The sequence below is a fragment of the Novosphingobium sp. NPDC080210 genome (genome assembly GCF_050281025.1).
Taxonomy (GTDB): Bacteria; Pseudomonadota; Alphaproteobacteria; order Sphingomonadales; family Sphingomonadaceae; genus Novosphingobium.
Window position 1 is genome coordinate 281,606 of sequence record NZ_JBNNWL010000004.1, and the last position, 51,715, is coordinate 333,320.

Below are 51,715 nucleotides of genomic sequence, written 5' to 3' on the forward strand. Positions count from 1 at the left end.
GACGACGTTCGCATCGACCAGACCTTTACGATGCTCGACACGACGCGCGGCATCATCCAGGGCGATTACACGCAAAAGCGGACAAGCTTCGGCGTCTTCGGGGATGGAACCTGGGCGTTCGACTCCGGATTCAAGATCGGCGGCGGCCTCCGCTACACGCATGACAAGGTCGACTTCAATGGCCTGACGCAGGGCCTCGATCCCTATGGCGTATCGCTTCTCCCGGCCATCTTCCCGCTTTTGCCCTATAAGTTCGATCGTAACATCCGAAAGTCCCAGGTGTCCGGCCGTATCTACGGCAGCAAGAATTTCGGCCCTTCCTCGTCGATCTATGCGTCCATCAGGCGCGGGTATAAGGGCGGTGGCTTCGATGCCACCACGCCCAGCAACGACCTCGAATCCGCGCCGTTCGGTGCCGAGACGGTCTGGTCCTATGAGCTGGGCTTCAAGATCCTTCCCCCCCGTGCCTTCCTTCAGCTTGAAGGTGCGATCTTCTTCAACGACTACAAGGATATTCAGACGACGGCGGTCACGCAGATCACCACTGCCGCGGGCGTCCTGTCCGGCGGCACGCGTGTCAATGCGGGCGACGCCCAGAGCTGGGGCGCGGAACTGTCCGCGACCATCAGGCCGACCGACGATCTGAAGCTGGAAATCTCCGGCGCCTATCTCGGCAATGAGATCAAGAAGGTCATCTCGACCAATCCCGTCGAACGCCTGCGTCGTGCGGATGCGCGGCTTCCGTTCACACCGGGCGTTAGCCTGAACGGTGCTTTCGAATATACCATCCATGCCTCGGATACGATGGATGTCATCCTCGCGTCCGACGGTCAGTATCTGTCCAAATATTATTTCGACATCGACAACTTCGCCGTGACCAAGTCGCGCTTCATAGGCAATGCGCGCGTAGAACTACGGTATCAGAACAATATCTCCGCCACGGCCTGGGTCCGCAACCTGACCGACACATACTATCCGCTCTCCCGATTCAACTCCGCCACGACCAGCACCGACCTCCCGGCGGCCCCGCGCACCTATGGCATCACGCTTGGATACAAGTTCTGAACCCAGCGCAATGTGGGTGCGGTGAATCTGATTTCACGACCGATATCAAAGCCCATTCATCAAACACCACCTTCATCAGGAGATCTTATGGTTAAGCATAGAAACTTCCGCGCAATGGTTTCCGCTCTCGCTATGCTCGCAGGGCTGTTCACCGCCGGAGAAGCTTCCGCCGAGTTCGTGACGCAATCCGATCAGCGGCCGCCGTCGCCCGCGCGTCTGATCTTCCCCGATACGAAGGACGGACATCATATTTTCGCCGGCGACCTGCACCTGCACACCGTATTCTCGGACGGCTCGGCCTGGCCGACGCTTCGCCTCGCAGAAGCGGCGCATGACGGGCTTAAGTTCGTGTCCTTCACGGAACATGACATCATCACGCCAAAGATCCGCGACACCGGCACCAACAAGAACCGCAGCTATGAAATCGGCCGCGCGTTCATCTCTTCGGGCATGCTTGGCCTCGGCGGCATGAAACTCTCGCTCGGGTCGGAGATCACGCGCGCGATCGGGCATTTCAATTGTCACTTCCTCAAGGATGCAAATGCGCTGAACCCGGGGAAAGTCCATTACAGCACCTTCAAGCAGACGGGCGGGCAGCTCCGGGTCGACTGGAACCGGACCAGCGCGGACGAGAAAGATCTGGAAGCACGGTTCCGCGAAGCGAAGCGGCAGGGCGCCATCTGCCAGTGGAATCATCCGACCATCCCCTCCTCCTCCCCTGGTGAGGCAGTGGTGACGCCGTTCCTCGAACGGATGTTTTCAGAGGGTCTGCTGTCGGGGATTGAGGTTGCGCAAAGCGATTTCATCCACCCCAGCGCGATGGACGTGGCCCTGAAATATAACCTCTATATCGCGGCGACTACGGACGCTCATCTCGGGACCGCGTTGGAGCAGGAGGCGGCGGGGATGGATCACCGCGTCGCCACCCTGTTCCTGACGCAGGGAGAGGATGAAGCGGCCTTCAAGGATGCGCTGGAAAAGCGTCGTACGGTCGGCCTCTTCCGCGACACTTTCTTCGGCACGCGCGAGAATGTTCAAACGGTGATGAACGCGGTCCTGAAGATGTCGTTCACCAAATATTCGCCGTCAGAGTTTCTGATCGGAAACTCAGGCGAGATGGAGATCGCGAATGCTGGCCCGATCGACGTCGAGCTTGAGATCGTTCAGCCGGACTTTCGCCTGCTGAACTATCCGCGCTTCGTGAAGATACCGCATGGATCGAAAGTCACGCTGAAGGCGCTGCGCATCGACGGCCCGAACTTCAAAGGCCTGAAAGTCCGCGTGATCAATTCGCTTGTGACATCGCGTGACCAGCTGGAATTTTTCCTGGAGGCGCAGCCGTTCGATCTGAACGCCATCACCGGCAAGGGTACGCTGAGCAACATCCCCGACGATCTCGACGGCTGGATGTAAGACGGCTGAATGTTCGGCGGCCATGGGTCTTCGGATCCATGGCCGTTTGCATGTCATGCAAGCTCGCGCACCGCTTGCTGCCTCTTCTCATGCCGCGCAAACTCGCCGAGGGCATCCGCAAGAGACGGCAGGTGCGCCCCGCGCCCCGTCGCGAGCGGTACGCGGGAGGGGCGTGGCGCCATTTGGTTCAGGCGGGCGCCCGGCACGGCGCGGATCAGATGCCGGGGCAGGTTCAGGCTGTCCGCGACGGCTTCCGCGAACTCTGCCCATGATAGCTCCGTCTCATTGGTGAGGTGCCAGAGGCCCTGCTCACCGTCGATCAGGAGGTCGAGCGCGACCCTGACGAGATGCGGCACATAGGTCGGCGTGATCCGCTGGTCCGCCGCGGCCTCGAACGGCTGCCCCGCCGTCAGGGCGCGAGCGACCGCGACGGCAAAGTTGAACTCGTCATGGGGAGAGAAGAAGGCTGCGGTGCGAACGATGAGATGCGTCCCCGCCAGGGCGAGAAGTCCCTCCTCCATGCGCGCCTTGCTCTCGCCATAGACGTTGCGCGGGTCGGGCGCGTCGGTTTCGACATAGGCCCCTTCCGCCTTGCCCCCGAAGACGAGGTCGCTTGAGACATTGAGGGTGGCAAGCCCCCGCTCCTCCGCCATCCGCGCAAGGCGGACCGGGCCGTCGCTGTTCGCCGCAAAACAACGGGCGGCATGGCTTTCCGCCTCGTCGACCCGTACCCAGCCGGCGGCGTTCACCACTGCCCAGGGATCGTGCCGGTCCAGCGCAGCCCCGATGCTGGCCTCGCTGGTGATGTCGAGCGCGTGCCGCGCCGTCAGCACATGCGGTATGTTGCGGAGCGTACAGGCCCGCGCGAACGCTTGCCCCAGGGTTCCTGTCGCGCCCATGATCAGGAGGGGCCGACCCATGGGCGCACGCTCCCTGCAACTGTCCGCCCGGTGCTGCACGGCCGGGGCAGGACGGCGGACGGCGGGATATTCAAGCCGGATCGGCCGACGCCACCAGCCCGGCTGCGCTGCAAGCGGATGCCGTGCAGCGCCAGTGGCCAGAGCCGTGCCGAGCGCTGCGAGAGCGGTCGCGCGCGGCGTTCCGCTACTGACGTCGAATATGCCCGGCTCATAGATGCCGGGGGCGGTCAGCAGCGTGTTCCATCCGCTACTGCCGAGCAGCGACCAGAGCGTGATCGCTCGCACGTCCACGCCCTCATTGCGCAGATCCTCGGCGCAATCCCACGCCTCCGCCAGCCAGCGCAGCTGCTCCTCGCGCGTGCAGCCATTATGGACTTCGGTGACCGCGATCGGGGTCGCATAGCGGTCCCACGCCTCCTCTATCACGCCCCTCAGACCGGGCGGGGGCGGCTCCAGCACCCGGATCGCCTCGACATCGGCATAGCGCTGCCCGTCATTGCCGCCATGCGCATGGGCGGGATAGCGCTGCATGCGATGGTCGAGGAACCGCTCGCTGGTCAGATAATGGTTGATGCCGATGATGTCTGGCGGACAGGGATCGGCCGCAATGGCCTCCAGCCTGTGCTCCAGCCCGTGCGCGGCCATGCGCCGCCACAGCGGATGACCGCGCCGTACGCGCCCGAACAGCAGGTCCCATGTCGCCCAGCGCCGGATATTCTCGAACGCAGCCTGCTCGCGCAACTCGGCAGTGGCGAAGGTGCGGCCGAGATCCTCCGTCTGAACGAGCCGCGCGGCGGGATTGACCCTGCGAATGGCCTGCATCGCGAGCCGGGTTCCGTCGATCTGGTTGAGGAGCGCGCGCCAGAACGCGCCCTCGTCGCGGACATGCGGATACCAATGGCCATAAAGCGCCGAAAAGCGCGCCGTGGTGAGCGGCTCATTGACCGGCGTCCACTGGTTGATCCAGGAATAGCGCTCCGCAACGCGGGCCGCGAAATCAGCGAGACCCCGCGCGAAACCGTCATCGTCGAGGAGATGCGTGTAGGAGGGACCGCTGCCGTGATGGACAAGCCCGGCAATGACGTCGATGCCATGTGCGCGCAGCCGGTCGATCCGCGCATCCACGCCCTGCCAGAGATGCTGTCCGGGCCGATCAGGCGCAATGCATTCCCATAATATAGGATAACGGATCGTCGTTATGCCGATGTCGGCAAATAGATTCAGATCGTCGATCCGATCATAGTGGCCGCATCGCTCGAACTGATCCTGATATGTATCCCGAACCCTGTTGATGGTGCACTCCGGCCCACCCCATAATTCCAGATGCCTCTTCATCGTACATATCTCCCAGACCTTCGCCAGAACGACTGACATGGATCAGGTTTCCGCTCTCGACTTGATATCTTGTGTTATCTCTTTGAACTTGGGCCGGTTTGTACAGGAACCGGAGCGATGAACGGCGTGTTGCCGATGTTCATCATTCAGCAAGGTTCCAGACATGAGCGGCATTCCAAGCGACGTCGACGCCATCAACCCCGACAGCCCGACGGAGGGCGGCGGCACGCTCATCTGCTTCAGTCACCTGCGCTGGAACTTCGTCTATCAGCGGCCGCAACATCTGATGAGCCGCTTCGCCCGGGACCGGAAGGTCATCGTTTGGGAAGAGCCGATCCACGATGCGCCAAGTGCGACGTTGGACACCCATGTCTGCGACTGTTCCGGCGTCACCATCCTCACCCCGCACCTCCCCGCCGGCCTCAGCCGGCATGAGGAGACGGAAACATTGCGCGCCCTGCTCGACGGCGCGATCACCCGCGATCCGGCGCGACCGCTCATCTGCTGGTACTATACGCCGATGATGCTGCCCTTCTCCGACCATCTGGCGGCGGACTGCATCGTCTATGACTGCATGGACGAGCTGGCGAACTTCAAGGGCGCGCCGTCAGAGCTTCTCCCGCTTGAGCAGCGGCTGCTCGACAGCTGCGACCTCGTCTTCACCGGCGGGCACAGTCTCTACGAGGCAAAGGCCGCGCGCCATCCTTCGGTCCATGCCTTTCCATCCAGCGTCGACGCCACCCACTTCTCGACCGCCCGCGCCGCTGGTCCGGAGCCGGAGGATCAGGCGGAGCTCCCCTCCCCGCGCCTCGGTTTTTATGGCGTCGTGGACGAACGGATGGACCTCGCGCTGCTGGAAGGTTTGGCGGACGCGCGGCCCGAATGGTCCATCGTCATCGTGGGGCCAGTGGTGAAGATCAGCGACGCCGACCTGCCCCGCCGCCCCAACCTCCATTATCTGGGCGGCAAGGGCTATGCCGAACTGCCCGACTATCTACGCGGCTGGGACGTCGCCCTGATGCCCTTCGCCATCAACGAGGCGACACGCTTCATCAGTCCCACGAAGACACCCGAATATCTCGCCGCGGGCTGCCCCGTCGTCTCTACCCCGGTGCGTGACGTCGTGCGCGGCTATGGCGATGTCGAGGCGGTGCGCATCGCGGACGGGCGGGACGCTTTCGTCGCCGCCTGCGACGCGGCGCTTACCCTCTCCCGCACAAACGGCTGGCTGGCCGCCGTCGACGCGCGGCTCGCAGGGGAGAGCTGGGATCTCACGCAATGCGCGATGAGCAACCTCATTGACGAAGCGGTGCAACGCAGCAGCCACGTCTATCCCGTGGTGTCGCCTATTGGCGCAGACGGAGACCGCCCGCAATCCTATGACGTCATGGTCGTCGGGGCAGGCTTTGCCGGCGCGATCATGGCGGAACGGCTCGCACGCGACGCGGGCAAGCGGGTGCTGGTCGTGGACAAGCGGCCGCACGTCGCCGGCAACGCCTATGACCGACTGGACGATGCCGGCATCCTCATCCACCAATATGGCCCCCATATCTTCCACACCAATTCGGCCGACATCTTCGAGTATCTCTCGCAGTTCACCGAATGGCGTGGCTATGAGCACCGCGTGCTCGCGGCTGTCGGCGACCGCCTGGTACCGATGCCAATCAACCGCACGACGGTGAACAGCCTCTACCATCTTGATCTGCGGACGGAGGAGGAGGCCGCCGCCTTCCTGGCCTCCCGCGCAGAGCCCGTGGATATCGTCCGCACGTCGGAGGATGTCGTCATCTCGGCGGTGGGACGCGAACTCTACGAGACTTTCTTCCAGGGTTACACCCGCAAGCAATGGGGAATGGACCCGTCGGAACTGGACAAGTCGGTGACCTCACGCGTGCCGACGCGAACCAACACCGACGACCGTTATTTCACCGACACCTACCAGGCCATGCCGAGAGACGGCTTCACCCATATGTTCGAACGGATGCTCGACCATCCGAACATCGACCTGCTGCTCGGCGTCGATTTTACCGAAGTGCGGCAGGCCTATCCGCATCAGCACCTCGTCTTCACGGGACCCATCGACGAATATTTCGGCTATTGCTACGGCAAGCTTCCCTACCGCTCCCTGCACTTCCGGCACGAAACGGTGGATCAGGAACAATTTCAGCCCGTGGCCGTGGTGAACTATCCGTCAGAGGACGTTCCGCACACCCGCATTACCGAATATAAGCATTTGACCGGCCAGACCGCGCCGCGCACCAGCATCACCTATGAATATCCGAGCGGTGAGGGCGATCCCTACTATCCCATTCCACGCGCCGAGAACCAGGCGCTGTTCAAGCGCTACGAAGCGCTGGCGCTCGCCCAGCCCGATGTGAGCTTTGTCGGCCGGCTGGCGACCTATCGCTATTATAACATGGATCAGGTGGCCGGTCAGGCGCTTGCTACCTATCGCCGCCTGAAGCAGCGCTGGGATGCCGACCGCCAGCCCGCAGCCACCGGCGCGCGCGCCGGAACGACCGTCGTTGCCGACGCATGATATTGATCCGGCTCCCTTTTCCGTCTCGCGCGTTGTGAGCCGGACCTTTCACGAGCCAGATGGACGTCACGCGTGCTGGAACCGCAGGATGAGGTGTCCGAACGGGAGGTACAGCAGGGCCTGAGGGCCTTGCTGGTCGACGCCTCCTTCGCCACCGCCATAGGCGCCCTTAACAGCGGCGTGGTGCTCCTTGCGCTCGCGCTGCATGTCGGCGTGAGTACGGTCCAGATCGGCATATTGGCCGCCATCCCCCTGTTCACCCAGATCTTGCAGGCACCCGCAGTTTCGCTGGTGGAGCGGTTGCGCACGCGCCGCCGCATCTCCGTCATCAGTGTTTTTCTCGCGCGGCTCGCCCTGCCCATCTACGCCGTCGTGCCGTTCATCCCCGACCGTAATGTCGCCGCCGCATCCCTGATGGCGGCGGCCCTGTTGCACTACGGCCTCAACGCGGTGGGTGCGTGTAGCTGGAACAGCTGGATGCGCGACCTCGTGCCGGAGGAGGAGCTTGGGCGTTTCTTTGCCCGGCGGACCCTGTTCGGCACGGCGGTTAGCGCGGTCGCTACTATTGTCGGAGCCTACGCGCTCCAGCAGGCTGGGACGGACCGGGCTTTCGGCAACAGCATCTTCTGCGGCCTCTACCTTTTCGGCTTCGCTTGCGGTCTCGTCAGCACGGTCGCGCTCGCCCGCGTGCCGGAGCCACGTATGCCCCCCGGCAGTGACGATGTGCCGATCCGGCGGTTGCTGACCGGGCCGCTGCGCGACAGGAACTTCCGGCAGATGCTGCGCTATCTTGCAAGCTGGCAATTCGCCGTGAACCTCGCAACGCCGTTCTTCACCGTCTATTTCGTGCGCGAACTCGGCTTCGGCATGGGGTTCGTGCTGATCTTCAGCTTCATCAGCCAGATCGCGAACCTCGCCGTCATCCGGGGATGGGGCCGCCTGAGCGATCATTTCTCCAACAAGTCGGTGCTGAGCGTGGCCACGCCACTGTTCATCTTCTCCATCGTCGCCATGGCCTTTGCCAGCGATGTGGACGGCATGACAGCCCGGTCCGCCTATCTCGTCATGCTGCACATCATCATGGGCGCGGCGGCGGCGGGCGTGGGGCTGGCTTCCGGCAATATCGTGCTGAAGCTCAGCCCCGGCGGCGCGGCGACCGGCTATCTCGCCTCCAACGCCATTATCGGCGCAATCGCCGCCGGCATGGCGCCCATCATCGGCGGCTGGGCCAGCGACTTCTTCGCCGCGCGCAAGCTCACCCTTGCCGTGCGATGGACCAGCCCTGAGGGCGCGGCCGAACTCGGCGTCATGTTCACGCACTGGGAATTCTTCTTCCTCGTATCGGCCGTGATTGGCCTCTATGCCCTCCATCGCCTGAGCCTCGTTCAGGAAAGCGGCTTCACCGGCCGCAGGGAGGTGGTGTCCCACATCGTCTACTCTGCCCGCCGCAACCTCGGCAACATCTCCTCAGTGACGGGACTTCGCGAAGCGATGAGCTTCCCCGCCGGTGAACTCATCAAGCTGCGCGAGCGCAAGATGGCGATCATCCAGGGCCTGCAGGAGCGGCTGCGGAGCAGCCTCAGCCTCAGCACCAGGCGGCAAGTCACGGGATGGGTGCTGGAGGCGGGCTATGCGGTGCCCCCGCCTGATCCTTCGCTGGACGATCTGCTCGACAGGATTGCATGACGGAGGGAAGCTGCCCGCCGGCGCGACGTGGCCGAACCCGCATGGCACGGAGGATCGCAGCATGACCGTCACTGACATCGCGACACGCACCTACAACCATAATTTCCGGCTCGACCCTATCGTCCGCAGCCTGCTCGACACGGATTTCTACAAGCTCCTCATGCTCCAGATGATCCGGCACATTCATCCGGATGTGGAGGCGACATTCTCCGTCATCAACCGCACCCGCTCGGTCCGTCTCGCCGACATCATCGACGAGGAGGAGCTGCGCGCCCAGCTCGACCATGCGCGGGAGGTCCGCTTCGCCAAAAAGGAGCTGATATGGCTGACCGGCAACAGCTTCTATGGGCGGCAGCAGATGTTCAGCCCGGAATTCATTGCCTGGCTCGCCGATTTCCGCCTGCCCGACTATCGGCTGCGCAAGGTGGACGGTCAGTATGAACTCTGCTTCGAGGGTCCATGGACGCACACGACCATGTGGGAGATTCCCGCGCTCGCCATCCTCAACGAACTGAAATCGCGCGCGGCCATGCGCAACAAGGGCAGGTTCGCGCTCGACATCCTCTATGCGCGCGCCAAGACCAGGCTGTGGGAGAAGGTGGAGCGGCTGAAGCTGCTGCCCGATCTCGTCCTCTCGGACTTCGGCACCCGGCGGCGGCACGGCTTCCTGTGGCAGCGCTGGTGTGTCGAGGCGCTGAAGGAAGGGTTGAGCGACCGCTTCATCGGCACGTCTAACGTCCTCCTTGCCATGGACAGCGATCTGGAGGCCATCGGCACCAACGCGCATGAATTGCCCATGGTCGCCGCCGCGCTGGCCGGGGACGATGCATCGCTCGCCCGCGCGCCCTATCAGGTGCTGGAGGCGTGGCGACGGCATTATAACGGCAATCTGCTTATAGCCCTGCCCGACGCCTTCGGCACCACCGCCTTTCTGCGCGATGCGCCCGGCTGGCTTGCGGACTGGACCGGCTTCCGCCCCGACAGCGCCCCGCCCATCGAAGGCGGCGAGCAGATCATCCGCTGGTGGCAGGATCAGGGCGTCGATCCGCGCACCAGGCTGCTGATCTTCTCCGACGGCATGGATGTCGATACGATCGAGGCGACATACAGGCACTTCAACGGGCGTGTGCGGACAAGCTTCGGCTGGGGCACCAACCTCACCAATGATTTTCGCGGCTGCGATCCCGACGGTGACGAAGGGCTGGAGCCGATTTCCCTCGTCTGCAAGGTCACAAGCGCGAACGGACGTCCGGCGGTGAAGCTGTCCGACAATCCCGCCAAGGCGACCGGCGATCCCGCCGAGATCGAGCGCTATCTGCGGGTCTTCGGATCCGCTGGCCATGCCCCCTCGCCGGTCGTGGTTTAGCGGCGGATTTCCGTTCGCTGTCTGCGACCGGACGTGGCGCCATCAGGAATGAGGGAGGGCAGCCCCCTCCTTCCTTTTACCCGACGCTTTTCCGTCGGTACCGGAAGTACCAGACCTCAGAGCGAGAACCGGTATATCGACTTGAATTATAATAGGAAAATATGGAATTTTTCCCTTCAGTTTCGGGCATGGTAATCACCGGGCAATCACCATTCACATCGCGCTCGCGCACCATAGTGCGCGGTAGGATCGACTCTGCGCATAAGCTATCGGAAAATGCATCTACACGCGCATGGCGCGACCTCCAAAATCAGAGCGACCATGCCGTCTCCTACGATCGATTTTCGCACCATCCGACCACATCACGGAAGCCAGCATAGCGGTTTTGAGGAGGCGATTTGTCAACTCGCCGCGTTAGAAACCGCTCCTGACGCGCCATTCCACCGTAAGGGCGCTGGGGCTGACGCTGGCCTCGAATGCTACCGCGTCGAGGCAGATGGATCGGAGACTGGCTGGCAGGCGAAGTATTTCTTCGAGTTCGGCAGCAGCGAAGCGTCGCAGCTCACCGAATCGCTAAGCCAAGCGATCGCACGCCACCCCCAGCTTGGGCGCTTCATTGTCGGCTTACCCTTCAACCTATCGGACGGGCGAGTGGGCAATCGGATTTCCGAAAGGGATCGCTGGAACCGCTGGGTGCAAGCTCGCGCCGACGCAATCCTTCCGCGTGTCGTTACGATTGAGCTTTGGGATGAGACCCAGCTCATCGAGCGCTTCTCTCGAAATGAGCCGCAGTACGCGGGTCGACGGCACTATTGGTTCGATCTGCTGCATTTCACGCCCGACTGGTTTCAAACGCGCTTCGCGATCACTCGCAAGGCGCTGGGTACGCGCTACACACCCGAACTCAACATTGAACTCCCGATCCGCCGCGGGCTGCTCGCGATCGCTCGTGATCCTGCCTTCATTGAGAGTTTGACGCGCCTCGCTGATGAACTCGACGAGGCGCGGCATCGCACGACCGATAGCGTTGCGAGGATTCTGGCAAGTGGCCCCGCCGCGACGCAAGCTGCGGACCTGGATGTTCGATTTCGGGCGATCAGCAGTTTGATCCGGACGGCGTCGATCAGCCCAGCCGATCCAGTTCCATTTGATCCGTGGGTAAGGGCTCTCGATGAGGCGAGTGAAACGTTAGGTGTTTGTTCGGCAGCGATCTGGGACTTGCGTACTCAGCAAGGCGGTGATCGCGACGAGGTGCGGCGTGTCCAATTTTTCGTCGAACACCTCTATGAAGCAATCGAGAAGGTCTCCGGGATCATCAAGCGGCCAGTCAGCCGGCTGGCGAACGAACATCGGTTGCTTGTGACCGGTGAGGCGGGGACTGTCAAACGGCGTTCAAAAGGGACCCCCGATCGGCGTCGAAGAGGGACCCCCTTTTCAGATAATATGATGCTGGTTTGTTGAAGATGGCCTTGCGCTGCGTGCGGCGGAGGGCGGGCGTAGCCCGACCGGAGGCGCGCGCAGCGCAAGATAGATTTTTGAAGGCGCCGAAGGTGGCTGTCAGCTGCGGTTTTTGAAGCGCCAGCTGTCGTTGCCCGTCTCGACGATATCGCAGTGGTGGGTGACGCGGTCGAGCAGCGCCGTGGTCATCTTGGGATCGCCGAACACGGTCGGCCATTCGCCGAAGGCGAGGTTCGTGGTGATGATGACGCTGGTCCGCTCATAAAGCTTGCTGATGAGGTGGAACAGCAACTGCCCTCCCGAGCGGGCGAACGGCAGATAACCGAGCTCGTCGAGAACGATCAGGTCGAGCCGCGACAGCTGCGCCGCCAGGGTCCCGCCTTTGCCGATCCGGGTCTCCTCTTCGAGGCGTGTCACCAGATCGACGGTGTTGAAGTAGCGGGCGCGAGCGCCCCTTCGCACGACATTGGCGGTGATCGCGATGGCGAGGTGGGTCTTGCCTGTCCCCGTGCCGCCGACCAGCACGATATTGCGGCGAGGCGGGAGGAAGGAGCCATCGTGAAGGGAGCGGATCATCTCCTCATTGATCGGTGTGCCCTCGAAGCTGAACCGCTCCAGGTCCTTCACCACGGGCAGCCTCGCAGCCGTCATCCGATAGCGGATGGAGGCTGCATCCCGGTGGGTCGCCTCAGCACGGAGCAGGTCGGTCAGTATCTCCATGGTGGTGCGCTTGCGCTGGAGGCCGGTGGTGACCGCCTCGTCGAACGCCGCCGCCATGCCCTTGAGTCCGAGGCCGCGCATCGTGTCGATCATATCATGCCGCTGCATCATAGCCTCGCAGCAGATCATAGCGGGCACAGTCGGCGAGCGGAGGATGCTGCAGCATCCGGTCTTCCGAAGTGACGATGCTGTGGGGTGTCGCCGGCTCGCGGCGCCGGGAGAGGATGTTGAGGATCAGCTCGTCGCTGGCCGTTCCGTTCGCCAACGCTTCGCGCACGGCAGCCTCTACCGGCTCCAGGCCATCGGTGAGCACCGCCGAGAGGACCCGCACGAACCTGCGATCGGCCTCGTCCCCGGTGCCGAGCCTTCGCCGTAATCGGTGCAGGGCGGGCGGCAGATCCCAGTCCTGGAACGGTGCGCCGTTACGCAGCGCGCCGGGCTTGTGCGCGAGGACCGGCAGATAATGCCAGGGATCGTATATCGTGCGGTTCCGACCGAAGTGGCGCTCATGCTCCCCGACGATCGCATCGCCGCAGCGTATGACGATGCGATCGGCATAGGAGCGCACCTGAACGGTCCGGCGTGCGGCCGTCGACATGACCGAGTAGCGGTTGCGATCGAAGCTGATGAGGCAGGTGCCGGTGACGGCATGCTCGCTCTCATGGAAGCCGTCGAACGGTGCCAGGATCGGCTGCAGGGCCGGTCGCTCCATATCCAGCGCCTCGGCGACGGTAATATCCCCGCGTTCGGGATGGGCATGATGCTCGGCCCAGCGCCGGCACTCGGCCTCCAGCCACCCGTTGAGCTCGGCCAGGCTGGCGAACCGGAGCCGCGGCTGGAAGAAGCGGCCTCGGATTGTCTGGACCTGCTGCTCGACCTGGCCCTTCTCCCATCCCGCCGCCGGCGAGCAGGCGGTCGGCTCGACCATGTAATGATCGGTCATGATCAGGAAGCGGCGGTTGAACACACGCTCCTTGCCGGTGAACACGGCCGTCACCGCCGTCTTCATATTATCGTAGATACCGCGTCGCGGCACACCGCCGAAGAACGCGAACGCCCGGGCATGGGCATCGAACAGCATCTCCTGGCCCTCGCGCGGATAGGCCCGGACATAGGGTGCGCGCGAGTCGCAGAGACGCATATGCGCCACCTTCACCCGCATCGGCTTGCCGGCGATCTCCACATCCTCGTGGCTCCAGTCGAACTGGTAGGCCTCACCCGGCTGGAAGGTCATCGGGATGAACGCCGGTGCGCCTTCGCCAGCATCCTTCCGCCGCGCAGCACGCCAGCGCGCCGCATAGCGGCGCACCGCATCATAGGATCCATCGAACCCCTCGCGCACCAGCAGGTCATGGATACGCGTCATCCGTAGCCGATCGCGGCGGCCGCGACCTTCGTTCTCCTCAAGCAGCGCATCGAGACGATCCTGATAAGGACCGATCCGCGGCAGCGGCTGGACTTTGCGCTGATAGTTGAACGCCGCCTCCGGCGACCGGATCGCTTTGCGGACGACCTTCCGCGACAAACGAAGGTCACGAGCGATCGCCTTGATCGCCTTACCCGCTGCATGCTCACGCCGAATCCGAACCACTGTCTCCACGATCAACATCCCGTTCTCGCCAACTGATCAAAACCAGTCGGCCGACTAAATCCCCGGGATGAAGGGGTCCTTTTTGCACGCCGATCACCCCACGAAGGGGGTGCCTATTGCACGCTGATCCTCACCCCACCGGGTCGTGAAGCTGGGCGAAAGGTTCTCCCGCCGCATGCGCCATTCAGCATCCTTCTGGGCCAATCCCAGTCTGGCGGTCCCGCGGCCATAGCGATCGTTGATCCGGTCGATCGCCTGCATCAGACCATCGTCTGGCGCCTCCATCACGTCGAATAGTGATGCTGGGGCAGCCCCGGGCGCAGCCAGATCGAGCAGGAGTACACCAGCCTTCCGCCAGCCGTATCCATCGCGCCAGATGCGTTCGAATATCCGCAGGACCGCTGCAGTGATGTCGCGAGTGTCTGACGTAGGCCGGTGGAACGTCGCGGAGCCTGACGCAGACTTCTGCGGCATGTCCTGCGCGAATGGGTCAGTCCGAATGAACAGCTGCACAGCGCCTGCCACCTGACCCGCGTGGCGGACCTTTTCAGCCGCCCGCTCTGCAAAGCCCATTACGGCGTCATGCACCTGACCCTTGTCGTATATGGCCGTGCCAAAGGTGCGCGAGCAGCAAGTCGTCTGCTTGGGCGGAGGCTGGTCTTCCAGGGCATGGCAAACATGCCCGCGCAGTTCGTGGACGGTGCGCAGGCCCACAACGCCCATCCGCTGCCGGACCCAGGCATCCGGCGCGCTGGCAAAGTCATAAGCGGTGTGCATGCCGCGCTCCTCAAGCATCACGCTCCAGCGGCGGCCTACGCCCCAAACATCGCCGATCGGCGTTTTGCGCAAGGCTGCGTCGATCCAGTTCGGATGATGCACCAGATCCAGCACCCCGCCGGCTTTCGCTGACTTCTTCGCTAACCGGTTGGCAAGCTTAGCCAGGGTCTTGGTGGGTCCCACACCAACCGACACCGGGATGCCCGTCCATTGCAGGGTCGTTTGCCGAAGGTCACGGCACCATTCCGTCAGGTCCGGCACGGCGATGCGGTCGAGATCGAGGAAGCATTCGTCGATACTGTAGATCTCGTGGCCTGGAGCATTTGACCCCAGAACGCTCATGACCCGCTCGGAGATGTCGCCGTAGAGCGCATAGTTGGAGGAGCAGACGGCAATGTTGTGTTCCTCGACCAGCTTACGGATCTTGAACAGCGGTGCGCCCATTGCGACACCAAGGGCCTTCGCCTCATTGGACCGGGCTATGACGCAGCCGTCATTGTTCGATAGGACCACGACCGGTCGCCCCCGCAAGCGGGGCTGGAAGAGCCGCTCACAGGATGCATAAAAGTTGTTGCAGTCGACCAGTGCGAAGGTGGCCATCAGCGGCCACAGTGACGCCGGATACTATGGGTCACCACGCCCCAAATCTCACAATCGCCTTCAATGAGCGGCAATGACGGATAGGCGCTATTTTCGGCCGCAAGGAGCCATTGCCCGTCGCTCTTCTTGAGGCGTTTAACAGTGAGCTCGCCATGCAGGATGGCGATGACGATGTCGTCGGGCTGCGGGCTCACACCGCGGTCGATGATCAGCAAGTCCCCATCGAAGATCCCCGCACCGCGCATCGATTCTCCTGATGCCCGCACGAAAAATGTTGCCGCCGGCCTGCGCACGAGATGCTCGTTCAGGTCGAGCTTGCCCTCGATGTGGTCATCCGCCGGGCTCGGGAATCCAGCTGGCACTGTGGAGGTGAACAGCGGAAGTTCGAGTTTGGACGGGGTATCGACGAGGCGCAGCACTTTTCAGGTTCCCAGATGGATTGGAACATAAAAAGAACATTGATGCGATGATTCGTCAATTGGGCAGTGCGGTCCTCACGGTCTCAGTGGACCTGCCGAGCCAAAACGAGGGGATCCGTCTCAAGCCAAAGAGCTGCAAGCCAGAGCGGTGTTTTCGAGAAAATCCGTTCTCGGCGCAGGGCCTCGCCAGTCGTCGTCTCATGCAGAAGACCCAACCAGACCAGTGACCTCAAGCAGTGGACATAGAAAGCAGATTTGAGATTGGCATGAGCGAGGCCATGCTGGCCCCTTATGCTGCCGAACAAAACCTCACATAGGTGATCGTCGGTGCAGCCCATATGGGCCTCCACGTTTATGACGTTAAGGTAGACATCCCAATTGCCCACAAAGGGAACCTCATACCTTGCATATGGGGTGGCGTCGAAACCTCCGAAAATCCGTTTCGCCAGAACAGCCCACAGTGCTCCAGGGTGATATCGGAGCTGCTTGCCCAGTTTCGTTACATGCATCGCACCTTTCTGGTGGCGCACCAGTTTCAGGCTGATCAACAGGTCATGGAGCATGAACAGCGGAACGAAGTCCGCCTCATTCAAGACCTTGTTTAGGTAGTAGAGTTCCTCGGCGGTGTACTGAGGCCAGGCAAAAGCTTCAGCGGCCCACTCAACGAAATAACGCTTCAACGCCTTCGAAGGCGTAAGGCCGATCGGGCCGTTAGTTTCAATATACTCGAGCGTCAGCAGCGCCCCCTTGAGAAGGGGCGAGTGCACAAATGCGGGTTCGGCATCATCAACAGGCAGGAGCTCGATCATGCGTAAGCTGTGCCCGAATTTGGGCCTGATACCAAGCGCAGGTCCGCCGTCTCATCTGGCTATTCGAAGGCAATATCGAGACAGGCACACTATGGCCGAAGCCGGTATTAGAAATCTTATTACAAAACAGCGAAATCAATCACTTGTGCGCCAGAGAACTTCGGATTGGGGTTCTGCATCCTCCGCCAGCCTTACGGCACGAACTGCTCTCCGCCCCCCAAATGGCCCCGAGCAAACCGGCGGAAAACCGCGACAACCAAATTCAGAACCGTACTGCGGAACCGCACCGAGAGAGGCGCGATCTTATTGCTGCGTGACTCGATGTCGCAGCCGACATCAATCAGGAACTCTCGCGCTGCCTCTGCCGATGCACTGTCCCGCGTGAGTATCTCATTGGCAAAGATTTGCTGAATCTCATAACCGAGCCAACGGGCGCGTTGCGCCTTTGGATCGCCGCTCATGGCTGCGCTTCCACCACGCGGCATGGAATCAAGCGGAAGTCTTCGCCTAAGCCGATGCCGATGATGACTGAAGCGAGCGCGTCACTCAGGAATATTTTATTGTGAGTACCCCCCTCAAACCACGGATCGGCACCACTAAGCGCAGTAGAATCCACCACAACTTCGGCATTTTCATTGAGATATTTGATCCTCCACAGTTGCCGCCCACTATCCTTGAGCGTGATCCACTTTTGCGCATCCTCGCACAGCTCGGGCAGTAGACTGTCCTTCCGCGCACCAAAGTTGAGCAGGAAGTACGGCCCTTCCAGCGGCGTTACCAGGTCCGCCTGATAGATCGTGAAGGGAACCAATCCGCCTTCACCCAGATCAAAGCGCGCCAACACCTCCGCGAGCCCCAGGGCATTCGTCCGCGTGGATATCCGGAGAAAAATTCTGCAAATAATCTCTCGGAATAAACCCACCTGGACGAAAAGCCTTGTCAACCAGATCGGCGGTAAACCATCCTCGCGGGACATAGAGCTTGGCTTGGTCATTAAACTGGACGATCCGCACGTCAGCAATGGTGCCGTCAGCCATCGTAATATTCTTAAGTTCGGGGAGGTTCGGGCAGTTTCGAAGATGCCCTGCTCGCGCTCTGCCGCAAGGCCATCGCGGTCGATGCCTTCAGCAGTTATGCCGCCGGAGACCATCAGAGCATCGGCCGATTTGGCGGAAAGCTCGTCTGGGGAGAGGCCAACGCCAGATGGGCCCCGGGTGAAGATCGGGGCTTCAAGGTCAGTCCATGGCTTGGCGTCCACGCGCTCCGCAACTTCTCGCCGACGGAAAGCGGCACGGCGGCTGTCGGCACGGCGACCTACAACCTGGCCACCACCGCGCCGAAGAACGCGATGCAATACAGCGCAGGTATCAGGGGGCGGAGTTCGAGCGGAAAGGTCAATCTGTTCCTCGAGGGCGGCACCGATGATTGCCGCACGGCAGCCAGCTATTACCCGTCGGCCCTGCGCCTGTTCCAGGCCGAAGGGATCGATCCCGATGCGATAGACCCCCGGCTTCACGAGGAATATCTGCGTCTCGTCGATTTTTCCGCCGAAGGCCCGGATTGCACCGCGCTGGGTGATCTAGGGCCGGACCTGCCCACCAGCGACGAGGCGCGCGCGCATTGCCCCGCACCCGCGGTTTCGCTCGCCCATTACGGAGGCGGACCTTGATGGCGATGGCAAGCCGGACGCAATCTCGGTCGTCCACATCCTGCCCGGCGGCGCGGGGCGCGGGCTCGCCCCCGACATCATCATCGCCAACCCGTGGGATGGCGACGCCGCGGCGCAGGGACTGACCGACGAGGATCAGACCTTGGCGCTGGTTGCCGAAAACTCCCGCAGCACAGCCCGCTATCTTCTTCACAGCCCCTATGTGGAAATTTCCGCCAGAGTGCGCGCTGGCCACCCGGTCGATGCCCAGCGCGCCAATACGCGGTTGGCGCAGGGGTTCCGCAAGGATTGCCCGGACCTGCGCCACGACTTCCTGTTGATGGCGACCGAGGCCGGTATCGACATTGCGCTGTTCTGGAATGGGCGCGCAAAGCGTTATGACGTGTGCTGGCCGAACGAAATCCCGTGACCTGGCCCCGGCTTTCCTTGCCTCTGGCACTCGCTGCCGTGTTCCTGGCGGCCCTGACCGTTTCGGCGACAGACGATTGGGCCGTGGACGGTGCGGCATGGATAGTGCTGCAACTGGCGGCGGCGCTGGTTGCAGCCACTTATCTGCTGGCCCGCGTTCTCTTCAGCCTCGACCTGCTGCAACGCGATTCCGACACCCTTCTGCTTGAGCGGACGTGTGGCCTGCTGCGCCTGCCCGCGGCTGCGGGCGTTGGCCTGTTTGTGATCATCACGATGGACCCGCACATCGCACCATCGCGTCCCCGCCACGAGAAATCTCCTACCCGGTGGAACGCGTGCCTTGTGCCGACAGCGGACTGCGCCCGGCAGTGGCCGTGAAGGACGGCCAGATTTGCCTGCGACGGGAGGACATCCGGGCCGCAGGGCTTGCCCATCCGGCTCCGGTGGAGCGCGTGGACCTTGCCCTTGTTCCAGTCGGCTTCGCGGTTGGCACCGATGGGCAAATGGTTCGGGAGGAAGTCAGCCCGGGTCTTATGACGAGGGCGCGGTTCGCGCGACCAATAGAGCTCAAGCCCGACTAACCGCTCGTCAGACCGGCTGGCCTTGGCCTCTGAATATATGTCCGGGAGAAACTGGAGCGGGCGAAGGGATTCGAACCCTCGACCCCAACCTTGGCAAGGTTGTGCTCTACCCCTGAGCTACGCCCGCTCGAACGTTTGCAGCCCCTTGCGTTTGTGCGCCCCGGGGCCGGGGTGAGGCGCGCGATTAGCAGCGGGTGGTGAGCTTGCCAAGGGGAAAATTGCGCTAAATGTCTGTCAGGCGATTATCTCTTCACAAATGGGCGCGAAGGCCCACATTGGCGTTCTGCATTTGCGCATGAAGGAGTGTGTTACGTGGCAAGCATGGGGCTGAACCTGGAAGAGCAGAAGGCGGTCGACAGGTTCCGCGCCAATGTGGTCGAACCGTCGATGCATTCGCTGGTAATCCTGGATTTCTGGGCCGAATGGTGCGGTCCGTGCAAGGCGCTGACCCCGGTTCTGGAAAAGGTCGCCGCCGACTATGCCGACAAGGGCGTGGTCCTGGCCAAGGTGAACGTGGACGAGGAAGGCTTTATTGCCGGGCAGTTCCAGGTTCGCTCGATCCCGACGGTCTATGCGATCTTTCAGGGCCAGCCGGTGGCGGACCTGACCAATGCGCGCAGCGAATCGCAATTGAAGGCGACTCTGGACCAGTTGCTGGCCAAGCTGCCGATCAAGCCCGGCGGCGCGCCAGCCCAGGACATTGCGCCGCTGCTGGCCATGGGTGAAGAGGTGCTGGCGGGCGGCGATGCGGAGCGCGCGGCCTCGATCTTTTCGCAGATCGTTGAAATCGACGCGGGCAGCGGTGCAGCCTATGGCGGCCTGATTCGCGCCATGACTGCGCTGGGCGAAGTGGACGAGGCCGAGGCCGTGCTGAACGCGCTGCCGGCCGAACTGGCCGATGACGCGGAAGTCGCTCGCGCCCGCGCGGCGCTGGAACTGGTGCGCAACAAGCCCGCCGACAGCGAACTCGCCGCGCTTGAGGCTGCGGCCACGCCGGACAATCCCGAAGGGCAGCTCGCCTATGCCGAGGCAGCCTTTGCCGCAAGCGACCGTGACAAGGCGGCCGACACCCTGCTGGCCATGATCGCCGCGGACCGCGAATGGAACGAGGGCGCGGCCAGGGCCAAGCTGCTGCAGATCTTTGAAGCGGTCGGACTGGAAGACCCCTGGGTCGCAGGCCAGCGCCGCCGCCTCTCGCTGATCCTGTTCGGGTAGAACGGCCCCCGCCATGCGCGTTTCCATTTTCCCCCTGCCCGGCGTGATCCTTTTTCCCGGCCTGCAAGTGCCGCTACACATCTTTGAGCCGCGCTACCGGGCCCTGGTGAAGGATGCCCTGGCACGCGACCGCCGGATCGGGATGATCCAGCCGCAACGCGCCGAGGAAGGCGCGCCGCTGTACCAGGTCGGCTGCCTGGGCAAGATCGAGGAAGTCGAAGCGCTGGAAGACGGGCGGTTCAACATCATCCTGCAAGGCGAGGCGCGGTTCCGGATGCTGCGCGAACTGGATTCGGCCACGCCATTCCGCCAGATCGAGGCGGAACTGTTGCCGGACGATGACTATCCGGCCCTCTCCCCGGTAGAGCGCGCCAGCTTTGAACGCGAAGCGCGGCGCTTTGCCGAATCGCAGGGCTATGCGGTCGATTGGGAGGCCGTGACCCGGCTCGACGACGAATCGCTGATCGATGGAACCAGCCAGATCGTGCCGTTCGACATTGCCTCCAAGCAGGCGCTGCTGGAAGCGCCCGGACTGTCGGCGCGGTGCGAATTGCTGGTCCAGCTGATGCAGTTCTTTGGCCGCCGCGACAGCGACGATCCCACCGTTACGCTGCAATAGCGCTCCCGGGCCGCCGGGAACCAAGCCCGGATCAGCCGGTTTCCTCTGCAAGACATGTTGAGACAACAACAAGGAGCAGACGAAATGTCGATCCGAATTTTCCTGATGGGCGCAGCGGCTCTGGCCATGGCCGTACCCGGCGTCGCCATGGCCGATCCCGGCAAGGGGCGTAGCGGTGCGCACAAGGCGGCGAAGGCGCATTCCGGCCACGGCAAGGCAAGCAAGCACGTGCGTTCAAGCAAGCGGGCCAGCACTGGCTATCGCTATGCGGGCAAGGCCTGCCCCCCGGGACTGGCCAAGAAATACCCTGGCTGCATCCCCCCGGGCCAGTGGAAGAAGGGTTATCGCATCCCGGCGACCTGGTCGAACTACTATGTCGGCTATGACCGCCTGCCGGATTACTACCGCGACCGTTACGAGATGAACCCGGACTATCGCTACATGTACCGTGACAACCGCGTTTACGTGATCGATGCGATCACCCGGTCGATCGTTGACGTGATCTTCCGGTAAGACGGTTACTCGGGCGCGGTTTCAGCTTCGCCGCTTTCCTCGCCGTCGTCCCTCCCCGGGGCGGCGGCGTAGCCGTCATAGTTCTTCAGGATCTCGCAAGCGCGGGCATCGCCCTTGTCGCAGGCCTCTTCATGGCAGGGGCGGGCGATTTCGGCGCGCATCCCGGTGCCCTTGGCCCGTTCGATGCAAGTCGCCGCGGTAAGGGGAGCCTCTTCTTCTTCCGTCTTGGCGGTTGCCTTGGCGCTCGCCGCACTTGCGGTTTCGGTTGCCACTGGTGCGGTGTCCGCCGCCTTGCCCGAGCACGCGGCCAGGACCAGCGCCCCGGCCACAACAATCAGTCCTTTCATCCCAGCACAGCCTTTATCCCGTCGATCACATATTGTGCGGCGAGTGCTGCCAGAAGAACCCCTAACAAACGAGTAATGACCGCCTCGACCCGCGCGCCGAGCAGTTTCATCAAGGGGCCTGCCGTCACCAGTGCGGCCAGGGTCAGGACCAGCACCGCCGCCATGGCCGCGAGGACGACCAGTGTCTGCTGCGTTCCCTGCGCCTTGGACGTCAGCAACATGATCGTGGCGATGGAACCCGGTCCGGCAATCATCGGCATGGCCATCGGGAAAACGGATACATCTTCAACCTCGGGCGTGGCGCGGATCTTGTCGGCCCGCTCCTCGCGCCGCTGGGTGCGCTTTTCGAAGACCATGTCCATGGCGATCACGAACAGCATGATCCCGCCCGCGATCCGGAACGAGTTCAGTTCGATATGCAGCGCGCCCAGCAGCACCTCGCCGAACAGGGCGAAGACCAGCAGGATCAGCGTGGCGATAAAGGTCGCGCGCACGGCCATCGAAGTGGCCTGGCGGTGGCTGGCACCCTTGACCAGACCGGCATAGATCGGCGCGCAGCCGGGGGGATCGATCACCACGAACAGGGTGACGAAAGCCGAAAGGAACAGTTCCCACATCGCCGGTTACTGCTTCCCCGGCGCTTCCATCTGCACGTCCTGAACCGTCACGCGCTGGCCATCGATCTGCATCGCCACCACGAAACGGCGTGCGCCATCGGGAGCCACGCTGGCTTCCCAGCCCAGGGTCCCGTCCAGCGACTGGCCTGCGCGGCGCGAAGCGTCGAGCGGCGGCAGCTTGCCCTTGAAGTCCTTGATCTTGAGACCGCGCCCCGGACGATAGCCCGCCGGGCAGTCCGCGGTTTTGGAGACGACCATGTCCGGCGCGTCGAGCGGCATGGGCAGGGCGTCACCCTGGTCCAGCACCCATTTGTACCGCCCGTTCTTCTGCTTTTGCCAGACCGTGGTGAACCAGCCGGTGGCTCCATCGGGGCGCTGCCACGCCCCGCGCGTCACCGCCAGTGAGCCATCGCAACTGGACCAGACCTGGTGCGGCTGCCACTTCACCGGCTGATCGGGATTGGCGCGGTCCTTCAGGTGCTCCTGCGCATAGACCATCTGCGGCACGAACATCACCGCGTCCTTGGTCGCGGTTTCGCGAAAGGCCGTCCACTGCCCCTTTTCCTGGGCCAGGCGGGCAAAGGCCAGTTCCTCTGCAACGACAGCGCCGGGGTTGGCATGGGCAGGTGCACCGGTATTCCGGCGGTCCTGCGAGAGTGCTGGCGAGGCGGCGAGCGCAAGCGCAAGCCCCCATAGAATCGTGCGCTTCATGGCCCGGTTCTACTATTCCCGCCGCGCGATAGCCAGCGCGCTTTGTTAAAGCGCACCCTCGGCCAGGGCGACGCATGCATTGCGGTGCGCCGCGACCAGCGCATTGCGCAGCAGGACCGCAATGGTCATCGGCCCGACCCCGCCCGGAACTGGCGTGACTGCGCCGGCCACCTGCAAGGCCTCGGCATAGTCCACGTCGCCTACCAGGCGGCCCTTGGCCTGTCCCTCGGCGGGGGCAAGGCGGTTGATGCCCACGTCGATCACGGTCGCGCCGGGCTTGATCCAGTCGCCCTTGATCATTTCCGGACGGCCCACGGCGGCGACGACGATATCGGCGCGGCGGACCACGTCGGGCAGGTCACGCGTGCGGCTGTGCGCGATGGTGACGGTGCAGTTTTCGGCCAGCAGCAATTGCGCCATCGGCTTGCCGACCAGGATCGAACGTCCGATCACCACGGCATCCTTGCCCGACAGGTCGCCCAGCCGGTCCTTGAGCAGCATCAGCGAGCCGAGCGGCGTGCAGGGAACCAGTCCCGGCAGACCGAGCGCCAGCCGCCCGGTGCTGATCGGGGTCAGGCCGTCGACGTCCTTGTCCGGGCTGATCCGCGCAACCACGGCCTGTTCGTCAAGGTGCTTCGGCAGGGGCAGCTGGACCAGGATGCCGTCGACTGCCGGATCGGCATTGAGCTGATCGACGAGGGCCAGCAGCGCCTCTTGACTTGCATCCTCGGGCAGCCGGTGTTCAAAGCTGTTCATCCCGCATTCGATCGTCGCCTTGCCCTTGGACGCGACATAGACCTTGCTGGCCGGGTCCTCTCCCACCAGCACAACCGCGAGGCCCGCCTTGCGGCCCGCGGCCTGTTCGAAAGTTGCGGCATATTCGGCAACCCGCGCACGCAGGCCGGCGGCGAAGGCTTTGCCGTCAATGATCGAGGCGGTCATTTACATTCCTTGATAGGCGACCTGGACGAGAATTCGCTCCAGGATGGTGAGGCCGAAGATCAGCACCATGGGCGACAGATCGAGCGGACGCGTGTCCGGCATGATCCGCTGGATCGGGCTGAGCAGCGGCTGGAGCAGCATGTTGCAGCTGCGATAGATGGCCCCGGCGATTTCATTGTGCGGGTTCACCACGTTGAACGCGAAAAGCAGCGACACGATGAACTGCACGATCACCAGCGCGATGATCAGCTGCACGAGGAGCGATACCACGCTGAGCAGGATTAACAGCACAGGGATTATCCTTTGTTGCAATGATGGCGCGCTGATAGCCGAACGATTGCAGTGCTGCTAGGGCTTGAGTTCCAGCCGCTCGATATGCCAGCGCAATTGCTCTGCACTGGCGCCCGGCACGTCATTGGCGCGGCGCAGCACGATTTCGCCCGGAACGCGCCGGGTTCCGTCGATCAGGGTGATCGGTGCGGTATAGTAGAGCGATCCAGCCGCTCCCTCGGCCCGTCCTTCGGCAATGTCGAACTGCGGTTCCTGGATCTTGCCCCAGCGCGCGCGAAACTCATCCAGGGTCAGCCCGGACCGGGCGCCCTGCTCTCCCCAGAAACGATAGGCCTTGTCCCAGTCCTTGAGACTCATGGCCTTGGCCCAGGCGATCACCACCCGGCGCGGGTCGCGCGAGGTAGAAAGGTCGTCAAGTGCAGGCGAGGGTTCGGTTGTAACCACAGCGGGCGATTCCGCCACTGCGGCTTGCTGCACGGCCGCAGTCGGTTCCGGGGCCGGTGGCTTGCGGTCGTCGCAGGCCGCCAGCAGCGCGGCCGCGGCAACGGCTCCGGACAGGACCACGCGGGACATCATGGTCAAGGAACTCCGCACGTGTTGTTGCGGTTCCGGACCGGAACCGCTCAGGCGCGGATCAGCGTGCCCGCGCCGCGCGAGGTGAAGATTTCGAGCAGCATGGCATGGGGCACGCGGCCATCGAGCACGACGGCCGCTTCGCACCCGGCCTCGACCGCGTGAATGCAGGTTTCCAGCTTGGGAATCATCCCGCCGCTGATCGTGCCATCGGCCTGAAGCCCGGCGATGTCGGCGGGGCGCAGGTCGGTGAGCAGCTGCTTGTCCTTGTTCAGAACCCCGGCCACGTCGGTCAGCAGGAACAGCCGCGCCGCGCCCAGGGCAGCGGCAATCGCGCCGGCCATGGTATCGGCGTTGATGTTGTAGGTCTGCCCGTCCTCACCCACGGCAATCGGCGCGATTACCGGGATCATGCCGGCATCGGAGATCGTCTTGATCACCGAAGTGTCGACCGACTTCGGCTCACCCACGAAGCCCAAGTCGACCACCTGTTCGATCTGGCTGCCGGGGTCCTTGGTGGTGCGCTGGACCTTGCTGGCCGTGACCAGCCCGCCGTCCTTGCCGGAAATGCCGATGGCCTTGCCCCCTGCGCCCGAAATCCAGCGGACGATTTCCTTGTTGATCGCGCCGGACAGGACCATCTCGGCCACTTCCGCCGTCGCCTTGTCGGTCACGCGCAGGCCATCGACGAAAGTGCTTTCCACGCCCAGCTTCTTGAGCATGGAGCCGATCTGCGGCCCGCCGCCGTGGACGACGACCGGATTGATCCCCACCGCTTTCAGCAGGACCACGTCTTCGGCAAAGTCGTGCGCCAGGTCGGGATCGCCCATGGCGTGGCCGCCGTACTTCACCACGAAGGTACGTCCGGCATAGCGCTGGAGATAGGGCAGGGCCTCAACCAGCGTTTCGGCCTTGGCGAGCATCGCGGGATCGTGATTGTGCGGCATAATGAGGGCCGCTTTAGCCCCCCTTGCGCGGAATTGAAGCTTTTTTAAGCGGGAGTGCGGTCCAGCCAGCGCCCCAGCCTGACGAAGACCACGATCAGCGGCGGGACCATGATGGTCGAAAGGACCAGCTTGGAAATGATCTGGCCTTCCATGATCTGCGCCAGCGGCAGGTCCTGCCCGACGAAGCTGATCGTGATGAACAGGACCGTATCGAGCGTCTGCGAAAGCAGGCTGGCGATCCAGGCGCGCAGCACCAGCAACCGCCCTTGCCCGCCGGCGATCCGGCTGAACAGATAGACATTCAGCGTCTGCGAAGTGCCATAGGAAATCAGCCCCGCGAACTGCATCCGCACGCCCTGGCTGAGCAGTTTTTCAAAGGCTGCCTGATCGCCCCAGAAGGGGGCTGGCGGCACGACCCTGATCACGACGGTCAGCATGATCATCGCCACGATCAGCGGGACAAAGCCATAGCGGACCAGCTGGTTGGCGCGTTCCTGCCCGAACAGTTCCGCTACCGCACTGGAAATGATCACCAGGAACAGGAAGGCGAAAATCCCGCTTTCCACCGCCAGGTCGCCCAGCAGCGGCCAATGCCCCAGCGAGGCAAGCTTGACCCCCATCACCCCGGCCAGGACGCAAAGTCCGCCGTACAGCAGCGAAAAGATGAAGAGCGAGCGCGGAAAGGCGGCGGTCTGGTTCTGCATGGTCAGGACTTAGCGGTGCTTTCCGCGCAAGGAAAGATGCGCGACATTTCGTCCCCAAATATGCACGCGCGCGGATTTGACTGTCCGGTTCAAGCCGCTACCACCGGCGCGCAATAGAATTTCCGGGGGACCGCAAACGTCATGTCGCACCTGATGAGCCTGCTGGGCATCGTCCTGATCCTGGCCATAGCCTTTGCGCTGTCGGCTGACCGCAAGGCGATCCGCCCGCGCGTGGTGGGTGCGGCCTTTGCGCTGCAAGCGGGCTTTGCCGCGCTGGTGCTCTACGTGCCGTGGGGCAACCAGGTGCTTCAGGGCATCGCCGCCGGAGTTTCGGCCCTGCTCGGCTATGCCCACGCCGGGACCGAATTCATCTTCGGCCCCTTGGCCAAGCCGGAAATCGGCGGCAATTCCTTTGCCATTGCCGCCCTGCCGGTGATCATCTTCTTCGCCGCGCTGATTTCGGTGCTCTATTACATCGGCGTCATGCAGCTGGTGATCCGCTGGGTCGGCGGTGCGCTGGAAAAGCTGACCGGGATCAGCAAGGTCGAAAGCCTGTCCGCTGCGGCCAACATCTTCGTCGGCCAGTCGGAAAGCCCGCTGGTGATCCGCCCCTACCTCGCCGCGCTGGGCCCCAGCCAGCTGTTCTGCCTGATGAGCGTGGGCATGGCAGGCGTCGCCGGAACGATCTTGGCCGCCTACGCCTCGATGGGCATCCGCATCGACTATCTGGTCGCAGCCGCTTTCATGTCGGCCCCGGGCGGCATCCTGATGGCCAAGATCATCATGCCCGACCCCAAGGGAGCCGCCCTGGTCGAACCAGACGAAATCACGATACCGGACGAGGAAGAGCGTCCGGCCAACGTCATCATGGCCGCTGCCCAGGGCGCGCAGACCGGCGTCAAGCTGGCCGTGATGGTCGGCGCCATGGTCCTCGCCTTCGTTGCACTGGTGGCCCTGGCCAACGGCATCCTGGGCGGCATTGGCGGCTGGTTCGGCAAGCCCGACCTCTCGTTCCAGATGATCCTGGGCTATGTCTTCGCGCCGATCTTCTACCTGCTTGGCACGCCCAGCTGGGCCGAATCGATGCAGGCGGGCGGCTTTTTCGGCACCAAAGTGGTGCTCAACGAATTCGTCGCCTTCATCGACCTGGGCGCGGCCAGCCAGCTTTCGGAAAAGACGGTCGCCATCGTCACATTCGCACTGTGCGGCTTTGCCAATTTCAGCTCGATCGCGATCCAGATGGCCGTGACTGGCGGCCTTGCCCCCAACCAGCGCCCGCTGATCGCGCGCCTGGGGATGAAGGCGCTGGCGGCGGGCAGCCTGTCCAACCTGATGAGCGCCGCTCTGGCCGGTCTGTTCCTGAGCCTCTGAAACGGACCGAAACCCCGTATTTCCCCTGATTGGAACAAATCCGCGCGCCATTCATTTGGCTGCGGATGGGGCTTTCATTCCTGGCACTTGCAGCGGCTTTTACCCTGTGCGGCGATGCACCACGCACCAATTGCGTGGTCGATGGCGACACGTTCTGGATGAACGGGGTCAAGGTACGCCTGGCCGACATCAACGCGCCCGAGACCGAACAGGCCGGCTGCAAGTCGGAACGCGACCTGGGCAACAGGGCCAAGGGGCGGCTGCTGGCCCTGCTCAACAACGGCCCGTTCACGCTGGAAATCGCAGGCCGCGACACCGATCGCTATGGCCGTGCCTTGCGCGTGGCGCGGCGCGGCGGCCAGTCGATCGGCCAGCAACTGATCAAGGAAGGCCTGGCCGAACCATGGCGCGGACGGCGGTCAGACTGGTGCGTCCTGCTGGGCGAACGCTGACGCTTTCCCTTGCGCGCGCGGCATGGGCGTGGTTTTAATCGTCTGATTAATTCCAGAGGAGAGGAACATGCTGCTGATCGAGGGCTGGCTGAAGCTGGCAACCGGGGAATTCGACAAGGTGGCCGACCAGGCCCGCGCCATGGTCGAAGCGACCAACCAGGAAGAGGGTTGCCTGCACTATTCCTTCGCGCGCGATGTTGCCGATCCCGACCTGATCCGCATTTCCGAACGCTGGGCCAGCCAGGAGGCGCTCGCCGCCCATTCGGCCAGCGCGCACATGGCCGCATTCAACAAGGCGATGGGCAGCGTGAAGCGCGAAGGCGCCGACCTGCGGCTCTACAGCGCCGAGGAAGTGCGCAAGCTGATGTAAGGGCTGCGCCCCTTGCGCCGTACCTGCCCCTCCCCTAGGCCTTGGCTTCAAGGGGAGTAGCACCGTGGCACCGGGCCAGCACAAGCATCATCATCTCGCGCCATTCCTGGCCGTAGCGGCGGGAATTGCCAGCTTTTCCGTGATGGACGGGCTGATGAAGAATGCCAGCCTGGCTATCGGTGCCTACAGCGCGCTGGTCTGGCGCTCGCTGATCAGCATGGGCGTGATGCTGCCCTTGTGGAAAGCCCGCGGCGGCATCTGGCCGCGCGGCGAAGTGCTGCGCCTCCACGCCCTGCGCGGTCTGAACAGCGCCTTCATGGCCACGACCTTCTTCTGGGGGCTGAAATACCTGCCCCTGGCAGAGGGCATGGCGATTTCGTTCATTGCTCCGCTGATCGCGCTTTACCTGGCGGCGGTTACCCTGGGCGAGAAGATCGGCAGCAGGGCGATCCTCGCCTCGGTGCTCGGCCTGGGCGGGGTGGTGGTCATTGCTGCCGGACGGCTGGGCCAGGGCGGCTATGATGCCAATGCCGCCTGGGGCATTGCCTCGATCCTCACTTCTGCCGTGCTTTATGCCTGGAACCTGATCCTCCAGCGCCGCCAGGCCCTGATCGCGGGCCCGGTCGAAGTAGCGGCGTTCCAGGCGGTGTTTACTGGCCTGTTCCTGTCTTTCGCCGCACCCTGGCTGTTGCAGCTGCCCAGTGCCCCGGCGCTGCTCGACATTGCCGGGTCCGCCCTGCTCGCGACCATTTCGCTGATGCTGATTTCGTGGGGCTATGGCCGCGAGGAAACCCAGGTCCTGCTGCCGCTGGAATACAGCGCCTTCATCTGGGCCGCGCTGACCGGCTGGGTGATGTTCGGCGAAGCGCTGACCCTGCCGACGATCGCCGGTGCCGCGCTGATCGTGACCGGCTGCCTGATCGCGGCCAGAAAGCACATCGAACAGACGGCACTTTAGTCTTATATTGCGCCCCTGCCCTTGACGCGGCAGGGATTCGCGCGCATCGGCAGCGCCGACAAATCGGTCCTGCTGCAGCCGCGAAGGGGCGCGTGTAGCGGGGCCTCCACAACCAGGAGGCAATTACGCATGACCCAGGTCGGACAGGACACGCTCGGCACACGTTCCACCCTTAATGTCGGTGGCAAGGACTACGCCTATTACTCGCTGAAAAAGGCGGCCGAGAAGTTCGGCGACATTTCCCGCCTGCCGTTCTCAATGAAGGTGCTGCTGGAAAACCTGCTGCGTTTTGAAGACGGCGGCTTCACCGTTTCGACCGACGACGTGAAGGCCGTGGTCGACTGGCAGAAGAACCCCAAGGAATCGACCAACGAAATCCAGTACCGCCCGGCGCGCGTTCTGCTGCAGGACTTCACCGGCGTTCCCTGCGTGGTCGACCTGGCCGCCATGCGCGATGCCATTGCCAAGCTGGGCGGCGACACCAGCAAGATCAACCCGCTGGTTCCGGTCAACCTGGTGATCGACCACTCGGTCATGGTCGACGAATTCGGTCACCCCAAGGCGTTCGAAGAGAACGTGGAGATCGAATACCACCGCAACATGGAGCGCTATGACTTCCTGAAGTGGGGTTCCAAGTCGCTCAACAACTTCTACGCCGTGCCCCCGGGCACCGGCATCTGCCACCAGGTCAACCTGGAAAACATCGCCCAGGCGGTCTGGACCTCGCAGGACCAGAACGGCCAGGCTGTTGCCTATCCCGACACCTGCGTCGGCACCGACAGCCACACCACCATGGTCAACGGCCTGGGCGTGCTGGGCTGGGGCGTTGGCGGGATCGAAGCCGAAGCGGCCATGCTGGGCCAGCCGGTTTCGATGCTGATCCCCGAAGTGGTCGGCTTCAAGCTGACCGGCACGCTCAAGGAAGGCGTGACCGCGACCGACCTGGTGCTGACCTGCACCAACCTGCTGCGCAAGCACGGCGTGGTTGGCCGCTTCGTCGAATACTATGGCCCGGGCCTCGCCGGTCTGACTCTGGCTGACCGCGCGACCCTGGCCAACATGGCCCCGGAATATGGCGCCACCTGCGGCTTCTTCGGCATTGACGACAAGACGCTGGACTATCTGCGCCTGACCGGCCGCGAAGAAAGCCAGATCGCCCTGGTCGAAGCCTATGCCAAGGAGCAGGGCTTCTGGATCGACCCGTCGGTTGAGCCCGTCTTCTCCAGCACCCTGGAGCTTGACCTGTCGACCGTCGTGCCCTCGCTCGCCGGGCCGAAGCGCCCGCAGGACCGCGTGTCGCTGCCCGACGTTGACGACGTGTTCGCCAAGGACATGGCCGAAACCTACAAGAAGGCGAACACCCGCGTTCCGGTGGAAGGCAAGGACTTCGACATCGGCGACGGCGACGTGATGATCGCTGCCATCACCAGCTGCACCAACACCAGCAACCCGGGCGTGCTCGTGGCGGCTGGTCTGGTCGCCAAGAAGGCCGACGAACTGGGCCTGAAGCCCAAGCCCTGGGTCAAGACCTCGCTGGCACCAGGTTCGCAGGTCGTCACCGACTACCTCAACAAGGCCGGGCTCCAGCCGCATCTGGACAACATCGGCTTCAACCTGGTCGGTTATGGCTGCACCACCTGCATCGGCAACTCCGGCCCGCTGGCCGAGCCGATCAGCAAGGCGATCAACGAAAACGGCCTGGTTGCCGCTGCCGTGATTTCCGGCAACCGCAACTTCGAAGGCCGCGTCTCCCCTGACGTGCGCGCCAACTTCCTCGCCTCGCCGCCGCTGGTGGTGGCCTATGCGCTCAAGGGCACGGTGATCGAAGACTTCGTCACCACCCCGATCGGCAAGGGCAAGGACGGCCAGGACGTGTTCCTCAAGGACATCTGGCCGAGCAACCAGGAAGTGGCCGACACCATGGCTTCGTGCATGGACCGCGCCATGTTCCAGGCCCGCTATGCCGACGTCTACAAGGGCGATGCGCACTGGCAGGCGATCAACGTCACCGGCAGCGAAACCTACCAGTGGCGCGCGGGCAGCACCTATGTTGCCAACCCGCCGTACTTCGAAGGCATGACGATGACCCCGGCCCCGGTGCAGGACATCATCGAAGCCAAGCCTCTGCTGATCCTGGGCGATTCGATCACCACCGACCACATCAGCCCGGCCGGCAACATCAAGGCTGACAGCCCGGCTGGTCAGTGGCTGATGGAGCACCAGGTCGCCAAGGCCGACTTCAACTCCTACGGCGCGCGCCGCGGCCACCACGAAGTCATGATGCGCGGCACCTTCGCCAACATCCGCATCAAGAACGAGATGGTTCCGGGCACCGAAGGCGGTTTCAGCCGCTATGGCGATGAAGTGCTGCCGGTCTATGACGTGGCGATGAAGCACAAGGCCGCCGGCACCCCGATGGTCGTCGTCGCGGGCAAGGAATACGGCACCGGCTCCAGCCGCGACTGGGCGGCCAAGGGCACCAACCTGCTCGGCGTCCGCGCCGTGATCGTCGAAAGCTTTGAGCGTATCCACCGCTCGAACCTGGTCGGCATGGGCGTGCTGCCGCTGCAGTTCATGGGCGGCGACACCCGTGAAACCCTGGGCCTGGACGGCGATTGCACCTTCACCATCCACGGCGTGGCCGATCTCAAGCCGCGCCAGGACGTGACCGTGGAAGTGACGCGCGGCGATGGCAGCAAGTTCACCTTCACCGCGCTGTGCCGCATCGATACCGCCAACGAAGTCGAATACTTCATGAACGGCGGCATCCTGCACTACGTACTGCGCAAGCTGGCTGCTTAAGCCGGTCAGAGCGGACTGCAAAAGGGCGGCGGGACTTCAGTTCCGCCGCCTTTTTTGTGCGCCCTTGCCACTATTCCCCAATGCCGTTCGTGGTGAGGAGGCACCGAAATCGCAGATTGAGGAGCCGTCTCGAACCACTGCGTGCTCCGCTGTCCTTCGAGACGGCGCCTCAGCCTGCGCTTCAGCACCTCCTCAGGACGAACGGCTTAGGGATCGTGACTCCGCTCATGCTGAGCTTGTCGAAGCATGATTGCCGGAACAGTTACCCCTCGCCGTCGAACAACCCGGTCTGCGAACCGCTCGGCGGGGTCAGGCCCAGGTGCTGCCAGCCGCGATCGTTCAGGCAGCGCCCGCGCGCGGTGCGGGCGACCAGGCCCAGCTGGATCAGGTAGGGCTCGATCACGTCCTCGATTGTGTCGCGCGGTTCGGACAGGCCCGCTGCCAGCGTTTCCACGCCGACCGGACCGCCTTTGTAGATGTCGGCAATCATGTTCAGATAGCGCCGGTCCATCGCGTCGAGGCCCAGCGAATCCACTTCCAGCCGGGTCAGCGAACTGTCCGCCAGCGCCCGGGTGATCGTGCCATCCCCGCCGACATGGGCAAAGTCGCGCACCCGGCGCAGCAGGCGTCCGGCGATGCGCGGCGTACCGCGCGCGCGCCGCGCAATCTCGCGCGCGCCGTCCGGGTCGATGCCGATGCCCAGCAGTCCCGCGCCGCGCGTCACGACCTTCTCCAGCTCGTCCACGGTGTAGAAGTTGAGCCGCACCGGAATGCCGAAGCGGTCACGCAGCGGCGTGGTCAGCAAGCCCTGCCGCGTCGTTGCGCCGACCAGAGTGAAAGGCGGCAAGTCGATCCGCACCGAGCGCGCGGATGGTCCTTCGCCAATGATCAGGTCCAGCGCGCGGTCCTCCATCGCCGGATAGAGCACTTCCTCAACCTGCGGGTTGAGGCGGTGGATCTCGTCAATGAACAGGACGTCGCCCGCTTCCAGATTGGTCAGGAGCGCGGCCAGATCGCCTGCCTTGGCAATCACCGGCCCGCTGGTGGCGCGAAAACCGACGCCCAGTTCCTTGGCCACGATCTGCGCCAGCGTGGTCTTGCCCAGCCCCGGCGGGCCGAAGAACAGCACATGATCCATCGCCTCGCGCCGCGAACGCGCCGATTCGATGAACACCCGCAGATTGTCCTTCGCCGCCGCCTGCCCGACGAATTCGCCCAGCGACTTGGGCCGCAGCGCCGCATCGGCATCTTCGGCCTGACGGGTTGAGGAGAGGAGCGGGTTATCGGTCACCCCGTTGCCCTTTTCAGTGCAACGCGGACGAGGTCATTCAGGCCTGCGCCCTCGCCCAGTTCATCCAGGGCGCGGGCCACTGCTTCGGTGGCGACGTTCGGTTTGAAGCCCAGGTTCTGCAAGGCCGATACGGCATCGGCGCTGGCCGAACCGGCGGGCACGGCGGCCAATGCGGCTCCGCCGACCGAGGGCAGCGCCCCGGCCTTGTCCTTCAGTTCGTTGACGATCCGCGCGGCCAGTTTCGGACCCACGCCTTGGGCACGGGCAACCATCGCCGCATCGCCCCCGGCGCAGGCGCGCTGCAATTCTTCCACCGTCAGCGCGGAAAGCACGGCCAGGGCCATCTTGGATCCCACGCCTTGCACCCCGGTCAGCAGGCGGAACCATTCCCGCTCGCCCCCGCTGGCAAAGCCGATCAGGCGCATGTCGGTTTCGCTGACCTGCATTTCGGTGTGGACCGTCACCCGGTCCCCACGCACGCCGAGCGCCGCCAGCGTGCGCGCAGAGCACTGGACGAGATAGCCGACGCCAGCGACGTCGATCACCGCCCAGTCGGGTCCGAAATCATCGAGCGTGCCGGTCAGCTTGGCGATCATGCCAGCGGGTTAACCCGCCCGGCACCGTTCGGCAAGCAAAAGGAACAAGTGGCGAACGCAGCTGTGGAAGAGTGCCCGTCAGAAGCGCGGCAGGGGGATGTCCGCGCCGATCTTGCAGGCCAGGGCCGCCGCGCCGACTTGCAGCATGACCTCGCTGTCGTTCACCCGGCCCGCCACGCGGATCAGGTCGCCGAAGGTCATGCGCCCGCCGGTATCGTAATAGCGCGCCGCATCGGCGAGGCGGTTGACCTGTCCGGTGGAGAGGTGCCCGCGCAGGAATTCCGCCGCGCAGCTCGCCTCGTTGCGGTCCAGGCCATAGCGCATCAGCGCATCGGAAATCTGGTAGCGGCTGGCCACGCAGCCAGACAGGGCAAGGCCTGCAACCGCGGCGAGCGCAAGGGTTTTGGACATGTGCATTGGCGTCTCCGGTCAGGCCCCCGGATTTCCCCTTAGCAGCCCTTCCTGAATACTGCCTTGCTAGGGCCGGCCCAGCAGATGGGCGTGAGCGATGGCCACGGCCAGCGCGTCCGCCGCGTCAGCCCCGGCCAGTTTCACCCCGGGCAGCAGCACGCCCAGCATGGCCTGAACCTGCGTCTTTTCGGCAGCGCCGGTTCCGACCACGGCCTTTTTCACCAGCCGGGTCGCATATTCGGACACGTCCAGCCCGGCTCGCGCAAGGGCAAGCAGACACACGCCGCGCGCTTGCCCCAGCTTCAAGGTCGACTGGGGATTCTTGTTGACGAATACCTCCTCAACCGCGCCGCTATCCGGGCGGTAGTGCAGGATCACGTCGGTCAGTTCCCGGTCGAGCAGCACCAGCCGTTCGGGCAGGGACAGCTTGGTATCCGTCTTGACCTGCCCATTGGCGACATGGCTCAGGCGGTTGCCGTTTTTCGCCACGATCCCCCAGCCCGTGCAGGTCAGCGAGGGGTCAAGGCCGATGATCAGCACGTCAGAGCTTCAGCCCGAAACGCGGGCCGAAATGGGCCATGCCCAGGTACAGCACGATGGTCAGCGCGCAGCCGGCCAGCAGCGCCAGCCAGAACCCGCTGCCCTGCCGCAGCATATATGGGATCAGCAGGAACATCGGCAGGCTGGGGAGCACGTACCAGAACGTCGCCTCGGCATGGATCGCCATGTTCTCGGCATCGGGCCGGGAATGCCACAGCAGCATCATGCCCAGCACCGAGACGAGCGGCAGCGAAGCAACCAGCGCGCCCAGCGTGGGCAGGCGCTTGCCGATTTCGGCGATGGCCACGATCAGCGCGCCAGACAGCAGAGCCTTGGCGACGAGGCCAAACACCAGGGGTCAGCCCAGCTTCGCCATGACTTCGTCGGAGATTTCGTAATTGCCCCAGACGGTCTGGACGTCATCATCGTCGTCCAGCACGTCGATCAGCTTGAGCAGCGTCGCCGCATCGCCTTCGCCGACTTCGGTCTTGAGGCTGGGCTTCCACGCCAGCTTCACGCCTTCGGCTTCGCCCAGGACCTTTTCCAGTTCGCGGGCGACGGGGTGGAGGTTTTCGACCGCAACCCAGATGGCGTGGCCTTCCTCGTCGCTTTCAACATCGTCGGCGCCGGCTTCGATCGCGGCTTCAAGGACCTTGTCCTCGTCTCCCACGGCTGCGGAATATTCGATCAGGCCCAGGCGTTCGAAACCGTGGCTGACCGCGCCCGATGCGCCCAGGTTGCCGCCGTTCTTGGCAAAGGCGGTGCGGACATTGGTGGCGGTGCGGTTGCGGTTGTCGGTCAGCGCCTCGACAATGATCGCCACGCCGCCGGGGCCATAGCCTTCATAGCGCACTTCTTCGTAATTCTCGCCGTCGCCCTTGCTCGCCTTTTCGATGGCGCGCTGGATATTGTCCTTGGGCATCGACTGGGCGCGGGCGGCATTGACCGCAGCGCGCAGGCGCGGGTTCATGTCCGGATCGGGCATGCCCATCTTGGCCGCCACGGTGATTTCGCGCGACAGCTTGGAAAACTGCGCGGCGCGCTTTTTGTCCTGCGCACCCTTGCGGTGCATGATGTTCTTGAATTTGGAATGGCCTGCCATGGGAACTGCCGTCAGCTAGGGTTTGGAATTGCCCGCCCCCTAGCGGACAGCGGGCCATCGCACAACCGGGGCGCTTATTCGCCGCCTTCCTGCTTGAACACCCGGCCCAGCTTCATCACGAAGCTGACCTTTTCGAGGCGGGTGACGTCGGTGAGCGGATCGCCGGAAACGGCGATGATGTCCGCCGGAAGGCCGGGCGCGATCTGACCCAGCTTTCCTGCCTGCCCCAACGCATCCGCCGCGCCCACGGTCGCAGCCACGATTGCGGACATCGGGGTCATGCCGCGATCGATCATCAGCGCGAATTCCTTGGCATTGTCGCCGTGGCGCGAGACGCCGGTGTCGGTGCCAAAGGCGATCTTCACGCCGGAACGCACGGCAAGGATATGGCTTGCCCGCGCGGCGGCAACGGCCTGTTCCGCCTTGGCGATGGTCGCCGCCGGAAGCGCGCCCGAACGCGCCTGCTGCGCGGCGGTTTCGCTGGCCAGCATGGTCGGGACCAGCCAGGTGCCGTGCTTGACCATGGCCTTGACCGTGGCATCGTCCAGGAAAGTACCGTGGTCGATGGTATCCACCCCGGCATTGACCGCTGCCAGGGTGCCCTCCTTGGCATGGCTGTGCGAAGCTGCCTTGCGGCCAAAGGAATGGGCGGTGTCGATGATCGCCTTCATCTCTTCGGAAGTCATCTGCTGGCCCAGCCCGCCCGCGACATTGGACAGGACCCCGCCCGTCGCCGCAAACTTGATCACCCCGGCCCCCAGCCGCACCTGTTCGCGCGCGGCGCGGCGGCAATCGTCGGCCCCGTTGCAGACATTGTTGTAATCGCGCGGATGGAATGCCTCATAGCTTTGCTCGTTAAGGCCGCCCAGATCACCGTGTCCGCCCGATACGGAGAGCATCTCGCCCGCATTGATCACCGTCGGCCCCGGCACGTCGCCGCGCGCGATGGCATCGCGCAGCGCGCGGATGCCGCGCGGCGGGCCGCCCAGATCGCGCACCGTGGTAAAGCCCGCCATCAGGTTGGCGCGGGCATTGGCGGTGGCCGTGAACAGGTCGTCCTCGCGGTCGCGGGTGGTCGCCTCCAGCCGCGCCTTCAGCGGATCGCCCAGGTTGAACAGGTGGACGTGCATGTCGATCAGGCCGGGGAGGACGAACTGGTCCTTCAGCTCCACCACCTTCGCCCCATCCTCGGGCGCGACAAAACCTTCGCGCACTTCGGCAATCGTACCATCGCGCACGATAATCGTGGATGGCCCGCGCGGTGCCTGGCCGGGCCGGTCCAGCAGCTTGCCCGCATGGATATAGGTTACTTGCGGTGCGGCAGGCGCAGCCCAGGCAGCCTGCGCACCTGCGGCGGCAAGGACGGTGACGGCGGCAAGCGTGATACGGCGCATGAAAAAACTCCCCTGATCTCATCAGGGGAGGTTAGCTGCGAAAGCCATACTTGCAAGGCGGGACGTGCGGCCCGCCACCAGCTTAGCCGAGGCCGAGCGCAGCCTTGTAGGTATCCAGCAGCGCTTCCATTTCGGCGCGGTCGTCCGGCTTCATCTTGCGCAGGCGCACGATCTGGCGGATGATCTTGACGTCATAGCCCACCGCCTTGGCTTCGGCGTAGACGTCCTTCACGTCGTCGGCGATGCCCTTCTTTTCCTCTTCAAGGCGTTCGATACGCTCGATCAGCAGGCGCAGGCGATCGTCGGTGGCGTTGGACATGGGGTAAGCTCCGGTGAATCAGAAGAATCGGTTGCCGCGCTCTTAGGGGGCAGGTGCGTTCTTCTTCAAGCTCTCGACTATGCGTTCCAACTGCTGCGGTGTCGCTTCGCTGTGGAAACGTTCCTTCCACTCGGCGCTGGACATGCCGTGAATGACCGCGCGCGCGGCTTCCTTGTCCAGATCCGCCCCCGCATCGCGAATCCAGTCGGCCAGGCAATTGCGGCAGAATCCGGCCAGGCCCATCAGGTCGATGTTCTGGGCGTCATGACGGTGACGCAAATGCCGGACAAGACGACGAAAAGCGGCTGCGGCAACGGCATCGTCCAGTTGCTCCAGCGGATCACCGGCGGTCGCATTCGTATTTTCGGAGCAGCTCATGGCATGGGTCCTTCATCTTTGTCCGGCCCTTTGCCATAGGAGCAGCAAGAACAGAAAGGACTAACCGTGGCCAAGATCGATCCGCGCGGGCGCAAAGTGAAAATTCTGGCGACGATGGGCCCGGCCAGCCGCAGCCCCGAGATGATCGAAAAGCTGCTGCGCGCAGGCGCCGATGCCTTCCGCGTCAACATGAGCCACGGGGACCATGAAACCCACGCCCAGACCATCGCCGCGATCCGCGCGGTAGAAAAGAACCTGGGCAAGCCGGTGGCCGTGCTGTGCGACCTGCAAGGGCCGAAACTGCGCGTCGGCACGTTCAAGGATGGCCGTGCCGTCATCCGCCATTCCGGCCACTTCACGTTCGACCGCGATCCCACCCCTGGGGATGAAAACCGCGTCTGCCTGCCCCACCCCGAACTGTTCAGCGTGCTGCACAAGGGACAGCGCCTGCTGATCGACGATGGCAAGCTGAAGCTGCGGGTGATCGAAGCGAACGAGGACCGCATCCTCTGCTCCGCCGAAGTGGGCGGCGTGATCTCGGACCGCAAGGGCGTGAACGTGCCCGATGCCGTGGTGCCGATCCCGGCCCTGACCGAAAAGGATCGCCGCGACCTGGCCTTTGCCCTGGACCAGGGGGCGGACTGGATCGCCTTGTCCTTCGTCCAGCGCCCCGAAGACGTCGCCGAAGCGCGCCGCCTGATCGGCAGCACCGGCACCGCGCTGATGGCCAAGATCGAAAAGCCCGCCGCGGTGGACCGGCTGGAGGAAATCATCGAACTGGCCGACGGGATCATGGTCGCCCGCGGCGATCTGGGCGTGGAACTCAATCCGGAAGAAGTCCCGCCGATCCAGAAGCGCATCGTGGCGATTACCCGCCGGTCGGGCAAGCCGGTGGTCGTTGCCACCCAGATGCTGGAATCGATGATCGAAAGCCCGGCCCCAACCCGCGCCGAAGTGTCGGACGTGGCCAATGCGGTTTACGATGGCGCCGATGCCGTCATGCTCTCTGCCGAAACCGCCAGCGGGGCCTGGCCGGAAGAGGCGGTGACGATCATGCACCGCATTGCCGGACAGGTGGAAAGCGACCCCGGTTATCGCCAGCAGGTCAGCTTTGCCCAGGTCATGCCCGATACGACCACGGCCGATGCACTCAGCCATGCCTGCGCCTCGATTGCGGAAAGCCTGCCGATTGCCGGGATCATCGTGTTCACCGGATCGGGCAGCACCGCCCGCCGCGTGGCGCGTGAACGGCCTGCCGCGCCGATGCTGGTCCTCACCCCGTCCCAGCTGATCGCGCGGCGCATGGCGCTGCTATGGGGCGCCCATGCGGTCAGCACCAAGGACATCGGCAGTTTCGAGGAGATGATCGCCAAGGGCAAGCGCATGGCTCTGCGGCACGGTTTCGGCACGGCGGGATCAAAGCTGATCGCCCTGGCGGGGGTTCCGTTCGGCACCCCGGGTTCGACCAACCTGCTCCACGTGGTGACGCTCAGCGGGGACGAATTGCAGCGCCATTCGGGCTAGGCTCTAACACAGGTCAATTGCCTTGGGCAGCGGCGCTGCTAGGGGAGCGCTCCAGAGGAGACCCCCATGCGCCGCGACTGGACCCGTGAAGAGATTGCCGAACTGTTCGACCTGCCACTGACCGAGCTGCTGTTCCGTGCAGCCGAAGTGCACCGGGCGAACCATCCGGCCGATCAGGTCCAGCTGTGCACCCTGTTGTCGATCAAGACCGGCGGCTGCCCGGAAGACTGCGGCTATTGCTCGCAATCGGTCAAGGCGGACAGCGGCGTGGCAGCAACCAAGCTGATGGACGTGCGCGAAGTGCTGCAATCGGCGGCGCGGGCCAAGGATGCCGGATCGCAGCGCTTTTGCATGGGCGCGGCCTGGCGCAACCCCAAGGATCGCGACATGCCCGCGATTGTGGAGATCGTGAAGGGCGTGCGCGCTTTGGGCCTGGAAACCTGCATGACCCTGGGCATGCTGACGCCAGGGCAGGCCGAAATGCTGGCCGAGGCAGGGCTGGATTACTACAACCACAACATCGACACCTCGCCCGAACGCTATGGCGATGTGATTACCACCCGCACGCTGGAAGACCGGCTCGACACGCTGGAGAACGTCCGCTCGGCCGGGATCAACGTCTGCTCCGGCGGAATCGTCGGCATGGGCGAAACCCGCGCGGACCGCGTCGGCTTCATCCACACGCTCGCCACCCTGCCGCGCCATCCGGAAAGCGTGCCGATCAACGCGCTGGTGCCGGTCAAGGGCACCGTGCTGGGCGACATGCTGGCCGATACGCCCATGGCGAAGATCGACGACATCGAGTTCGTCCGCACCGTGGCCGTCGCGCGGATCACCATGCCGCTGTCGATGGTCCGCCTCTCCGCCGGACGCGAATCGATGAGCGAAAGCACCCAGGCGCTGTGCTTCCTGGCCGGAGCCAACTCGATCTTCACCGGCGACAAGCTGCTGACTGCCGGCAATGCCGGCGACGATGCCGACGCCGCCCTGTTCGCCAAGCTGGGCCTGAAGGCGCTGGCCGGCGAGGAGCCAATGCGGGCCTGCGCGGGCGAGGCTCTGGTGCGGGCCTAACCCCGCGCGCCGAACAGGGCCGAACCGACGCGAATGTGCGTGGCGCCCAGCATGATCGCGGTTTCGAAGTCGTCGCTCATGCCCATGGAGCGACCGGCCAAACCGTGATCCCGGGCCAGCTTGTCGAGCAGGGCAAAGAACGGCGCGGCCTCGATTCCCGCAGGCGGCACGCACATCAGGCCGATCACTGGCAAGTCTGCGCTGCGCGCTTCGGCCAGCAGCGCAGGCAGGGCGGCAATGTCGCAGCCGCCCTTCTGCTCTTCCGCGCCGATGTTGACCTGGACGAAGCAGGGCACGCGCCGTCCGCTCTTGTCCATCGCCTTGGCCAGGGCGGCGACCAGGCTGGGCCGGTCGACCGAATGGATGCAGTCGAACAGCGCCACCGCGTCCTCGGCCTTGTTGGACTGAAGCTGGCCGACCAGATGCAGCGCAAGGTCGCCATACTCTTCGCGCAGCGCGGGCCACTTCGCCTGGGCTTCCTGCACGCGGTTTTCGCCGAACGCGCGCTGGCCCGCGTGGATCAGCGGCAGGATCGCGTCGGCGCCGTGCGTCTTGCTGACGGCGATCAGCGTGATGTCGTCCACCCGCCGCTGCGCGATCTTCGCGGCCTGGGCGATGCGGGCCTGGACTTCGGCCAGTGGGCTTTGCGGGGCAATGGCTGGATCGTTCATGGCGCGCTGCTATAGCGATCCCATGTCGCCGCGCCACCCTGTGTCGAAGATCTGGCTCGTGAGCGATGCGCGCAACGATGCCGCGCTGGAGCGCGCCTTGAAGCACCTGCCGCGCGGCAGCGGGCTGATCTTCCGCCACTATCACCTTTCGCCGCCTGAGCGCCGCGCCCGGTTCAAGCAACTGCGCCGCCTGGCCCGGCAGCACGGCCACCGCCTGGTCCTTTCGGGCAGTGCGGCTGAGGCCCGACGCTGGGGCGCGGACGGAGCCTATGGCGCGGACCTGTCAGCGGGAGGAAGCACGCTGCGGCTGGTCACCGTCCATTCCTTACGCGAACTGCGCCGCGCCCACCGCGCCGACGCGGTCTTGCTCTCCCCCGTCTTTCCGACCCGCAGCCACCCCGGCGGCAAGGTCCTTGGCCCGGTCCGCTGGCGCACCATCGCCGCGCTCTCTCCCGTCCCGGTCATCGCCCTGGGCGGCATGACCGCGCCGCGTTCGCGCCGGATCGGCGCAAAGCATTGGGCGGGAATCGATGCCTTTTGCGGTAAAGCGAATCCGGGGAATTCCAAGGATTCTTGACGCGGAGTCACCCCCCGGCGCATAACGCGTGCCTGATAGGGGAAGCATGATGGCAACACGACCGGCATCGGCCAGCCACCGCGGCGCGCGCGTCGATTGGCGCGCGGCGATGAAGCGCGCCTTGCGCCGCAGCGCAGAGATCGGCGGCGCCATCGTGCTGATCGGCGCGATGGTGTTCCTTGCGCTCGCCCTGATGTCCTACCACCAGACCGACCCCTCGGCCTCCACCGCCGCGGCTGGACCCGCCCAGAACTGGATGGGCGAGACCGGCGCATGGGTGGCAGAGCGCGCGCTGTTCCTGTTCGGCTGGACCGCGATCCTGCTGCTGCCGATGCTCTACGTCATGGCGCGCAAGCTGTGGCGGCTGGTCGAGGAAGAGGACGAGGACCTGCCCCATGCCGACCATGCCTGGTGGCGCCCGCTCGGCCTGCTCGCCCTGGCCATGGCGCTGATCGGGACCACCGTATCGCTGTGGATCAGCGCCGATGCCGACATGCCTGCAGGCTGGGGCGGCATCGCCGGTCTGGCCGGGGCCGGACTGGTCAGCCTTGCCGCATCGTTCGCACCGGAAGCCTACCGCTGGCTCTTCGCGCCGATCGTCGGGCTGGTCACGCTCGGCGCCGGAGCGGTCATCGCCGGACGGGTCTTTGCCTTTGACTGGGGCAGCCTGTTCACCCTGCCCGGCTTCCTCAAGCGCCGCCCGGCCCTGCCCGAACGGATTGCCGAGGCCATTCCCGTGGCCCGCAGCAAGAAGGAGCGCGACGCTGCCGCCACCGCTCCGGTGCCGCTGGGCGAGCCGCGCAAGGCCCCCGAGATCACCGACCCGGCCCGCGCCGCCAAGCCCGCGCAGATCACTGCCGCCAACCGCCAGGGCGACCTGTTCGACAAGTACGAGCTGCCCGCGCTCGACCTCCTCAACGATGCCCCGGCCAATTCCGCGCCCAAGATCGACAAGCTGGCGCTGGAGCGGAACGCCCGCCTGCTCGAAACCGTGCTCGACGATTTCAACGTCAAGGGCGAGATTACCGCCGTGCGCACCGGCCCGGTCGTCACCATGTACGAGCTGGAGCCCGCCCCTGGCATCAAGTCCAGCCGCGTGATCGGCCTGGCCGACGACATCGCCCGCAACATGAGCGCGATTTCCGCCCGCGTCTCCTCGATCCCGGGCCGCACGGTCATGGGCATCGAACTGCCCAATGCCGACCGCCAGATGGTCAGCTTCAAGGAACTCGTCGCCTGCGAGGCTTTCGCAGGGTCCAAGGGCGCGCTGCCGATCATCCTGGGCAAGGACATTGCGGGCGAGCCGATCGTGGCCGACCTGGCGACCATGCCGCACCTGCTGGTCGCGGGCACCACCGGTTCGGGCAAGTCGGTCGGGCTGAACTGCATCCTGCTGTCGCTGCTCTACCGCCTCACGCCTGCCCAGTGCCGCCTGATCCTGGTCGATCCCAAGGTGCTGGAACTCAAGTCCTATGACGATATTCCGCACCTCCTTTCTCCCGTGGTCACCGAACCGGCCAAGGCGGTCCGCGCGCTGAAGTGGGCGGTCGAGGAGATGGAGCGCCGCTATCGCCAGATGAGCGAGCTGTCCGTCCGCAACCTGGCCGGCTTCAACGAAAAGGTCCGCGCCGCCGCCGCCAAGGGCAAGCCGCTGGGCCGCCGCATCCAGATCGGCTTTGACCCTGAAACCGGCGAGGAGCTGTATGAAGAGCAGCAGCTCGATTACCAGCCGCTCCCCCAGATCGTGGTCATCGTCGACGAACTGGCCGACCTGATGGTCACGGTCGGCAAGGAAGTCGAAGTCCTGATCCAGCGCCTCAGCCAAAAGAGCCGCGCCGCCGGTATCCACCTGATCATGGCCACGCAGCGCCCCTCGGTCGACGTCATCACCGGCGTGATCAAGGCCAACCTGCCGACCCGCATCTCGTTCGCCGTGACCAGCCGGATCGACAGCCGCACCATCCTGGGCGAGCAGGGGGCAGAGCAGCTGCTGGGCAAGGGCGACATGCTCTACAAGCCCAACACCGACCCGATCAAACGCGTCCACGGCCCCTTCGTCTCGGACGAGGAAGTGGAACGCATCGCCGATTACTGGCGCAGCCAGGGCAGCCCGGAATACATCGATTCGGTCACCGAGGAACCGGAAGACGGCGGCTTCGGCTTCGACGACCTCGATGCCACCGCCTCCGACAATCCCGAGGAACGCAAGTACCGCCAGGCCTGCCAGATCGTGTTCGAAAGCCAGAAGGCCAGCGCATCCTGGCTGCAACGCCAGCTGGGCGTGGGCTACAACACGGCGGCCAAATGGGTCGAGCGCATGGAAGCCGACGGCTTCGTCGGCCCGGCCAACCACGTCGGCCGCCGCGACATCTACCGCGACCGCGACGGCAACCCGCTTTAGGGCAGGCGCGTAACGCGCGAAGTTGACACAGTTGACACCCTGTCCACTTCGTCCAACACCCGAAAACCCGCACGCAGCGGCCACTTCTGCCGCCAAAGCGCGAAGTGACGCGCACCGGCGAGGAAAAAATCAACCGCCCCGTGGAGCGGCAAAGTCCAACGATTGCAAAGAGCCGCCCCGAACCTAGCAGGCCCGGCCAGTGTAGGAAAACGCGCGGCCCCACCCCCGTCACCCTGAACTCGTTTCAGGGTCCATGGCGCGGTTGTCCCTGCCATTCCTTGGCCTAGGCAAGGCTGCGTCCTCGCCCTGTCCCGGCACGAACCGAGGCTGCCGACCCGATGGACCCTGAAACAAGTTCAGGGTGACGCGTGGGCAGGAACCGAGGAACAACGCCCCTGTCACCCCGGCGCAGGCCGGGGCCCAGCGGGCCTTGCGCCAGCGGAAAGACCAAAGGGTCTCGCGCAGAGGCGAAAAGGGCTGGCGGCGCAACGCCCCTACCTGAACCTCAACGCCGCTCGCCCTGAGCCTGTCGAAGGGCTGTTCTTCTTCCGCGCACAGCGCAGCGGCACAGCAAGACAGTGCTTCGACAAGCTCAGCACGAGCGGTTGGGAGGGGCAGAGTGATCCGACCTAAATCCGGCCCAGCACCCCAAACCGTCACCCTGAACTTGTTTCAGGGTCCATGGCGCGGTTGTCCCTGCCGTTCCTTGGCCCAGACAAGGCCGCGTCCTCGCCCTGTCCCGGCACGAACCGAGGCTGCCGGCCCGATGGACCCTGAAACAAGTTCAGGGTGACGAATGGGAGGAACAGGAGCATCCCTAACCCTCACCCCGTTCAGCCTGAATCGCCACCCCTTCCCCCGCCGCGCCGCCTCCTCTAAAGGCGGCGGATGATCCGTGTGACTGACCTTGCCCTGCCGCTTGACCATGCTCCTGACGAGCTGGAGGCCGCGCTGTGTGCCAAGCTGGGGATTGCTCCGGCGCGGCTGGAGCGGTTCAGCATCGCGCGGCGCGGGAACGATGCGCGCAAGAAGGCGGCGATCAAGCTGGTCTATTCCATCGACGCCGTGGTGAGCGACGAGGCCGAGGTGCTGGCGCGGCTGGCGGGCGATCCTCATGTAAAGCCCACGCCGGATACCGCCTATCGCTTTCCGGTCATGGCGCCCGCTGGGTGGCCAAAGGATGACAAGGCCGAGCGCCCCGTGGTGATCGGGGCGGGGCCGTGCGGGCTGCTCGCCGCGCTGATCCTCGCGCAGATGGGCTTTCGGCCGATCATCATCGAACGCGGCAAGGCCGTGCGCGAGCGGACCAAGGACACCTGGGGCCTGTGGCGCCGCTCCGTGCTGGAGCCGGAAAGCAACGTGCAGTTCGGCGAAGGCGGGGCGGGCACCTTTTCCGATGGCAAGCTCTATTCGCGGATCAAGGACCCGCGCCACCTGTCGCGCAAGGTCCTGACCGAATTCGTCAAGGCAGGCGCGCCGGACGACATCCTGACCGAAGCGCATCCGCATATCGGCACCTTCCGCCTGGTCACCATGGTCATGTCGATCCGCGAGACCATCGAAAGCCTGGGCGGCGAATACCGCTTTGGCACGCGGGTCGACGATTTCGACGTGGCGGACGGCCAGCTGCAGGGCCTGCACCTGTCCACCGGCGAATACCTGCCCGCGCGGCACGTGGTCGTGGCGGTGGGCCACTCGGCCCGCGATACCTTTGCCAAGCTGCATGAACGCGGGGTCCATGTCGAGGCGAAGCCCTTTGCCATCGGGGTGCGGATCGAACACCCGCAAAGCTGGATCGACAAGGCGCGTTATGGCCCGAATGCGGGCAACAAGGTGCTGGGCGCGGCGGCATACAGCCTGGCGCACAAGGCCAGCAACGGGCGCTCGGTCTATTCCTTCTGCATGTGCCCCGGCGGGCGCGTGGTCGCCGCCACCAGCGAAGTGGGCCGCGTCGTCACGAACGGGATGAGCCAGTATTCCCGCGCCGAATTCAACGCCAATTCGGGCCTGGTGGTGGACATCAGCCCGGAACGCGACTTTCCCGGCGGGCCGCTGGCGGGCGTCGAATTGCAGCGCAAGCTGGAAAGCCTGGCCTTTGTCGCGGGCGGATCGAACTATCAGGCGCCGGGGCAGAAGGTCGGCGATTTCCTGGCCGGGCGGGCCAGCAGCGAATTCGGCGTGGTCACGCCCAGCTACAAGCCGGGGGTCAAGCTGACGGACCTGGCGGAATGCCTGCCCGCCTTCGTGCTGGACGCGATCCGCGAGGCGCTGCCGGTGTTCGGGCGGCAAGTGCCGGGTTACGACCACCCGGACGTGGTCATGACCGGGGTGGAAACCCGCACCTCCAGCCCGGTGCGCATCCGCCGCGGCGCCGATTTCCAGAGCATCAACACCCGCGGCCTCTATCCGGCAGGCGAAGGCGCGGGCTATGCCGGCGGCATCCTCTCTGCCGCAGTGGACGGGATCAAGGTGGCCGAGGCGCTCGCGGCGGAACTGGTGGCGAATTGAACGCTCCGTTCGTCCTTGCGAGCATCGCGCAGCATTCCGTCACCCTGAACTTGTTTCAGGGTCCATGGCGCGGTTTGCCCTGCGGATCTGGGCACGGGCGAGGCCGCGTCCTCGGCCTGTGCCGACGCGCACCAGGGCTTTCGGCCCGATGGACCCTGAAACAAGTTCAGGGTGACCGTGTAAGTGATGGCGCGCGGCTTTGGGGTTCTGCGCTGTGAGCCACTACGACGCCATAGTCCTCGGCGCAGGCGCGGCGGGGTTGTTCTGTGCGGCAACCGCAGGCCAGCGTGGCAAGCGGGTGCTGCTGATCGACCACAATGACGAGCCGGGGCGCAAGATCCTGATCTCCGGCGGGGGGCGGTGCAATTTCACCAACCTGCACACCGCGCCGGACCGCTATCTTTCGGCAAACCCCCATTTCGCCAAGTCCGCGCTGAGCCGCTATACCCCGCGCGATTTCGTGGAACTGGTCGAGGCCTATGGCGTGGCCTGGCACGAGAAGACGCTGGGGCAATTGTTCTGCGATGGCTCGGCGCGGCAGATCGTCGCCATGCTGGTCGAGGAATGCGCCAAGGGCGGGGTCGAGCTGCGCTATGGCGTGGCGGCGGGTGAGGTGGAGCACCGCGACGGGCACTTCCACCTGGCTGGTGCCAGTGCGCCCGCGCTGGTGATCGCAACCGGCGGCCCCTCGATCCCGAAACTGGGCGCGACGAGCTACGCCTATGACCTGGCGCGGCGCTTTGGCCTGAAAGTCGTGCAACCGCGCCCCGCGCTGGTGCCGCTGACTCTGGCAGGCGAGGACGTGCTGTTCCGCGAACTGTCCGGCGTATCGGCCGAGGTCGTGGCTAAATGCGGCAAGGCGGCCTTTCGCGAGGCGGCGCTGTTCACGCATCGCGGCCTGTCCGGTCCGGCGATCCTGCAAGTTTCCTCCTACTGGCAGCGCGGCGAGGAGGTGCGGATCGACTTCCTGCCCGATGCCCCGCGCGGCTGGCTGATCGATGCCAAGCGCGCCCAGCCCCGCGCCAGCCTGCGCCGCGTGCTGCCCCTGCCGGAGCGGCTCTCCACCACCCTGGCCGAGCGGCTGGACCTGGCGGCGGAGCTGGGCAACCTGCCCGACAAGGCGCTGCGCAGCGCCGAGGAGCGCCTGCACGACTGGCGCTTTCACCCCAATGGCAGCGAGGGCTTTGCCAAGGCCGAAGTCACCGCGGGCGGGATCGACACGGCGGGCCTGTCCAGCCGGACGATGGAAGCGGCCAAGGTGCCGGGGCTCTATGCCATCGGCGAGGCGGTGGACGTGACCGGCTGGCTGGGCGGCTATAATTTCCAGTGGGCCTGGGCCAGCGCCAGGGCGGCCGGTGAGGCGCTATAGGCCCAGCACTTCGCGGTCTGGCCCCAGCTGCACGGTCAGGTCGGCGCGCATGGGCATTTCTTCCAGAATCCACCGCGTCAGCCGCTCGTAATGCTGGATGAAGCGGGACACTTGCGCCGGGTTCATCACCGCTGCGCCGCCCTTCGCGCGCAATTCCGCCTCCTGCTGCTCACGCCACCTGGCCACGACTTCCCAGCCCGGCGCGGCGAGCAGGACCAGCAGGTCGATCCGCGCGAAGAGGTGCTGGTATTCGCCTGCCAATGCCGCATTGGCGTGGCTGCGCCATAGGCCCGAGGGGTCTTCCAGTGTCTCCAGGGCATTGACCGGATGCGACACGTCCGGCTGGGGCCGGGCGCCGACGCACCAGCCTTCCAGCAGCAGCACCTGCGTTGCTTCGGGTGCAAGCGGCCAAGCTTCGCGCGGTGCGCGGTCGTCAGCGCCCTTGTCGAACCGGGGCAAGGGCGCCGCCTCGCCCCGTTCCAGCGCGGAAATCGTGTCGAGCCCCAGCGCCACGTCATGCGTTCCCGGCACGCCGCGCGTCGCGAACAGGGGGTGAACCTCCCGCGCCATGCGCTGGCGCTCGCTGCGGGTCTTGTAGAGATCGTCCAGCGACAGCGTGGCAAGCCGCAGTCCGGTGCCACCCGCCCGCTCTGCCAGATGGGCGGCGAGGGTCGACTTGCCGGACCCTTGCGCGCCGCAGATCCCGACGACCAGCGGCAGGCGCGAAGCGGAACGGACGGCCTCCTCGATCCGTTTGCACAGCGCATCGGCAAGGCGTTGGTCGATCATTGCCGGTGGTTAGCAGCACAGGCCCGACCTGCACAGACGAAGCCGTTATTGCGCAAAGCCGGTTTCAAATGTTACCAGTTAGGTCAAAGGAGAGTCCCATGCGCGTCGGCACGGTCAAGGAAATCAAGAACCACGAATACCGCGTCGGACTGACTCCGGAAAGCGTGCGCGAACTGTCTGCCCATGGCCACGAGGTCTGGGTGGAAAGCGGCGCGGGCCTAGGCATCGGCGCCAGCGACGCCGACTATCGCAAGGCCGGGGCGGTGATCCAGGACAGTGCCGCCGCGATCTTTGCCGAATGCGAAATGGTGGTGAAGGTCAAGGAACCGCAGGCGGCGGAGCGGGCCCAGCTGCGCGAGGGCCAGGTGCTCTACACCTACCTCCACCTCGCGCCCGATCCGCAGCAGACCGCCGATCTGGTCAAGTCGGGCGTCACAGCCATCGCTTATGAAACGGTCACCGGCCCGGGCGGCACCCTGCCGCTGCTGAAACCGATGAGCCAGGTTGCCGGGCGCATGTCGATCCAGGCGGGGGCGACTGCACTGGAAAAGGCGCACGGCGGGCGCGGGGTGCTGCTGGGCGGGGTTCCGGGCGTGCTGCCAGGACGGGTGATGATCATCGGCGGCGGCGTGGTCGGCTTCAACGCGGCGCAGATGGCCGTGGGCCTCGGCGCGGACGTGACCATCCTCGACCGCGATCCGGAAGTGCTCGAGCGGCTCGGCATCCATTTCGAAAGCCGCGCCAAGACCCGCTTTTCCAACCGCGCCAATATCGAGCAGATGATCTGCGAGGCCGATCTGGTGATCGGGGCCGTGCTGATCCCCGGCGCCGCCGCGCCGAAACTGGTGACGCGGGACATGCTGAAATGCATGAAGCCCGGCGCGGTGCTGGTCGACGTGGCGATTGACCAGGGCGGCTGCTTTGAAACCAGCCATGCCACCACCCATGCCGACCCGACCTATGTGGTCGATGGCGTGGTGCATTACTGCGTGGCCAACATGCCCGGCGCCGTGGCGCGGACCAGCACCTATGCGCTCAACAACGTGACCCTGCCCCACGCCCTGCGCATTGCGGACCTGGGCTGGAAGGAAGCGCTGCGGGCGAACCCGCACCTGGCGGCCGGGCTGAACGTCAGCGGCGGGAAAGTGACCTACGAAGCGGTGGCGCGGGAACTGGGGTACCATTACGTGCCGGTGGCCGAGGTGCTGGGTTAGCCCAAGGACTGGGTCCCGGCCTTCGCCGGGATGACGGCCATTTTCGTCACCTCAATTGCAAGTGCCCAAACAATAACCGTCACCCTGAACTTGTTTCAGGGTCCATTGCGCGGTTAGCCCCTCCGCTCCTTGGCGCAAAGCGAGGCCGCGTCCCCGGCCTGTTCCGGCGCGCACAAGGGCTTTCGGCCCGATGGACCCTGAAACAAGTTCAGGGTGACGTGGTGTGGGAGGGAGTGGTTCAGGCCTCATCCCCGAACGGGCGGAACGGCGCGGTCACTTCGTCGCGCACGCGGGACAGGCGTCCGCTGGCCTTGTCAATCATCGCCCAGGTGGTACGGGCGCTGACGATGACTTGCCCGGCCGCATTGCGGAAATCGACGCGGCGGTCGAACCTTGCGCCGCTCGGGCCAGTGGGGATGAAGGTTTCCGCCGTCACGCTTTCACCAAGGCCGATATTGCCGCGATAGTCAATCTCGTGCCGGGTCACGACCCAGATATAGGCGGCCTGATGCTCCGGCGCGGCCACGGCGGACCAGTGCGCCGTGGCGATCTGCTGGATCCAGTCGACCCAGACCGCATTGTTGACGTGGCCCAGTTCGTCGATGTGCTGCGGTTCGGCAGTGAAGGTGAGAAAAAACCGGTTCATCCCTCTCTCCGTTCGTGTCGAGCGAAGTCGAGACACCGCCCGGGGGGGGGGGCGCGAGGGGGACCCCCCCCGCGGCGGGGGGGGGGCCGCGCCCCCCCCCCCCCCAGGCCCCAGCGGGGGAGGAGG

Annotated in this window: 52 protein-coding genes and 1 tRNA gene (1 of these 53 only partly in view); 24 read left to right on the forward strand and 29 right to left on the reverse strand. The window is 64.6% G+C overall.

Features of this window, described 5'->3' with window-relative positions; translation table 11 throughout:
- Both ACQKOE_RS13110 and ACQKOE_RS13115 read left to right on the forward strand, forming a co-directional pair.
- Positions 1-1,065, forward strand: partial view of a TonB-dependent receptor gene (locus tag ACQKOE_RS13110; RefSeq protein ID WP_427513179.1) — the end only. 1,506 nt of this gene lie to the left of the window's left edge; only the last 1,065 of its 2,571 coding nucleotides appear in the window; the start codon falls outside the window, past its left edge; it ends in the stop codon at positions 1,063-1,065.
- Positions 1,066-1,179: 114 nt separating this feature from the next.
- The gene (locus tag ACQKOE_RS13115; RefSeq protein ID WP_162177404.1) at positions 1,180-2,478 is read left to right on the forward strand and encodes a hypothetical protein; all 1,299 of its coding nucleotides are present in this window, start codon (positions 1,180-1,182) and stop codon (positions 2,476-2,478) included.
- Positions 2,479-2,531: 53 nt separating this feature from the next.
- On the opposite strand, the gene ACQKOE_RS13120 is transcribed toward ACQKOE_RS13115, so the two are convergent.
- On the reverse strand, positions 2,532-4,772 hold the full coding sequence (locus ACQKOE_RS13120) for a family 1 glycosylhydrolase (protein ID WP_255504836.1): 2,241 nt from the start codon (positions 4,770-4,772) through the stop codon (positions 2,532-2,534).
- A gap of 124 nt (positions 4,773-4,896) precedes the next feature.
- Here ACQKOE_RS13120 and glf point away from each other — a divergent pair, with 124 nt between their 5' ends.
- The 4 genes from glf to ACQKOE_RS13140 all read left to right on the forward strand — a co-directional run bounded on the left by glf (position 4,897) and on the right by ACQKOE_RS13140 (position 11,785).
- Positions 4,897-7,272, forward strand: coding sequence for a UDP-galactopyranose mutase (glf, locus tag ACQKOE_RS13125; protein ID WP_228168186.1), 2,376 nt, complete (start codon positions 4,897-4,899; stop codon positions 7,270-7,272).
- A gap of 72 nt (positions 7,273-7,344) precedes the next feature.
- Complete coding sequence (locus ACQKOE_RS13130) at positions 7,345-8,958, forward strand: MFS transporter (RefSeq protein ID WP_051586982.1); 1,614 nt, start codon at positions 7,345-7,347, stop codon at positions 8,956-8,958.
- Positions 8,959-9,019: 61 nt separating this feature from the next.
- On the forward strand, positions 9,020-10,324 hold the full coding sequence (pncB, locus tag ACQKOE_RS13135; protein WP_036527766.1) for a nicotinate phosphoribosyltransferase: 1,305 nt from the start codon (positions 9,020-9,022) through the stop codon (positions 10,322-10,324).
- A 276-nt stretch (positions 10,325-10,600) separates the two neighbouring features.
- Complete coding sequence (locus ACQKOE_RS13140; protein WP_036527626.1) at positions 10,601-11,785, forward strand: hypothetical protein; 1,185 nt, start codon at positions 10,601-10,603, stop codon at positions 11,783-11,785.
- A gap of 96 nt (positions 11,786-11,881) precedes the next feature.
- On the opposite strand, the gene istB is transcribed toward ACQKOE_RS13140, so the two are convergent.
- The 7 genes from istB to ACQKOE_RS13175 form a co-directional block, all read right to left on the reverse strand.
- A complete protein-coding gene (gene istB, locus ACQKOE_RS13145; protein WP_031304487.1) occupies positions 11,882-12,610 on the reverse strand; it encodes an IS21-like element helper ATPase IstB in 729 nt (242 codons plus the stop codon).
- Complete coding sequence (gene istA, locus ACQKOE_RS13150) at positions 12,597-14,111, reverse strand: IS21 family transposase (protein WP_021238707.1); 1,515 nt, start codon at positions 14,109-14,111, stop codon at positions 12,597-12,599. The genes istB and istA overlap by 14 nt, the downstream gene beginning before the upstream one ends.
- Before the next feature lie 75 nt (positions 14,112-14,186).
- Positions 14,187-15,470: a Y-family DNA polymerase gene (locus ACQKOE_RS13155; RefSeq protein ID WP_427513180.1), complete on the reverse strand. Its 1,284-nt coding sequence runs from the start codon at positions 15,468-15,470 to the stop codon at positions 14,187-14,189.
- The gene (locus ACQKOE_RS13160) at positions 15,470-15,889 is read right to left on the reverse strand and encodes a LexA family protein (protein ID WP_427513181.1); all 420 of its coding nucleotides are present in this window, start codon (positions 15,887-15,889) and stop codon (positions 15,470-15,472) included. Before ACQKOE_RS13160 ends, ACQKOE_RS13155 begins: the two co-directional genes overlap by 1 nt.
- A gap of 83 nt (positions 15,890-15,972) precedes the next feature.
- A complete protein-coding gene (locus ACQKOE_RS13165; protein ID WP_427513182.1) occupies positions 15,973-16,698 on the reverse strand; it encodes a hypothetical protein in 726 nt (241 codons plus the stop codon).
- A gap of 191 nt (positions 16,699-16,889) precedes the next feature.
- Positions 16,890-17,159: a hypothetical protein gene (locus ACQKOE_RS13170; protein ID WP_427513183.1), complete on the reverse strand. Its 270-nt coding sequence runs from the start codon at positions 17,157-17,159 to the stop codon at positions 16,890-16,892.
- Complete coding sequence (locus ACQKOE_RS13175) at positions 17,156-17,956, reverse strand: hypothetical protein (protein WP_427513184.1); 801 nt, start codon at positions 17,954-17,956, stop codon at positions 17,156-17,158. Before ACQKOE_RS13175 ends, ACQKOE_RS13170 begins: the two co-directional genes overlap by 4 nt.
- 90 nt (positions 17,957-18,046) lie before the next feature.
- On the opposite strand from ACQKOE_RS13175, the gene ACQKOE_RS13180 reads away from it, so the two are divergent.
- The 3 genes from ACQKOE_RS13180 to ACQKOE_RS13190 all read left to right on the forward strand — a co-directional run bounded on the left by ACQKOE_RS13180 (position 18,047) and on the right by ACQKOE_RS13190 (position 19,153).
- Positions 18,047-18,367 carry a hypothetical protein gene (locus ACQKOE_RS13180; protein WP_427513185.1) on the forward strand — a complete coding sequence of 107 codons (321 nt, stop codon included), beginning with the start codon at positions 18,047-18,049 and terminating at the stop codon, positions 18,365-18,367.
- A gap of 142 nt (positions 18,368-18,509) precedes the next feature.
- Positions 18,510-18,776: a hypothetical protein gene (locus ACQKOE_RS13185; protein ID WP_427513186.1), complete on the forward strand. Its 267-nt coding sequence runs from the start codon at positions 18,510-18,512 to the stop codon at positions 18,774-18,776.
- A gap of 17 nt (positions 18,777-18,793) precedes the next feature.
- Complete coding sequence (locus ACQKOE_RS13190) at positions 18,794-19,153, forward strand: hypothetical protein (RefSeq protein ID WP_427513187.1); 360 nt, start codon at positions 18,794-18,796, stop codon at positions 19,151-19,153.
- Positions 19,154-19,408: 255 nt separating this feature from the next.
- Here ACQKOE_RS13190 and ACQKOE_RS13195 read toward each other — a convergent pair.
- Positions 19,409-19,483 (reverse strand) — tRNA-Gly (locus ACQKOE_RS13195).
- A 194-nt stretch (positions 19,484-19,677) separates the two neighbouring features.
- On the opposite strand from ACQKOE_RS13195, the gene ACQKOE_RS13200 reads away from it, so the two are divergent.
- From ACQKOE_RS13200 to ACQKOE_RS13210, 3 genes are all read left to right on the forward strand, one after another.
- Positions 19,678-20,571 (forward strand): tetratricopeptide repeat protein, encoded by an 894-nt coding sequence (locus ACQKOE_RS13200; protein ID WP_427513219.1) that lies wholly within the window; start codon positions 19,678-19,680, stop codon positions 20,569-20,571.
- Positions 20,572-20,584: 13 nt separating this feature from the next.
- Positions 20,585-21,190, forward strand: coding sequence for an LON peptidase substrate-binding domain-containing protein (locus tag ACQKOE_RS13205; RefSeq protein WP_427513188.1), 606 nt, complete (start codon positions 20,585-20,587; stop codon positions 21,188-21,190).
- Positions 21,191-21,274: 84 nt separating this feature from the next.
- Positions 21,275-21,703: a hypothetical protein gene (locus ACQKOE_RS13210; protein ID WP_427513189.1), complete on the forward strand. Its 429-nt coding sequence runs from the start codon at positions 21,275-21,277 to the stop codon at positions 21,701-21,703.
- 5 nt (positions 21,704-21,708) lie between these two features.
- Here the strand turns inward: ACQKOE_RS13210 and ACQKOE_RS13215 are convergent, their stop codons facing one another.
- Genes ACQKOE_RS13215 through ACQKOE_RS13250 form a run of 8 tightly spaced genes read right to left on the reverse strand, consistent with a single transcriptional unit; the run spans position 21,709 to position 26,835 of the window.
- Positions 21,709-22,050 carry a hypothetical protein gene (locus ACQKOE_RS13215; RefSeq protein WP_427513190.1) on the reverse strand — a complete coding sequence of 114 codons (342 nt, stop codon included), beginning with the start codon at positions 22,048-22,050 and terminating at the stop codon, positions 21,709-21,711.
- Positions 22,047-22,667 carry a MarC family protein gene (locus tag ACQKOE_RS13220; protein WP_427513191.1) on the reverse strand — a complete coding sequence of 207 codons (621 nt, stop codon included), beginning with the start codon at positions 22,665-22,667 and terminating at the stop codon, positions 22,047-22,049. The genes ACQKOE_RS13215 and ACQKOE_RS13220 overlap by 4 nt, the downstream gene beginning before the upstream one ends.
- A 6-nt stretch (positions 22,668-22,673) precedes the next feature.
- Positions 22,674-23,378: a hypothetical protein gene (locus tag ACQKOE_RS13225; protein WP_427513192.1), complete on the reverse strand. Its 705-nt coding sequence runs from the start codon at positions 23,376-23,378 to the stop codon at positions 22,674-22,676.
- Between the two features lie 45 nt (positions 23,379-23,423).
- Positions 23,424-24,320: a bifunctional methylenetetrahydrofolate dehydrogenase/methenyltetrahydrofolate cyclohydrolase FolD gene (gene folD / locus ACQKOE_RS13230; RefSeq protein WP_427513193.1), complete on the reverse strand. Its 897-nt coding sequence runs from the start codon at positions 24,318-24,320 to the stop codon at positions 23,424-23,426.
- On the reverse strand, positions 24,321-24,611 hold the full coding sequence (locus tag ACQKOE_RS13235) for a YggT family protein (RefSeq protein WP_374588293.1): 291 nt from the start codon (positions 24,609-24,611) through the stop codon (positions 24,321-24,323).
- A 57-nt stretch (positions 24,612-24,668) separates the two neighbouring features.
- On the reverse strand, positions 24,669-25,193 hold the full coding sequence (locus ACQKOE_RS13240; RefSeq protein WP_427513194.1) for a hypothetical protein: 525 nt from the start codon (positions 25,191-25,193) through the stop codon (positions 24,669-24,671).
- A gap of 41 nt (positions 25,194-25,234) precedes the next feature.
- Positions 25,235-26,131: an acetylglutamate kinase gene (gene argB / locus ACQKOE_RS13245; RefSeq protein WP_427513195.1), complete on the reverse strand. Its 897-nt coding sequence runs from the start codon at positions 26,129-26,131 to the stop codon at positions 25,235-25,237.
- 44 nt (positions 26,132-26,175) lie between these two features.
- The gene (locus ACQKOE_RS13250; protein ID WP_427513196.1) at positions 26,176-26,835 is read right to left on the reverse strand and encodes a queuosine precursor transporter; all 660 of its coding nucleotides are present in this window, start codon (positions 26,833-26,835) and stop codon (positions 26,176-26,178) included.
- Between the two features lie 141 nt (positions 26,836-26,976).
- Here ACQKOE_RS13250 and ACQKOE_RS13255 point away from each other — a divergent pair, with 141 nt between their 5' ends.
- The 5 genes from ACQKOE_RS13255 to acnA all read left to right on the forward strand — a co-directional run bounded on the left by ACQKOE_RS13255 (position 26,977) and on the right by acnA (position 32,788).
- Entirely contained in the window at positions 26,977-28,206 is a 1,230-nt protein-coding gene (locus ACQKOE_RS13255; RefSeq protein WP_427513197.1) for a NupC/NupG family nucleoside CNT transporter, read from the forward strand.
- Positions 28,207-28,271: 65 nt separating this feature from the next.
- Positions 28,272-28,658: a thermonuclease family protein gene (locus ACQKOE_RS13260; protein ID WP_427513198.1), complete on the forward strand. Its 387-nt coding sequence runs from the start codon at positions 28,272-28,274 to the stop codon at positions 28,656-28,658.
- A 67-nt stretch (positions 28,659-28,725) separates the two neighbouring features.
- Entirely contained in the window at positions 28,726-29,028 is a 303-nt protein-coding gene (locus tag ACQKOE_RS13265; RefSeq protein ID WP_427513199.1) for a putative quinol monooxygenase, read from the forward strand.
- Positions 29,029-29,092: 64 nt separating this feature from the next.
- The gene (locus tag ACQKOE_RS13270; RefSeq protein ID WP_427513200.1) at positions 29,093-29,986 is read left to right on the forward strand and encodes a DMT family transporter; all 894 of its coding nucleotides are present in this window, start codon (positions 29,093-29,095) and stop codon (positions 29,984-29,986) included.
- Between the two features lie 129 nt (positions 29,987-30,115).
- Positions 30,116-32,788, forward strand: coding sequence for an aconitate hydratase AcnA (acnA, locus tag ACQKOE_RS13275; RefSeq protein WP_374588309.1), 2,673 nt, complete (start codon positions 30,116-30,118; stop codon positions 32,786-32,788).
- Positions 32,789-33,050: 262 nt separating this feature from the next.
- Here the strand turns inward: acnA and ruvB are convergent, their stop codons facing one another.
- From ruvB to ACQKOE_RS13320, 9 genes are all read right to left on the reverse strand, one after another.
- Positions 33,051-34,079, reverse strand: coding sequence for a Holliday junction branch migration DNA helicase RuvB (gene ruvB / locus ACQKOE_RS13280; RefSeq protein ID WP_374588311.1), 1,029 nt, complete (start codon positions 34,077-34,079; stop codon positions 33,051-33,053).
- Positions 34,076-34,675 (reverse strand): Holliday junction branch migration protein RuvA, encoded by a 600-nt coding sequence (gene ruvA, locus ACQKOE_RS13285; protein ID WP_427513201.1) that lies wholly within the window; start codon positions 34,673-34,675, stop codon positions 34,076-34,078. Before ruvA ends, ruvB begins: the two co-directional genes overlap by 4 nt.
- Before the next feature lie 78 nt (positions 34,676-34,753).
- Positions 34,754-35,086 carry a hypothetical protein gene (locus ACQKOE_RS13290; RefSeq protein WP_374588315.1) on the reverse strand — a complete coding sequence of 111 codons (333 nt, stop codon included), beginning with the start codon at positions 35,084-35,086 and terminating at the stop codon, positions 34,754-34,756.
- A gap of 66 nt (positions 35,087-35,152) precedes the next feature.
- Positions 35,153-35,626: a crossover junction endodeoxyribonuclease RuvC gene (gene ruvC, locus ACQKOE_RS13295; protein ID WP_427513202.1), complete on the reverse strand. Its 474-nt coding sequence runs from the start codon at positions 35,624-35,626 to the stop codon at positions 35,153-35,155.
- A gap of 1 nt (position 35,627) precedes the next feature.
- Positions 35,628-35,978, reverse strand: coding sequence for a DUF3147 family protein (locus ACQKOE_RS13300; protein ID WP_374588319.1), 351 nt, complete (start codon positions 35,976-35,978; stop codon positions 35,628-35,630).
- A 6-nt stretch (positions 35,979-35,984) separates the two neighbouring features.
- The gene (locus tag ACQKOE_RS13305) at positions 35,985-36,728 is read right to left on the reverse strand and encodes a YebC/PmpR family DNA-binding transcriptional regulator (protein ID WP_374588321.1); all 744 of its coding nucleotides are present in this window, start codon (positions 36,726-36,728) and stop codon (positions 35,985-35,987) included.
- Positions 36,729-36,802: 74 nt separating this feature from the next.
- Positions 36,803-38,122 carry an amidohydrolase family protein gene (locus tag ACQKOE_RS13310; RefSeq protein WP_427513203.1) on the reverse strand — a complete coding sequence of 440 codons (1,320 nt, stop codon included), beginning with the start codon at positions 38,120-38,122 and terminating at the stop codon, positions 36,803-36,805.
- A gap of 82 nt (positions 38,123-38,204) precedes the next feature.
- Positions 38,205-38,441, reverse strand: coding sequence for a DUF2312 domain-containing protein (locus ACQKOE_RS13315; protein ID WP_374588325.1), 237 nt, complete (start codon positions 38,439-38,441; stop codon positions 38,205-38,207).
- Between the two features lie 42 nt (positions 38,442-38,483).
- Positions 38,484-38,819 carry a DUF1244 domain-containing protein gene (locus tag ACQKOE_RS13320; RefSeq protein WP_427513204.1) on the reverse strand — a complete coding sequence of 112 codons (336 nt, stop codon included), beginning with the start codon at positions 38,817-38,819 and terminating at the stop codon, positions 38,484-38,486.
- 66 nt (positions 38,820-38,885) lie between these two features.
- Between ACQKOE_RS13320 and pyk the strand changes: the two genes are divergently transcribed.
- Positions 38,886-40,343, forward strand: a complete 1,458-nt coding sequence (gene pyk / locus ACQKOE_RS13325) for a pyruvate kinase (RefSeq protein ID WP_427513205.1) — start codon at positions 38,886-38,888, stop codon at positions 40,341-40,343.
- 66 nt (positions 40,344-40,409) lie between these two features.
- Entirely contained in the window at positions 40,410-41,414 is a 1,005-nt protein-coding gene (gene bioB / locus ACQKOE_RS13330; protein WP_427513206.1) for a biotin synthase BioB, read from the forward strand.
- On the opposite strand, the gene ACQKOE_RS13335 is transcribed toward bioB, so the two are convergent.
- Positions 41,411-42,085, reverse strand: a complete 675-nt coding sequence (locus tag ACQKOE_RS13335) for a YggS family pyridoxal phosphate-dependent enzyme (RefSeq protein WP_427513207.1) — start codon at positions 42,083-42,085, stop codon at positions 41,411-41,413. The genes bioB and ACQKOE_RS13335 overlap by 4 nt on opposite strands.
- Here ACQKOE_RS13335 and ACQKOE_RS13340 point away from each other — a divergent pair.
- From ACQKOE_RS13340 to ACQKOE_RS13355, 4 genes are all read left to right on the forward strand, one after another.
- Positions 42,069-42,662, forward strand: coding sequence for a thiamine phosphate synthase (locus ACQKOE_RS13340; RefSeq protein WP_427513208.1), 594 nt, complete (start codon positions 42,069-42,071; stop codon positions 42,660-42,662). The genes ACQKOE_RS13335 and ACQKOE_RS13340 overlap by 17 nt on opposite strands.
- Positions 42,663-42,711: 49 nt before the next feature.
- A complete protein-coding gene (locus tag ACQKOE_RS13345; RefSeq protein ID WP_427513209.1) occupies positions 42,712-45,063 on the forward strand; it encodes a DNA translocase FtsK 4TM domain-containing protein in 2,352 nt (783 codons plus the stop codon).
- A gap of 888 nt (positions 45,064-45,951) precedes the next feature.
- Complete coding sequence (locus ACQKOE_RS13350; RefSeq protein ID WP_427513210.1) at positions 45,952-47,571, forward strand: NAD(P)/FAD-dependent oxidoreductase; 1,620 nt, start codon at positions 45,952-45,954, stop codon at positions 47,569-47,571.
- 214 nt (positions 47,572-47,785) lie between these two features.
- Positions 47,786-48,940 (forward strand): NAD(P)/FAD-dependent oxidoreductase, encoded by a 1,155-nt coding sequence (locus tag ACQKOE_RS13355; protein WP_427513211.1) that lies wholly within the window; start codon positions 47,786-47,788, stop codon positions 48,938-48,940.
- Here ACQKOE_RS13355 and ACQKOE_RS13360 read toward each other — a convergent pair.
- Positions 48,935-49,729, reverse strand: coding sequence for a kinase (locus ACQKOE_RS13360; protein ID WP_427513212.1), 795 nt, complete (start codon positions 49,727-49,729; stop codon positions 48,935-48,937). The two genes, ACQKOE_RS13355 and ACQKOE_RS13360, sit on opposite strands and share 6 nt — an antisense overlap.
- A 98-nt stretch (positions 49,730-49,827) precedes the next feature.
- On the opposite strand from ACQKOE_RS13360, the gene ald reads away from it, so the two are divergent.
- Positions 49,828-50,943, forward strand: coding sequence for an alanine dehydrogenase (gene ald, locus ACQKOE_RS13365; RefSeq protein ID WP_427513213.1), 1,116 nt, complete (start codon positions 49,828-49,830; stop codon positions 50,941-50,943).
- A gap of 238 nt (positions 50,944-51,181) precedes the next feature.
- On the opposite strand, the gene ACQKOE_RS13370 is transcribed toward ald, so the two are convergent.
- Positions 51,182-51,589: an acyl-CoA thioesterase gene (locus ACQKOE_RS13370; protein WP_427513214.1), complete on the reverse strand. Its 408-nt coding sequence runs from the start codon at positions 51,587-51,589 to the stop codon at positions 51,182-51,184.
- Positions 51,590-51,715 lie beyond the last annotated feature (126 nt).

What these genes read in the sequence shown, in the direction of transcription:
- ACQKOE_RS13115 (WP_162177404.1), top strand. Translation starts at nt 1,180, where the DNA reads ATGGTTTCCGCTCTCGCTATGCTCGCAGGGCTGTTCACCGCCGGAGAA.
- ACQKOE_RS13120 (WP_255504836.1), bottom strand. Translation starts at nt 4,772, where the DNA reads ATGTCAGTCGTTCTGGCGAAGGTCTGGGAGATATGTACGATGAAGAGG.
- glf (WP_228168186.1), top strand. Translation starts at nt 4,897, where the DNA reads ATGAGCGGCATTCCAAGCGACGTCGACGCCATCAACCCCGACAGCCCG.
- pncB (WP_036527766.1), top strand. Translation starts at nt 9,020, where the DNA reads ATGACCGTCACTGACATCGCGACACGCACCTACAACCATAATTTCCGG.
- ACQKOE_RS13140 (WP_036527626.1), top strand. Translation starts at nt 10,601, where the DNA reads ATGCATCTACACGCGCATGGCGCGACCTCCAAAATCAGAGCGACCATG.
- istB (WP_031304487.1), bottom strand. Translation starts at nt 12,610, where the DNA reads ATGCAGCGGCATGATATGATCGACACGATGCGCGGCCTCGGACTCAAG.
- istA (WP_021238707.1), bottom strand. Translation starts at nt 14,111, where the DNA reads ATGTTGATCGTGGAGACAGTGGTTCGGATTCGGCGTGAGCATGCAGCG.
- ACQKOE_RS13155 (WP_427513180.1), bottom strand. Translation starts at nt 15,470, where the DNA reads ATGGCCACCTTCGCACTGGTCGACTGCAACAACTTTTATGCATCCTGT.
- ACQKOE_RS13165 (WP_427513182.1), bottom strand. Translation starts at nt 16,698, where the DNA reads ATGATCGAGCTCCTGCCTGTTGATGATGCCGAACCCGCATTTGTGCAC.
- ACQKOE_RS13170 (WP_427513183.1), bottom strand. Translation starts at nt 17,159, where the DNA reads ATGAGCGGCGATCCAAAGGCGCAACGCGCCCGTTGGCTCGGTTATGAG.
- ACQKOE_RS13180 (WP_427513185.1), top strand. Translation starts at nt 18,047, where the DNA reads ATGCAATACAGCGCAGGTATCAGGGGGCGGAGTTCGAGCGGAAAGGTC.
- ACQKOE_RS13200 (WP_427513219.1), top strand. Translation starts at nt 19,678, where the DNA reads ATGGGGCTGAACCTGGAAGAGCAGAAGGCGGTCGACAGGTTCCGCGCC.
- ACQKOE_RS13205 (WP_427513188.1), top strand. Translation starts at nt 20,585, where the DNA reads ATGCGCGTTTCCATTTTCCCCCTGCCCGGCGTGATCCTTTTTCCCGGC.
- ACQKOE_RS13210 (WP_427513189.1), top strand. Translation starts at nt 21,275, where the DNA reads ATGTCGATCCGAATTTTCCTGATGGGCGCAGCGGCTCTGGCCATGGCC.
- ACQKOE_RS13215 (WP_427513190.1), bottom strand. Translation starts at nt 22,050, where the DNA reads ATGAAAGGACTGATTGTTGTGGCCGGGGCGCTGGTCCTGGCCGCGTGC.
- ACQKOE_RS13220 (WP_427513191.1), bottom strand. Translation starts at nt 22,667, where the DNA reads ATGTGGGAACTGTTCCTTTCGGCTTTCGTCACCCTGTTCGTGGTGATC.
- ACQKOE_RS13225 (WP_427513192.1), bottom strand. Translation starts at nt 23,378, where the DNA reads ATGAAGCGCACGATTCTATGGGGGCTTGCGCTTGCGCTCGCCGCCTCG.
- folD (WP_427513193.1), bottom strand. Translation starts at nt 24,320, where the DNA reads ATGACCGCCTCGATCATTGACGGCAAAGCCTTCGCCGCCGGCCTGCGT.
- argB (WP_427513195.1), bottom strand. Translation starts at nt 26,131, where the DNA reads ATGCCGCACAATCACGATCCCGCGATGCTCGCCAAGGCCGAAACGCTG.
- ACQKOE_RS13250 (WP_427513196.1), bottom strand. Translation starts at nt 26,835, where the DNA reads ATGCAGAACCAGACCGCCGCCTTTCCGCGCTCGCTCTTCATCTTTTCG.
- ACQKOE_RS13255 (WP_427513197.1), top strand. Translation starts at nt 26,977, where the DNA reads ATGTCGCACCTGATGAGCCTGCTGGGCATCGTCCTGATCCTGGCCATA.
- ACQKOE_RS13260 (WP_427513198.1), top strand. Translation starts at nt 28,272, where the DNA reads ATGGGGCTTTCATTCCTGGCACTTGCAGCGGCTTTTACCCTGTGCGGC.
- ACQKOE_RS13265 (WP_427513199.1), top strand. Translation starts at nt 28,726, where the DNA reads ATGCTGCTGATCGAGGGCTGGCTGAAGCTGGCAACCGGGGAATTCGAC.
- acnA (WP_374588309.1), top strand. Translation starts at nt 30,116, where the DNA reads ATGACCCAGGTCGGACAGGACACGCTCGGCACACGTTCCACCCTTAAT.
- ruvA (WP_427513201.1), bottom strand. Translation starts at nt 34,675, where the DNA reads ATGATCGCCAAGCTGACCGGCACGCTCGATGATTTCGGACCCGACTGG.
- ACQKOE_RS13290 (WP_374588315.1), bottom strand. Translation starts at nt 35,086, where the DNA reads ATGTCCAAAACCCTTGCGCTCGCCGCGGTTGCAGGCCTTGCCCTGTCT.
- ACQKOE_RS13305 (WP_374588321.1), bottom strand. Translation starts at nt 36,728, where the DNA reads ATGGCAGGCCATTCCAAATTCAAGAACATCATGCACCGCAAGGGTGCG.
- ACQKOE_RS13310 (WP_427513203.1), bottom strand. Translation starts at nt 38,122, where the DNA reads ATGCGCCGTATCACGCTTGCCGCCGTCACCGTCCTTGCCGCCGCAGGT.
- ACQKOE_RS13315 (WP_374588325.1), bottom strand. Translation starts at nt 38,441, where the DNA reads ATGTCCAACGCCACCGACGATCGCCTGCGCCTGCTGATCGAGCGTATC.
- ACQKOE_RS13320 (WP_427513204.1), bottom strand. Translation starts at nt 38,819, where the DNA reads ATGAGCTGCTCCGAAAATACGAATGCGACCGCCGGTGATCCGCTGGAG.
- bioB (WP_427513206.1), top strand. Translation starts at nt 40,410, where the DNA reads ATGCGCCGCGACTGGACCCGTGAAGAGATTGCCGAACTGTTCGACCTG.
- ACQKOE_RS13340 (WP_427513208.1), top strand. Translation starts at nt 42,069, where the DNA reads ATGGCTGGATCGTTCATGGCGCGCTGCTATAGCGATCCCATGTCGCCG.
- ACQKOE_RS13335 (WP_427513207.1), bottom strand. Translation starts at nt 42,085, where the DNA reads ATGAACGATCCAGCCATTGCCCCGCAAAGCCCACTGGCCGAAGTCCAG.
- ACQKOE_RS13345 (WP_427513209.1), top strand. Translation starts at nt 42,712, where the DNA reads ATGGCAACACGACCGGCATCGGCCAGCCACCGCGGCGCGCGCGTCGAT.
- ACQKOE_RS13350 (WP_427513210.1), top strand. Translation starts at nt 45,952, where the DNA reads ATGATCCGTGTGACTGACCTTGCCCTGCCGCTTGACCATGCTCCTGAC.
- ACQKOE_RS13360 (WP_427513212.1), bottom strand. Translation starts at nt 49,729, where the DNA reads ATGATCGACCAACGCCTTGCCGATGCGCTGTGCAAACGGATCGAGGAG.
- ald (WP_427513213.1), top strand. Translation starts at nt 49,828, where the DNA reads ATGCGCGTCGGCACGGTCAAGGAAATCAAGAACCACGAATACCGCGTC.
- ACQKOE_RS13370 (WP_427513214.1), bottom strand. Translation starts at nt 51,589, where the DNA reads ATGAACCGGTTTTTTCTCACCTTCACTGCCGAACCGCAGCACATCGAC.